Origin of the sequence: Rhodococcus sp. SGAir0479, from assembly GCF_005484805.1 — a bacterium.
GTDB lineage: Bacteria > Actinomycetota > Actinomycetes > Mycobacteriales > Mycobacteriaceae > Prescottella.
The window spans coordinates 3,202,839-3,259,586 of record NZ_CP039432.1 but is presented as its reverse complement, the minus strand read 5'-3'; the positions used below and the strand labels follow the sequence as shown (position 1 = coordinate 3,259,586).

Genomic DNA, 56,748 nt, shown 5'->3' with positions numbered 1-56,748 from the left:
CTCTGCTGCTGGCGGGCGTCGCCGCGGTCCTGGGCCTGGTGATCGCGCTGGCGTCGTTCTTCGTCGCACAGGGGATCTCGGGCCAGACGCTGTCGATCGGCGACGGCAGCAATGCCCGCGAGCTGTTCGGCATTCCCATCTACTACGCGCTGCTGGCGGTGCTGGCGGTCGGGGTCGGCACGTTGATCCGTCAGTCGGCGGGCGCCATCTCGCTGCTGCTGCTGTGGCCGCTGGTGATCGAGAGCCTCGCCACCATGATCCCCAAGGTGGGCAAGTACGTCGGCGAGTTCGGCCCGTTCAACAACGTGACCTACTTCCTCGGCAGCGGCGGTGGTTACGACTTCCACTGGGGTCCGTGGGGTGGTCTGCTGTACTTCGCCGCGTTCGTGGCGATCGTCTTCGGCGCCGCGCTGTTCGCGGTGAACAACCGCGACGCCTGAGCCGGTACGTGCTCGACGAGCGCCCGACCGGGAATCCGGTCGGGCGCTTCGGTTGTCTGCGGCCGGGACGAGATCCTCGCATTTCCCGCCGGCCGGCTGAGCTGCTGAAGGACCGGGGCCGGTCGGGGTAGTCTCCCCGCATGCGGGTGAGGGCGGGGTTGGTCGCGGGTCTGGCCGGTGCACTGCTGCTTGCGGGGTGCAGCGATCCCGACGACGCGGACCCACCTGTGGACGGGCCGGGGCTGGCCGCGGCGATCGACACCGACGCGGTGATCGCCGACCTCGAACAGTTGCAGCGGGTCGCGGACGAGAACGGCGGCAACCGCGCGGTCGGCACACCCGGCTACGACGCCAGCGTCGACTACGTCGTCGGTCAACTCGAGGATGCCGGATTCGACGTCGCGACACCGGAATTCGACGTCGAGGAGTTCACTGCTCGCACCCAGACCCTGGCGTATTCCGGCCGCGACGTGCCGGTGGAGGCGCTCACGTACTCGCCCGCGACCCCACCGGGCGGGCTCACCGCCCGGCTGGTGCCGGCGCCGGCGGACGACACCCCCGGCTGCGAGGCCACCGACTACGACGGCACGGACGTCGCGGGCGCGGTGGTGCTGGTGGACCGCGGGTCGTGTCCCTTCGCGCAGAAGCAGCAGGTCGCGGCCGATCTGGGCGCCGCCGCCGTGCTGGTCGCGAACAACACGGACGAGGCCCTGGGCGGCGGCACGCTCGGCGGCACCGACGAGGCACGGATCCCCACCGGCGGCGTCGGCAAGGCGGACGGTGCGGCTCTGCGGCAGGGCGGCGACGTGACACTCACCCTCGACACGACCGTCGAGAAGACCCGGTCCCGCAACGTGATCGCGCAGACGAAGACCGGCGATGCCGACAACGTGGTCATGGTGGGTGCGCACCTGGACTCGGTACCGGACGGCCCCGGCATCAACGACGACGGTTCGGGTGTCGCGTCGGTGCTCGAGACCGCCCGGCAGCTGGGTGCGGCGCCGAACGTGACCAACGCGGTGCGGTTCGCGTTCTGGGGCGCCGAGGAGGTGGGTTTGAACGGATCGGAGGCCTACGTCGGGAGCCTCGACGACGCGGCCCGCTCCGAGATCGCGCTGTACCTCAACTTCGACATGGTGGGCTCGCCCAACGCCGGCTACTTCGTGTACGACGGCGACAACTCCGACAACGTGGGCGAAGGGCCCGGACCGGAGGGATCGGCCGGCATCGAGCGCACGTTCGGTGCGATCCTGCTGCAGTCGGGGGTCACTCCGGGCGGAACGGACTTCGACGGCCGTTCGGACTACGGGCCGTTCATCGCGGTCGGTATCCCCGCCGGGGGACTGTTCACGGGCGCGGAGGACCGGAAAACCCCAGTGCAGGCGGAACAATGGGGCGGCGAGCCGGACGCCCCGCTCGACCCGAACTACCACACCCCCCAGGACACCGTGGCGAATCTGGACCGCGCGGCACTGGCACTGAATGCCCGCGCGATCGGCCACGGTGTGGGCCACTATGCGCAGTCGGTCGAGGGGGTCAACGGGGTGCCGCCGGCCGGCGACGCCCGGAGCGCGGCGCGGGCCGATGTGGGGAAGTAGGCGCCGGGACCGCCGTCACCCGGAGGTTCTGCGGGACGACCCGGCCGCGATTACTCTTGCCGGGGTGACTGACGACCCGCAGGGCGACGGCGCCGCCTCGGAACCGCCTCGGGTGGATTCCGGTGCGGAGGACGGGCACGCCAAGGTCACCGGCTCGGTCGCCCGATGGGTCCGCGACGCGGACCGGCAACCACAACTCGTCGACGCGGTCCGGCGGATCCGGCGCGCGCTGCCCGGGGACCCGTCGTTCGGGGACCCGTTGTCCACGACCGGGCCGGGTGGGGCCCGCGCCGCCGCCCGCATGATCGACACCGGCGCGGGCGCGTCCCGTGAGGTGAGCATGGCGGCCCTGCAGGTGTTGCAGGCGGTGCTGGAGAAGACGTGGGGCAGCCCCGCGAACGGCGAGGTCACCATCGTCTTCACGGATCTGGTCGGGTTCTCGAGCTGGTCGTTGCAGGTGGGGGACGGTGCGACGCTGTCGCTGCTGCGAGAGGTCGCGGCCACCATCGAGCCGCCGATGATCGCGCGCGGCGGGCAGGTGGTCAAACGTCTGGGGGACGGCTTGATGGTGGTCTTCGACCACCCGGACAAGGCCGTCGAGGCGGTGTTCGCGGCCCGCGCGGCGCTCGCGACCCTGGACCACGCCGGCTACCGGCCCCGCATGCGCGTGGGCCTGCACACCGGCGCGCCGCAGGCGGTCGGCGCCGACTGGTTCGGTGTCGACGTCAACGTCGCCGCGCGGATGATGGAGCTCGGCGGCAACGGCAACGTGGTGATCTCCGGCAACACGTACGACGCGATCGGCGAGGAGTGCCTGGACCAGCTGGGCATGGTCGCCAAGCGCTACCGGCGCGGGCTGCTGGCGGCGCCGCAGCGCGGGGTGCCGGAGGACCTGCGGGTCTACGTGCTGCGCCCGGCGCCGGCGGGGCGATGACGCGGGGGATCGCGCTGCGTCGGGTGGTTATTGCGCTGTGTACTCGGCCGTTGCCGCAGTAACCGCCCGAGGTGGTGCCCATGGTGCGTCGGTGACGCCTCAGCCGGACGAATCCGACGACTTCGGGGAACCGTTGCCGCTGCCGGTAGTCGGCGCGCACACTGGGGAACGTGACCGAGTCCGGGCATCCGCAGCGCACCCCCTTCTACGGGGTGTTGATGATCATCGCGGCGCTGGCGGCGGCGATCGCGGTGAGCTACTACGGGCCCACGTGGTTCCGGATCACCGTCTACATTCTCGCGGTGCCGGTGGTGGCGGTCGGGTTCGTCTTCACCCTGCGCGACTATTCGCGCTGACCGGGCGGTCGCCGATCAGGCGTCTTTCAGATCGAGTCGCCACAGCGGCGACACCGGACCGTGCCCGGCGCCCAGGTCGTACGACGCCTCGAGGCACCTGGTGACCCATTCCTTGCCGAACGCGACCGCGTCGGGCATCGCGTAGCCGTTGGCGAGCGCGCACGTGACGGCCGCGGCCAGGGTGTCGCCGCCGCCGTGATCGTTGCCGGTGTCGATCCGCGGGCTGGTGAACTCGTGGAAGGTGTCGCCGTCGAACAGCAGGTCGGTGCTGGACGTCGACGAGCGCAGGTGCCCGCCCTTGACCATCGACCACTGCGCGCCCAGTGCGTGCAGGGCCTCGGCGGCGCGGCGGGCGGTGGCGTCGTCGACCACCTCGATGCCGGTAATGAGCCGGACCTCGTCGAGGTTCGGGGTCACCAGCGACGCGATCGGGATGAGGGTGTTCCGGACGGCGTCGAGCGCCTCGGCGTGCAGCAGCGGATCGCCGTGCATGGATGCGCACACCGGGTCCACCACCAACGGGACGGAGCCGCCGCGGCCGATGCCCACCTCGGTACACACCTGCGCGACGGCCTCGATGATCGCGGTGGACGCGAGCATGCCGGTCTTGGCGGCGGAGACGCCGATGTCCAGGGCCACGCAGCGCACCTGCGCGGCCACCGTCTCGGGCGGGATCTCGTGAAAACCACTGACGCCCACCGAGTTCTGCACGGTCACCGCGGCCACCGCGACGCACGCGTGCACGCCACACATCGCCATGGTGCGCGAATCGGCCTGGATACCGGCGCCGCCGCCGGAGTCGGTGCCGGCGATGGTGAGGGCGCGGATCGGGGTCTGGCCGGTCGGCGTCAGGGGCAGGTAGTTCACGGCCTCGAGCCTACCCAGGCGAGGCGGGTGCGCCGGACGGTGGTGTGAGGCGTGCGGTGGTGCTGGATGCTGGGACGTCCACGGCGTGAGTCGTCCCGGTGCCGGCGGATACCGGCACCGGGACGAGGCCAGCGGTGGATCAGGCGGTGGGGGTGTTCAGGTACTCGTCCAACTCCCAGCCGGCGACGTTGTAGACGGCGCTGGTGGTGGACAGGGAGTTACCGGCGCCCGCGGAGGGCAGGCCCGCCCGCAGGTTGACGGCCCAGTTCAGGGATCCGAGCGGGCCGCAACCGGAGGCTCCGGGGACGGCGAAGTCGGTGGCGGTGTGGGGTGCCTGGGTCCAGACGCCACCCGGCACATCGGGGCCGTTGGTCGAGATCCATTCGGCGGGCCCGGCGCTGTCCACGAGTGCGAGGGACAGGTTGATCGGGGTGGCGGCGGAGCCGATGTAGCAGTTGTCGCCGAGGAGTGGGTTGGAGAGCTTGAGCCGCATCGGAAGCTGCACGGCGAGGTTGTAGGGATCGACGTCGGGCAGGGCGACGGCCTCCACGGTCGCCTGGATGGCGGTGGGGCCGAAGTTCTCCGCCGACGCGGCGCCGAATGCTCCGCCGGGAACGGTGATCGGGTTCGCATACACACCGAACTTGCCGTCGTCGGCGGCGGGGACGAAGACCTGCTCGCCCGTCACGCCGCCGGCGATCATCAGGCTGCCGTCGGGGACCGCGACGTCGAGATTGCCGATGCGCATGTTGCCGTCCCGGATGATCACCGTCATGCAGGTGCCGCCGATCTCGTCGTCGTAGACCAGATCGAGCCGGCAGGTGTCCCAGTTCTGGAACTCGTACGGCGTGCCGGGCGCGGCCGACGAGCCGGTCGAGGAGCCGCTGCTGCCGGACGAGCCGCTGCTGCCTTCGGACGAGCCACTGCTGCCCTCGGAGCTGGCAAGGCTGCCCGAGCTGCCGCTGCTACCCAGGCTGCCTTCTGCCGCGGCTACGCCACCGCCGAGGAGTGCGAGGGCCGCTGTCGCGGCGAGGACGGACGAGCGGGTTATGGACTTGCGCATCTACTTCCCCCTACGGATTGTGTGCTCGTTCAGGTTGGTTCGGGTAGACCCTGACGCTCCCTGCTGGCGCAGACTGCGGCAGAGCCGGTATCGCCGTCGAGGTAGGAAGCCACCTCGTGCGTCGATGTCCAGTGTCGAGGTGCGCCGAAGGCCTCCGAGTGCGAGGCGGCTCGTCTGCCTTCGGCTTCCTCATCCGGGGTCAGGAGCGAATTCTGACCGGACGCGTGTACGGATCGTTACACATACGGGTCGGTCGGAATACGGTTTCGGGCAAATGCGTGTCCCGTTCCGAAATTCGCAAATCTGTACTGCGGTGCAATCATTCGCGTCGGCGGCGAGTGGTGGTGGCCGCTCGGAGAGGTGCTGCGGCCGGATGCTCGATGTGAAGATCGCTGCGTTCCAACGGCATCGAGGAACTCTCGCGTGGCGAGGAGGGTGGTGCCGTGCGGGTGTTCGGTGCTTCCGGGAGTCGGCGGGAGCGTATGGCCGTCTGCCGGGCCATTCGAGAAGCGTCTGAGGGTGCGGGCGGCCGGCTCGGGCAGGAAGCCCGGCGGGTGGAGGTGGGGGAGGTGTCGACAGAGATTCGGTCGAATGCCTGACAGGCGAAGACTGTTACCTGTAGTTATAGTGGCGTGGATCACATTGTTGTCTCGAAAGCGTCCCGAGGAGGTGTCGTGTTCGCCGATTCGCCCAGTGCCGACGTGACCGACAATACCGACCAGAACCGCTTCGAGTTGCGGCTCAACGGAGACCTGGTGGGAATCGTCGGCTACTACGACACCTCACCTGCCCGGGGTCGCGGCGCGCGGAAACCCACTCCCGTCGTCTCGTTCATGCACACCGTCGTCGTCGAGGACTTCGGGCACCGTGGGCTGGCCGCCGTCATGGTGCGGCGCTCGCTGGACCGGGCCCGCGACTACGGCTGGCGCGTGCGCCCGGTGTGCACGTACGTGCAGCGGTTCGTCGAAGCCAACCCGGAGTACCTGGATCTGATGGCGCCGCCCGAGGCGTCCGACGCGATCTCGATGAATTGATCGACCCGCGGCCACGCCGTGGTCAAGGATCGGCATCGATCGCCCCACCCGTCCCGAAACGGACCCGGCGGCGGCCGTTCGGCCGGTTTCATGGGGAACGTGAACAGTAAATCGCCACGGCCGGTGAGCACTGTCGCCGATGCCGTACGCATCGTCGACAGCCCGCCCCACGAGCGCTACGAACTGTGGGTGCGCGACGACCTGGTCGGCATCCTCGGCTACCACCGCGACAGTGCCGGGCCGTCCGGGGACGTGCTCACGCTGCTGCACACCGTCGTCCGCGAGGACCGGAGCGGCCGCGGTTGGGCGGCGGTGCTGGTGCGGACCGTGCTCGACCGCGCCCGCAGCGAGGGAACCCGGATCCGTCCGGTGTGCACCTACGCCACCCGGTTCCTCGGCACCCACACCGAGTACCTGGACCTGCTCGACGAGCAGGGAATCTGATCAGGCCAGATCGACCACGACCGGCGCGTGGTCGCTCGCGCCCTTGCCCTTGCGCTCGTCCCGGTCGATGTGGGCGCCGGTGACCCGCGCCGCGAACGCGGGGGAGCCCAGCACGTAGTCGATGCGCATACCCTGCCGCTTGGGGAACCGCAGCTGCGTGTAGTCCCAGTAGGTGTAGACGCCCGGGCCCGGCGCGTGCGGGCGCACCACATCGGCGAAACCGGCGTCGGCGAACGCGTCGAACGCGTCCCGCTCCGGCTGCGACGTGTGCGTCTTGCCCTCGAAGAACGCCGGATCCCACACGTCCTCGTCGGTGGGCGCGACGTTCCAGTCGCCCACCAGCGCGATCTGCGCGTCCGGGTTGCCGGCCAGCCAGCCCTCCGCGTCCGCGCGCAGCTTCGCCAGCCACTCCAGCTTGTAGACGTAGTGCGGATCCGTCAGCTCACGGCCGTTGGGCACGTACAGGCTCCACACCTGCACCCCGCCGACGGTCGCACCGATCGCACGGGCCTCCTGCGCGGCCTCCGCCTCCGGATCCTTGTCGAACCCGGGCTGGTCCGCGAAGCCGATCTGCACGTCCTCGAGCCCGATCCGCGACGCGATGGCCACGCCGTTCCACTGGCTCAGGCCCACGTGCGCCACCTCGTAGCCGGCCTCGGCGAACCGCTCGTACGGGAACTGCTCGTCCTTGCACTTGGTTTCCTGCATCGCCAACACATCGGTGTCGGTGCGGGCCAGCCAGTCCAGGATCCGGTCGGTTCGGGCACGGACCGAGTTCACATTCCACGTCGCGAGTCGCACACCGCAGAGGGTAGTCAGCCACCCCGACAGTCACCGAACCCGGCCGTCGGACCGGCGCACCGGTTTGGGTCCCAGCGCCTTGAGCCGCACCACGTCGGCGCGCTCGATCTCCACCACGCGGTCGTCGGCGGTGCGGACCACCACCGTCGGCTCGAGCTGTTCGAGCGTCCCGATCACGTCGGTGAGCGGGTGTGAGCCCCCGGGTGGCAGGCGATACCGCACCACCACCCGGCCGCCGAGCGTCGGTTCCGGGCTCGTCACGGGAAGACCGTCAGTCCTCGTCGACGTCGTCGTGACCGAAGGGGTCGTCGACGGTGCCCGGCGTCCAGCTGAGCCCGGGCACGCCCCAGCCCTCCCGCTTGATCGTCTTCTTCGCGGCGCGCGCGTTGCGGCCGATCAGCACGTCCACGTACAGGAAGCCGTCGAGGTGACCGGTCTCGTGCTGCAGCATCCGTGCGAAGAAGCCGTGGCCCTCGATCTCGACCGGGTTGCCGTGCTCGTCGGTGCCGGTGACCTTGGCCCAGTCGGCGCGGCCGGTGGGGAACTGCTCACCGGGAACCGACAGGCAGCCCTCGACGTCGTCGTCCGGGTCCGGCATGGTCTCCGGGATCTCCGACGTCTCGAGCACCGGGTTGATCACGCAGCCGCGGCGCATCACGGGCTTGCCGGACGCGTCCTTGCCGGCCTCGTAGTCCGGGCAGTCGTACACGAACAGACGCTTGGCGACGCCCACCTGGTTCGCGGCCAGACCCACACCGTTCGCGGCGTCCATCGTCTCGTACATGTCGCGGATCAGATCGGCGAGCTCGGCGGGGGACTCGGTCACGGGCTTGGTCGGCTCGTGCAGGACGGGATCGCCGACGATGCGGATCGGAAGGATTGCCATGGTCACCAAGGATAGTGGGCGTGATATTCGCGGCGCGTCCCCCCGGAAGAGGGTTCTCCCACCCGCGGGCGTGGTTCAATGACCAGGAAGAACAACGGTGTAATTCGTGTTCGGTCCACGGGGCGCGCGGAGGTTCGCCGGTGTCGGGCTGGACCGGCAGTCATCGAGCAGTCGAGGAGTGAGATGGACGGCGCAGCAGCGCGGAACCAATCTGAGCGGCCCGACAGCACGTCGGGGAACGAAGTGGGCGCGGACGGACTGACCCGCCGCGAGCACGACATCCTGTCCTTCGAGCGTCAGTGGTGGAAGTACGCGGGCGCCAAGGAAGAGGCCATCAAGGAACTCTTCTCCATGTCGGCCACCCGCTACTACCAGGTGCTCAACGCGCTCGTCGACCGCCCCGAGGCGCTGGCCGCCGACCCGATGCTGGTCAAGCGGTTGCGGCGGTTGCGGGCCAGCCGGCAGAAGGCCCGCGCGGCCCGCCGTCTCGGGTTCGACCTCTCCACGTAGCCCGCCGTTCCGGCCGCCCCCCAACCGCCGGCCCTCGTCACCTCGCTACCGGACGGGACCGACGGGCCGATTAAGGTCGAAGCCGTGACCACCCCGAACCCCGAGTCGTCAGGCCCCCCGCTGCGCGCGATCGCGATGGTGCTGATCGCGCTCGCGATCCTCTTCGCCGGCCTCGGTGCGGCCTCCCTGGGCGGCTCGGATTCCGACGAATCGGAGCCCGTGGCCGCCACCAGCAGCGCGTCGACGGCTCCGGTCACCACCACGACGTCCGCCGCCGCATCCGCCCCGCGGACCACGTCCGCCGCCGCGGCGCCGCCGGCCACGACGACGACCGCGGCCGGTACGACGACGAAGTCCGCGACCGCGTCGGCGCCCGCACAGGTGGACAAGTCCGTACCGGTGCGGGTGTTCAACAACAGCACCGTGTCCGGGCTCGCCGCCCAGACCGCGGACGAGCTGACGTCGACCGGTTGGAACGTCTCCGAGACCGGCAACTACAGCTACGGGCTCATCCAGGTGACCACCGTCTACTACCGCACCGGCAACGCGTCCGAGAAGCAGGCCGCCGAGTCGATCGCCGCGGAACTGGGCGTCAAGGCGGAACCGCGCTTCGAGGGCATCACGAGTGCGTCACCCGGTGTGATCGTCATCGTCACCTCCGAGTAGGACCACCGGCCCTGCTCGTTATGATCATCGGCAGATTTCAACCACCTCGAAGGAGCGGTTCGATGGCCCCGCAATTCACTCGTCGCAAGTCCTGGCGCGTCGTGACCCCGTTGGTCGCGATCGCCGCGCTGGGGCTGACCGCGTGCTCGAACAACGAGGAGCCCAGCGACCAGCCCGGCACCACCCCGCCGGTGTGGACGGGTTCCGCCGCTCCGGGCGGCGAGCACGGCGAGGGCGGTTCCGAGCACGCCACCACCACTGCCTCCGCGGACAACGTGTCGGTGCAACTCAAGGACGCCAAGGGCAGCCAGGTGGGCACCGCGACGCTCACCGAGACCGACGGCTACGTGCAGATCACCGTCGACGCGCAGGGCCTGACGCCCGGCTTCCACGGGATGCACATCCACTCGGTCGGCAAGTGCGAGCCCAACTCCGTCGCCCCCACCGGCGGCGAGCCCGGCAACTTCCTCTCCGCGGGTGGCCACTTCCAGGTGGCGGGCCACACCGGTCACCCGGCCAGCGGCGACCTCACCTCCCTCGAGGTGCGCGAGGACGGCAAGGCGTACCTGGTCACCACCACCGACGCCTTCACGCTCGACGACCTGAAGAACGACGGCAAGGGCACCGCGCTGATGATCCACGCGGACGCCGACAACTTCGCGAACGTTCCCACCCGCTACGCGCTGCCCGACAACGCGCCCGTCCCGGACCAGCAGACGCTGACCACCGGTGACGCCGGCGGACGCGTCGCATGCGGTGTCATCGGCGCCTGATCCACGGCACACGAATCACCTGGACGGCGGGGCCTGAGGGCCCCGCCGTTCGGCGTTCCGGTGGGCGATTCGTCGTGTCCTGCGTGCCCCTGGACGCTGTGGTTGGATCGTTTCTGTGGGCATCCCCTTCGCAGCATCACCGCGTCCGACCATCGGAGTGGAATGGGAGATCGCGCTGGTCGACCGCACCACCCGCGACCTCTCCAACACCGCCGCGGAAGTTTTCGACGCCGTCGGCGAACTGGCCGAGAAACCTCGCGCCACCAAGGAGTTGCTGCGTAACACCGTCGAGCTCGTCACCGGCGTCTGCGACAACGTGGGCGAGGCCGTCGACGACCTCGCCGAGACCATGTCACTGGTCCGCCGGGCCGCCGACCCGCTGGGCGTCGATCTCATGTGTGCGGGCACGCACCCGTTCGCGCAATGGTCCACCCAGTTGATCACCCGCACCCCGCACTACGACGAGCTCATCGAGCGCACCCAGTGGTGGGGACGGCAGATGCTCATCTGGGGCGTGCACGTACACGTCGGGATCTCCGCGAAGGAGAAGGTGTTCCCGATCCTCAACGCGCTGCTGCTGAAGTACCCGCACCTGCTGGCGCTGTCGGCGTCCTCGCCGATGTGGACCGGTGTCGACACCGGATACGCCAGCAACCGGGCGCTCATGTTCCAGCAGCTGCCGACGGCCGGGCTGCCGTTCCAGTTCGAGAACTGGACGCAGTTCGAGGGTTACGTGGACGACCAGATCACCACCGGCGTCATCGGTGACCTCGGCGGACTGCACTGGGACATCCGTCCGGCGCCCCGTTGGGGCACCATCGAGGTCCGCGTCTGCGACGGCATCTCGTCCTTCAGTGAACTGAGCGCGCTCGTCGCGCTCATCCACTGCCTGATCGTCGATCTCGACACCCGCCTCGAGGCGGGGGAGACGCTGCCGTCCATGCCGCCGTGGCACGTGCAGGAGAACAAGTGGCGCGCCGCCCGGTACGGGCTCGACGCCGAAGTGATCCTCGGCGCCGACAACCGTGAACGCCTGGTCACCGACGACCTCGACGAGCTGCTCGAGAAGCTCACCCCCACCGCGGTGCGGCTCGGCTGCGCGGACGAACTCGCGCGCGTCGCCGACATCCCGCGCCGCGGGGCGTCGTACCAACGTCAGCGCAAGGTGGCCGCCGCGACCGGCGGTGACGTCCGCGCCGTCGTCAGCTCCCTGGTCGACGAACTCGACACGTAAGACCCGATTCACCCGCCGTTTACTATGGACGGCGTGTTTGTGGACGGTGGTGCGCATACGGAGCCGGTGCGGCTCACCGGTCGAACCCGGAACATCTTGCTGGCGACCGCCGTCGTCGCGGTGATCGCCACCCTCACCGGGCTGCAGGTCTTCGCGTCCGGCCGCGGTTTCCAGGGGCCGCTGGACAGCCTCCTCGACGACTTCGTGGGCACCCCCAAGTCGGCGTCGGTGCCGTGGGCCGGTCTGGTGCTGGCGATGGTCGGGCTCACCAACCGGCAGCGGATCGTGGCGCTGTCGAGTGCCGCCGCGATCGACGTCGTGATCGCCGCCGTCCGCTACCTGGCCGGGGGCCCGCTCACCGTCGGCAACGGCGCCGTGCTCGTGCTGACCGGGCTCGGCGTCTGGGCGGGCTGGAAGTGGCAAGGCGAGCAGCGGCGCAACGCGCTCATGGGCGTCGGACTGGGCGCGCTGCTGATCGTCGCCACCAAGTTCGGCGACGTGTGGTTGCACATCACCGTCCTCGCCGGCCCGCAGGTCCTCGACCAGTACGTCCAGCTCGCCGACCACGCGCTCGGCAACCCGTCGTGGGTGATGGGCGAGGTGGTCGACGCGCTCGGCTCGGTCGGGTACGGCGTCCTGCACTGGGTGTACATCGAGCTGCCGGTCGCCGCGATCGTCGTCGCGCTGTACCAGCTGCGCAACGGCTGGCCGTCGCACCACCTGGTGCGCACGTTCCTGCTGATCGGACTCGTCGGACCGATCTTCTACATCCTGTTCCCGGTCGTGGGCCCCATCTTCGCGTTCGGCGCCGACGGCAACGGCTTCGAGGTGGGCGACTTCTGGCCGTCGCTGGTGCCGTTCGACCTGACGCCGTCGCCGCTGCCGTTCGACGGCGCCACCCCCCGAAACTGCATGCCCAGCCTGCACACCGCGTGGGCGCTGGCGATCTTCCTGCACTCGCGGCAGGGGCCGCGCTGGCTGCGCTGGGGTGGCACGTTCTGGCTGGTGTGCACGCTCAGCGCGACGCTGGGGTTCGGTTACCACTACGGCGTCGACCTCATCGCCGGCGCCGTGCTGACGCTGACGCTGGAGTCGGTGCTGCGCGCCCCCGAGCGCGGCTGGGGATGGTTCCGGATCCGCCTGGTCGTCGGGGGCACCGCGCTGTTGGCTGCGCTGTTGCTGAGCTACCGGTTCCTCGCGGTCGAGATCGCGCAGTACCCGGTGGTGTCGGCCCCGCTACTGCTCGGTGTGCCCGCGCTCTACGCCTACGCCCACTGGCGCACGTTCTACCGGGACCCCGTCGCCCCGCGTTCTTCGTCCCTGCCGCTCCCGGCGGACGCCCCGACCGCGCGCTGAGTGCGCACGACGGGGGCTACCGGAAGGAGCCCGGGGTGTCGTCGTGCTGGTCCATGAGCAGCCCGTCCCGGCCGCGCTGCTCGCGGTAGGCGACGCGGCCGACGCTGTGCGCGATCACCGGCGCGGTGAGCAGCGTGAACAGCCCGATGAGCACCAGCATCCAGATGTCGACGTTGCCGTGCAGCCGGATCACCGCGCCGATCAACACCAGCACCAGGCCGACGACCTGCGGTTTGGTGGCCGCGTGCATACGCGAGAGGGTGTCGGGGAAGCGGACGATGCCGATGGCCGCGGTGAGCGCGAGCAGCGAGCCGATGAGGATGCAGGCGGCGGCGAGGACGTCGAGGACGGTGTTCACGAGTCGTCACTCACCCGGAAGCGGGCCACACTCACCGAGCCGACGAAGCCGACCAGCGCGAGCGCCACCATGGCGGGCACGATCGAGGTGTCGCCGCTGTTCGCCGCCCACACCGCGAGCCCGCAGATCGCGGTGGCGACGAGGGTGTCCATCGCGACCAGCCGGTCGAGGCTGCCCGGCCCGGCCAGCAGCCGGTAGGTGGTCAGCAGCGCCGCCACCACCAGCATCGTCCCGGCAATGATCATCACGGCTGTCATGCCCCGTCCTCCCTGCCTTGTCCGTGGTAGTCGTAGTCGCGCAGATGCCACGGCGCCGGCTGCCAATCCGAGTCCCGCTCGAACGACGCGATGAACAGCCGCTCGAGCTGGCGCACCGAGCGGTAGAACTGGTCCACCGCCTTGGTGGTGCCCACGTCGAGAACGTGGACGTACACCGCGCGTCGGGGCTGGTCCACCTCGAGCACCATGGTGCCCGGGATCAGGTTCAGCACGTCGATGCACAGCGTGAGCACCAGATCCGACTTGATGCCCAGCTTGCAGCGCAGCACCCCGGTGACCGGCGGCGGGCCGGGCCGGATCGCCAGCCACGCCACCTGCACGCTCGACTGCGCGGCGTAGAAGACGATCACCCCGATCAGTTTGACGATCGAGAACAGGTGCACGCGGCCCTCGACCGGCACCCGTGGCAGCGGCAGCAGCCACATGATCAGCAGCCCGACGACGAGTCCGCCGACCAGGTTGGCGATGCTGAACTGGCCCCACAGCAGGATCCACACCAGCGCCAGCCACGCCAGGATGCCGACGCGCAGGACGCGTTCGCGGGTCATCGGTCACCTCCCTCGCCCAGGACCGCGGTGATGTAGACGTCGCGGTTCTGCAGGTCCTGCGCCGCCCGGTCGCTGATCCCGATCATCGGGCCGGCGAAGATCGTGAGCGCCAGGCCCACGCCCACCAGTCCGATCGTCGGCAGCAGCATGAACACCGGCATCCGGCCCACGTCCTCGCGGTCGACGAACGCGATGTCCTCCTCGGACTCGTCGATGAGCGCCGACGGGCTCACGTCCGCGAGATCGCCCTCGGGGGCGTCGGCGCGGGCCCGCCAGAACGCCTTGGTCCACACGCGGGCCACCGCGTACAGCGTCAACAGGCTGGTGACGGTGCCGCCCGCGACGAGCATCCACGACAGCGCACTCGGATGCGCGACACCGGCCTGCAGCAGCGCGATCTTCCCGATGAACCCGGAGAACGGCGGGATGCCGCCGAGGTTGAGCGCCGGGATCAGGAAGACGATCGCCAGCACCGGGCTGGCCGCCGCGAGCCCGCCGAGCCGGCGCAGCGACGACGATCCGGCCTGCCGCTCGATGAGCCCGACCACCAGGAACAACGTGGTCTGCACGACGATGTGGTGGGCCACGTAGTAGACGGCGCCGGAGAGCCCGGACTGCGTCGACAACGCGACACCGAAGATCATGTAGCCGATGTGACTGACCAGCGTGAACGACAGCAGACGTTTGATGTCGGTCTGCGCGATCGCGCCGAGGATGCCCACGATCATCGTGAGCAGACCGCACACCATCAGCACGTTGTCGAGCTCGCCCTGCGGGAACAGCAGGGTGTGGGCGCGGATGATCGCGTACACGCCGACCTTGGTGAGCAGGCCCGCGAACACCGCAGTGACCGGGGCCGGAGCGGTGGGGTAGGAGTCCGGCAGCCACGTCGAGAGCGGAAAGATCGCCGCCTTGATGCCGAACGCCACCAGCAGCACCCCGAAGATCGCCATGCGGGTGCCGACGGGGATGTCGTCGAGCCGCTGCGCCATCTGCGCGAGGTTGAGGGTGCCGGTCGCGGCGTACGCGAACGCCATGCCGCAGAGGAAGATCAGCGACGACACCATCGAGACCATGACGTACGAGACGCCGGCCCGGACCCGGTCGGCGCTCGCGCCCAGGGTCAGCAGCACGAAGCTCGCCGCCAGCAGCACCTCGAACCCGACGTACAGGTTGAACAGGTCGCCCGCCAGGAAGGCGTTGCACACGCCCGCGGTCAGCGCCAGGTAGGTCGGCAGGAAGATCGACACCGGCTGGTGTTCGTGGCCGTCCCGGATGCCCTGGCCGATCGAATAGATCATGACCGCGAGCAGCACGATCGACGACACCAGCAGCATCAGCGCCGACAGCCGGTCGACGACCAGCGTGATACCGATCGGGGTGTCCCAGCCGCCCACCTGGATCGCGGTGGTGCCGTGCCGATCGGCGAGGTAGAGCAGCATCGCCGACACCGCGGTGACGCCGACCAGCGCGGCCAGGGTGATCCAGCGCTGCGCGGTGGGGCGGCGACCCAGGATGAGCGTGACCGCGGCGGCGATCATCGGGAGCAGGACGGGCAGCGGTGCCAGAGTGCCGATCAGGTCGGGGGAGAGCGTCATCGCGATCCTCCCGGGGTCTCGGCTTCCAGTTCGTCGTCCGGCCGGACGTCGTCGTAGTCGGTGTAGTCCTCGGGGTCCTCGACCAGGTCGACGGGGATCGGGTTGCCTTCCGAGTCGAACGCGTCGCCGCTCTTGGACGGGGCGCCGGTGAGTGGGTCGTCGGAGCGGTCGCGGTCCGGGGCCTCGGCGAGACTGCGCCGCTTGGACACCTTGGTGTCCTCGATGTCGTCCTCGACCCGGTCCGCGGTGGTGATCTTGAACGAGCGGTAGGCCAGCGCCAGCACGAACGCGGCGATGCCCATCGTGATGACGATCGCGGTGAGGATCATCGCCTGGGCCAGCGGGTCGGCCATCTCCTCGTGCACGGAGTCGCGGCCCACGATCGGCGGGTTGCCGGCCCGGCCGCCCGCGGTGAGGATCAGCAGGTTGACGGCGTTGCCGATGAGCAGCAACCCCAGCAGCATGCGGGTGATGCTGCGTTCGATCAGCAGGTACACGCCGGCGGAGGTGAGGACGCCGATGAGGATCAGCGACGCGAGGTCGGCGGTCATCGGGCGTTCACCTCCTCCTGGGCGTCGAGGCGGGCCCCGAGACTGCGGAGCACGTCGAGCACCAGGCCCACCACGATCAGGTACACCCCCAGGTCGAAGAACAGTGCGGTGACGAGTTTGATGTGACCCAGCAGCGGCAGCGTCACCTCGAACACCGCCGACGACAGCGGCGGGGCGCCGAGGAACAGCGACGTCACCGCGGTGCCGGCCGCGAACATCAGGCCGAGCCCGAGGATCTTGCCGGCGTCGATCGGGACGGCCTCACCGAGCTCGTAGCGCCCGCCGGCGAGGTACCGCAGGACCAGCGCGAGGCCCGCGGTCAGCCCGCCCGCGAAACCACCGCCGGGAGCGTTGTGGCCCGAGAAGAAGAAGTAGACCGACAGCACCATCATCGTGGGGAAGATCAGTCGGGTGGTGACCTCGAGGACCAGCGACCGGTGCCGCGGGTCGATCAGGTCGCCGCCGCGCAGCCACGTCGTCTCGGTGTTCGACGCCGCCTCGAGGACTCCGGCGGGCGCGTCCGCCACCCGCGGCGCGGTCCCGAACCGGCGGTGCCGGAACACCAGGCTCGCGACGCCGGTCGCGGCCACCAGCAACACCGAGATCTCCCCGAGCGTGTCCCACGCGCGGATGTCGACCAGCAGCACGTTCACCACGTTGCGGCCGTTACCGAGCGTGTACGCCGCCTCCGGCAGCTGCAGCTGGATGGGCGCCGAGTTGCGCGCGTTCATGGCGTACGCGGCGAGCGTCGTCACGGCCGCACCCACCCCGACCGCGAGGATCGCGCGCGGCAGCTTGAAGCCGATGGCCTGCCGCTCGTCGATCTCGGCGGGCAGCTTCCGCAGGACCAGCACGAAGATCACCAGGGTGAGCGTCTCGACCAGGAACTGGGTGAGCGCGAGGTCGGGAGCGCCGTGCAGCGCGAAGATGACGCCGCAGCCGTAGCCGCTCAACCCCACCAGGATCACCGCGCCCAACCGGTTGCGCAGCACGGTCGCGGCCAGCGCGGCGGCCATCATCATCAGTCCGACGGTGAGCTGCAGCGGCGACTCCCACAGCCGGATCTGCGCCCACACGTCGGTGCGCAGCGCCAGCAGGATCACCGGCAGCAACGCCAGCGTCGCCAGGATCGTCGACTGCGTCAGCGGCAGCGACCCGCGCTGCGTGAAGCCGGTCAGCCGCATCGACAGCGTGTCCATGCCGCGCAGGGTGGCGTCGTACACGCGGTCGGCGTTGCCCAGCGGCGGGTGCTGGAACCGCAGCCGCTGCACCGCCCACCGGTGCGCGACGAACAGCAGCGTGCCCAGGCCGATGACCGCGACGGTGAGCAGCAGCGGGGTGTTGATCCCGTGCCACAACGCCAGGTGGTAGTCGGCGTGCGGGCCGGCCGGCAGCGTCGTGGAGTACGGCGTGAGCAGCTTCTCGAGCTGCGGCGCCAGCGGTCCCGCCACCAGACCGGCGACCGCGAGCAGTGCGGGCGGGGCCAGGAACAGCGCGCCGGGGGCGTGCATGTTCGCGACGGCGGGGCTCGGCTGGCGCAGCCGCTTGCGGCCGAACGCCCCCCACACGAACCGGATGCTGTACGCGACGGTGAGGATCGAGCCGAGCACCAGACCGGCCACCGTCGCGGTCCGTGCCCACGGCTCGAGCCCGTCCGCGGTGAGGATCGATTCGAGCGCGGCCTCCTTGCCGACGAACCCCAGGAACGGCGGCAGTCCGGCCATCGAGGCGGCCGCGAGCGCCGCGGTCGCGGCCAGCCACGGTGCGTTGTGTCCGAGACGGGCCAGCTTGCGGATGTCACGGGTGCCGGTGGTGTGGTCGATGATGCCGACGACCATGAACAGCGCCGCCTTGAACATCGCGTGCGCGACGACCATCGTCATGCCGGCCAACGCCGCGTCCCGTGAGCCGACACCGACCAGGACCATCAGGAAACCGAGCTGGCTCACGGTGCCGAACGCGGCCACCAGTTTCAGGTCGAACGAGCGCAGCGAACGCCAGCCGGCCAGCAGCATCGACGCCAGTCCGAGCACGATGATCGTCACCCGCCACGGCGCGGAGTCCGCGTAGCCGGGCGCCAGCCGCGCCACCAGGTAGATGCCGGCCTTCACCATCGCCGCGGCGTGCAGATAACCGCTCACCGGGGTGGGCGCGGCCATCGCGCCGGGCAGCCAGAAGTGCAGCGGCACGATCGCCGACTTGGACAGGGCACCGATCAGGACCAACACGATCGCGACGTTCGCGAGCCAGCCGCTCGCGGGATTCGCGACCACGTCGGAGAGGTTGTAGCTGCCGACGAGCTGGCCGAGCATGATGACGCCGACGAGCATCGCCAGCCCGCCCGCGGTGGTCACCAGCAGCGCCTGCGTCGCGGCGCGGCGGCTGGTCGCGCGCTCGGCGTAGTGGCCCACGAGCAGGAACGACAGCACCGTCGTCAGTTCCCAGAACGTGTAGAGGATGAGCATGTTGTCGCTGGTCACGAGCCCGAACATGGCGCCCGCGAACGCGACCATCTCGGCGGCGAAGATGCCGAGGCGGGGTTCGTCGTCCTTGAAGTAGCGGGCGCAGTACACGAGGATCAGCGCGCCGATGCCCAGCACCAGCAGCGACATGATCGCGGCCAGCGAGTCGAAGCGCATGTCGATGTCCATCGACAGGCCCGGCACCCAGCGAATGTTCAGTTCCTGCTCGGTGCCCCAGTTCGCGATGACCCAGCCGAGGCTCGCCAGCGGTACCAGCGCGAGCGGGAAGAACGCATTGCGCCCTATTGATCGCACGACGAGCGGAGCCAGAACGGCGGCTATCGCGTGGGCGATCAATATGACAAGCAAATGGCACTCCGTCGGGTTGTCGGGCGGCGGGGTGACGAATCGGCAGAACCGAGAGTCGAGCAGACCGTTCGCTCAGCTAGCGAACTGGACTACGGTGTCCATCCTACTAAGTGGGCGAACGCGACCGACGACTGGTACAAAACAGACAATCCCGGCCTGCGAGGGCGCGGACCCCGGACGGAGTACGTTTCGACGGGTGTCCGACGAGCAACCCACCGTGATCCGCACCGCCGCGCTGGCCCACATCCGCGACCGCCGACTGCTGCAGGCCCGGTCCGCCGGCAAGACGGCGTTCTACATGGCCGGTGGCAAGATCGACCCGGGGGAGACCCCCGAACAGGCCCTGCACCGCGAAGTGCGCGAGGAACTCGACGTCGACGTCGCGTCCGGCACACTCGAGCAGCTCGGGGTGTTCGAGGCACCCGCTTTCGGACACCGGCCCGGCACCCGTCTGCACATGACATGCTTCCTCGCCGAGCTCACCGACGAGCCGAAGCCCACCAGCGAGGTCGCCGAGATCCGCTGGTTCACCGAGGCCGAGTACGCCGCCATGCCGGAGACCGCGCCGGGATCGCGGCTGGTGTTCGCGCGGCTGCGGGAACTGGACCTGGTGGACTGACGCGCGCAGGTTCGCCTCCCGCGCGGGCGATCGGGCGCGCGGGGCGTCAGTCCGCGCGCGGGGCGGCGGTGTCGCGGGGCCGCAGGCCGTGGAGGGCGAGCCCGCAGAACACCACGACCGACAGCAGCGCGACACCGGCGGCGCGGTCGAAGGTGACGGGGCTGTCGAGCGCGTGCGGGTTCGACGCCATCGGGATGTTCGACAGCGGCTCGTACGCCCCCATGTAGGTGACGACGACGGTCGTGGAACCCACCACCGTCGTGAACACCAGCGACAGCAGCGGCACGACGAGCCCCAGCCCGGCGAGGGCGCCGCTGTCGGGCAGCGTCGAGCCGAGCGCGAGTCCCACGCCGCCGCCTAGGACCGCGAGGACGACCAGGAACCATGCCCGGCTGCCGGGCGTCGGATCGATCACGGCGGCGAGCGGCACCACCGCGAGAACGGCGAGGCCGACCACGGGCATCGGGCGCCACCGGCCGGCGGCGAGGCCCACCGCCACCGCCAGCACCCCGGCCGCGACCGACAGCCACGGCGCGACCCGCACGCCGTCCTGGGCGAGCACCGTCGCGACGAACGGTGCGGACGCCGCCACCGCCGTCGCCGCCAGCAGGAACGGGCTCGCCAGGCGGCGCGCCCAGAACTCCGTGAGCGCGACGATCACCACGAGGCACAGCCCGATGACGACCCACCGCTGCAGCGAGGCGCCGGTCCGGCCGTCGATCCAGCCGCCGAGCAGCCGGTGCGCGAGCGCCAGTGTCACGACGGCCAGGAGCACCGCCCGCACCTCGGTGGTGTCGGCCCGGGCCGGCGCGTCGGCGTCGAGGATCGCGCCCGCCGCTGTGAGGACGAGCGCGGGGATCAGGACCCACCAGAACGGTTCGCCGAGCGCCGACGTGCTGGGCGTCCACCCGGCGTGCGCGGTGTGCGCGACCACGAACGTCGACGCGACAGCGCCGGTGAGGAGCAGTCGGGCCGGCGGTCGGGACCACGCGGCCGCGACCGCCGCCCCCAGCAGGACGCCGGCGGCCAGGCACTTGGCGTAGTGGAGCAGCGTCAGCTGATCGAGGTCGCTCACCCCGGACACCGTCAGGCGCGCCGCGATCAGCACCACCGTCGCGGCCGCCGCGGCGATCCAGGCCGGCCGTACCGACGACGCCCGCTGCAGCCCGGCGTAGGCGAGGACCGCCAGGACGCATCCCACCGCGACGCCTGTCGGGACCGTGCTGTTCCAGTCGCCGAGCTGGCGTCCGGACGCCGAGAACATCGGATCGCGCTGGGTCCGGCCGAGGAGGACGAACGTGGCCGCCGCGCCGGCGAACAGTGCGGCGGCGGCGGACAGGGACGCGCGGACGGTCGAAGTCACCGCACGGACGCTACCCGGCGCCGGGACGTGTGCAGCGAACGTTCGAGCCGGAACTGCCGTGAGCCGAAGGGGTGGTCGGCGCCCGCGGGCGTGCCACGATGGACGTCCCACTCCGCGACGCGAGGACTGCACATGACTGCGATCACCCAGAAGGCTGTCGACCTGCTGGCACTGCACCAGCCGGGGAACCCCGTAATTCTCCCGACGGTGTGGGACGCCTGGTCCGCCGACCTCGCCGCCGAGGCCGGATTCGCGGCCCTGACGGTCGGAAGCCACCCGGTCGCCGATTCGGTGGGCCGGCCCGACAACGAGGGCATGACGTTCACGGAGCTCACGACGCGCGTCGCGCAGATCACCGCGGCGGTGGACCTGCCGGTCTCCGTCGACATCGAGGCGGGCTACGGCCTGCAGCCGCAGCAGCTGATCGACGGCCTGGTCGAGGTGGGCGCGGTGGGCCTCAACATCGAGGACACCGTGCACAGCGAGGGCGGCCGGCTGCGCGAGGCGCAGGAACACGCGGACTTCGTCGGCGGCCTGCGCAGTGCCGCGGACGCGGTGGGCGTGCACGTGGTGGTCAACGCGCGCACCGACCTGTTTCTGAAGCAGGTCGGTGACGAGGCGGATCGCGTCGAGCGGGCCATCGCCCGGCTCACCCTGGCCGCCGAGGCCGGGGCCGACGTGCTGTACCCGGTCGGGTTCCACAGCGACGACGTGTACCGGCAGCTCACGTCGGCACTACCGTTGCCCGTCAATGCAATCGCCGACCCGGTGCGCGGCGGCAAGGCCGACTTCGCGGCCCTCGGTGTCGGCCGGGTCAGCTTCGGTCCGCTGCTGCAGGCAGCCCTGGCTGTGCGGGCGAACGAACTCCTCGCCCGCTGGCAGTAGGACGGCGGCGCCCGTCAGCGGTTCTCGGCGTACGCCTTCAGGTGCGCCACCTGGTCGGGATCGAGGGACGGGCGGACCTTCTCGCGTGCGGCGGCGACGTCGGCGGCGGTGACGTCGGCGGCGTCGACGCTGCGCCGCATCGCCGCGAGTGCTGCCTCGCGCAGCAGCGCCGAGCAGTCCGCGGCGGAGTAGCCGTCGAGGTCCGCGGCCAACGCATCCAGGTCGATGTCGTCCGCGAGCGGCACCGACTTGCCCGACGTCCGCAGGATCTCCCGGCGGGCGTCCGCGTCCGGCGGCGGCACGAACACCAGCCGCTCGAGCCGGCCGGGGCGCAGCAGCGCGGGGTCGATCAGGTCCGGGCGGTTGGTGGCCCCCAGTACGACGACGTCCCGCAGCGGCTCGACGCCGTCGAGTTCGGTGAGGAGTGCGGCCACGACACGGTCGGACACCCCCGAGTCCGAACTCTGGCCGCGGCGCGGGGCGAGCGCGTCCACCTCGTCGAGGAAGATCAGCGACGGCGCCGAGTCCCGGGCGCGCTGGAACAACTCGCGCACCGCCTTCTCGGAGGCGCCCACCCACTTGTCCATCAGCTCGGCGCCCTTGACGGCGTGCACGCTGAGCTGGCCCGAACTGGCCAGGGCACGAACGAGATACGTCTTGCCGCACCCGGGTGGCCCGTACAGCAGGACGCCGCGCGGCGGGTCCACGCCGAGGCGGGCGAACGAGTCCGGGTGCTGCAGCGGCCACAGCACTGCCTCGGTGAGAGCCTGCTTGGTCTCGACCATGTCACCGACGTCGTCGAGTGTGACGCTGCCGATCGCGAGTTCCTCGGTGCCCGAACGTGACAGCGGACGGATCACCTCGAGCGCGCCGACGAGGTCGTCCTGGGTGAGCTGCGGCTCGGCCTTGGCGCCGCTGGCGCGCGACGCCGCCCGCAGTGCCGCCTCCCGGCACAGTGCCGCCAGATCGGCGACGACGAATCCCGGTGTTCGCGAGGCGATTGCGGACAGGTCGAGGTCTGCGGTGGGAACCTTGCGGAGCAGCAGTTCCAGCAGCTGTCGGCGTCCGGCACCGTCGGGCAGCGACAGCGACAGTTCGCGGTCGCACAGGTCCTGGGCCCGCAGCCGGTCGTCGAGCTCCTCGGGATGGGCGGTGGTCGCGACGAACGCGACCGACTCGGTGTCGACGGCGCGGCGCAGCTGGTCGAGGATGAGCGTCGACACCGGTTCGCGGACGGCCGGCAGCAGCGCGTCGACATCCGTGACCAGCAGCACCCCACCGGAGCGGACGGCGTCCACGGCCGCGGTGACCCGTTCCAGTCGGGACTGTGCCTCGGACGCACCGACACCCGGGCCGTCGAGTTCGACCACCCGCCGCTGCGCGAGCACCGACCGTGCCAGCATCGACTTGCCCACGCCGGCCGGCCCGGTGATCAGCACGCCGAGATGCGGTGAGGCGCCGAGCTTCTGCAGCAGCTCCGGCTCGTCGAGTGCCAGCGTCAGCCACTCCGACAGCTTGGCGGCCTGGGTCTGCGAGCCCACCAGATCATCGACGGGCACCACCTCGCCGGTGCTGGGCTCGGTGACGGTCGGCGCGGCGGTGCTCACGGGCGCCGGCGTGGTCGGGGCCACCCCGGCCCCCCAACTCACTGCCGAGTTCGGTTGCACGCTCACCGGTCCGCCCACCGGGTCCACGCCGGTGACGGTCAACAGTTCGGACGTCCACGTGACGCCGAAGGTCCGCGACAGTGCCTGCGTCGCCGACGCGGTGCTGGTGCCCGGCCCCAGATCGCGGGGCAGCAGCGACACCGCGTCGCCCACGGTGAGTACCTTGCCCAGCAGCGCCTGGCGCAGGGTGGTGGCCGAGATGGACTGCTGCGCCATGGCCGAGCCGCTCACCGTGACCGTCCGCGCGCCGTACACCGTGACGGGGGCGACCACCACGGTCGCGTTCTCGCGCAGGCCGGCGTTCGAGAGCGTGACGTCGTCGAGCAGCGCCGTCCCGGTGGGGGTTCCGGTGGGCGCGATGCCCGCGACCGCGGCCGTCCGGCGGGCCCCGACGAGTGAGATGGCGTCCCACTCGCGCAGTCCGAGCGCCGCGAGCACCTCGGGGTGCAGGCGTACGACGCCGCGTCGGGCATCGGCGGCGGAGGTGTTGAGCCGGACCGTGAGCGTCAGTTCGGGTGATGGCACGCGGTCCAGCCTAGTGAAGTCCCCCGCGCCGCCCCCGACCCCGCGGAGGAGTCAGCCGCGCGGACGGCGCAGGCCCAGGCGGGCGGCGGAGGAGCGGCGGTTGCCGTTGGGGGAGCGGCGGATGGCGCGGCGCTCGGCGGGCTTGAAGTCCCAGGTCTCGGGGCGGGCGGCCACCCAGCGCTGCGACCGGATCGCGAACGGGATGTGCACGAGGTAGATGCCGACCAGCACCATCAGCAGCAGGTACGGGTACGTGACGAGGGCGGCCGCGGCGAGCGCGACCAGCACCAGCAGCGCCGCGGCCATGCGGCCGGGCACCGAGATGGACTTCATCGCGAGCGTGGGGATGCGGCTGACGATGAGGGCCGCCGAGCACAGGGTCCACACGGTGACGACCCCGATGGACGACCACCAGCCCTCGCCCCACTGGATGTAGGCCGCGAGCGGTGTGAGGGCCACCAGCGCGCCGGCCGGCGCGGGCACACCGACGAAGAAGTCCTTGGTGTAGGCGGGCACGGTGTCGTCGTCGAGCAGGGTGTTGAACCGGGCCAGGCGCAGCACGATGCTCACCGCGAACAGCAGCGCGACGATCCAGCCGAAGTTGCTGCCGTCGAGCAGCGTCACGTACAGCACCAGCGCGGGTGCGACACCGAACGAGATGGCGTCGGCGAGCGAGTCGAGTTCGGCGCCGAGCTTGCTGGTGGCGTCGAGCATGCGCGCGATCCGGCCGTCGAGGGAGTCGAGGACGGCGGCCGCGCCGATCATGGCGAGCGCGGTGCCCAGTTCGCCGTCGAGCGCGAACTTGACGGCCGACAGCCCGGCGCACAACGCGAGGATCGTGATCATGCTCGGGAGTAATCGGACGGCGTTGCGTCCGTTGGGGCGCGGTGGTCTCACGACAGCTGGGCGAGGACGGTCTCGGCGCCCACGGTGCGCTGGCCGCGCTCGACGAGGAGCGTGGTGCCGGCGGGGAAGTAGGTGTCGACCCGCGACCCGAAGCGGATGAGTCCGTACGTGTCGCCGATGGTGAGGGCGTCGCCTTCCTTCGCGTCGCACACGATGCGGCGGGCGAGCAGCCCGGCGATCTGCACGACGGCCACCCGCCGGCCGTCGCCGGTCTCGATGAGCATGCTGTTGCGCTCGTTGACCTCGCTGGCGTCGGCCAGGTCGGCGGACAGGAACTGTCCGGGCTGGTGCACGACCTTCTTCACCACACCGCCGACGGGGACGCGCTGGACGTGCACGTCGAGCACGGACAGGAAGATGCTCACCCGCGGCAGCGGCTGGTCGCCCAGCCCCAGCTCGGCGGGCGGCACCGCGGTGTCGACCAGCGCGATCTCACCGTCGGCGGGTGCGACGACGACGCCCGGACGGTTGGGCGGCACCCGGTGCGGGTGCCGGAAGAACGTCGCGCACGCGGCGGCGGACGCGAGCCCGCTGCGGCGCACCCACTTGCGGTTGCGTCCCACCGCGGCGACCGCGAGCGGTGCCAGCACGAACGGCAGTCCGGCCGGGTGCAGCGGGGGGACGGCAGCCTTGACGAGGCCGATGACGTGGCCGACGCCGGTGGGCTGGGGGCTGCCAGGGGGTGTCGGTCGACGTGCCACGAGCTCCTCTTACCTGTTCGGGTCTGACGGCGACGGGCGCCGCGCGTGCTGACCCAGGTTACGTGACCGCCCCGAACCGGGGGGTCGCCGTGTGCTAGCGGGACCCGACGGCCAGCGCCTCGGCCTCCTTCTTGATGCGGCCCAGCGTCGCGTTCATCCCCTCGACCATGTCGGCCTCGAACGCGTCGGACCCGCCCAGCACGGTCTTGATGAGGAACTGCGACACCCGCGTGGTGCCGGTGGGGGCCTCGCGGCGTTCGACGACGCGCGTGCCGGTGGCGGTGGGCTCGAGCGTGTAGGTCCAGATGGTGTGGTTCTCGTTGATGCGGAACGCGATGGCCTTGTTCGGCTCGAACCGCACGACCTTCGACGTGGTGGGCCACACCAGCAGGCCCTTGCGGTTGAGGTTGACGGTCCTGGTGCCCTCGCGCACCTCACCGGAGACCCGCATCTTGCGGCACTGCGGGCTCCACTCGCCCATGCGCTTCAGGTCGGACACGATCGTCCACACGTCCTGCGGGGTGGCGGCGATCTCGATGCTGGCTTCCAGGGTGTTCGTCACGGTCGGCTCTCCGGTTTCGGGTTAGGTGGTACAGGAGGTCACGCGTACTCCGCCGATCGTAGCGTCCGTTGTGCACCAGGTCACTCCTCCCGGGTGCCCGCGAGCGGTCGGCGCGGACCGGTCGCGCTCGTTACGCTCGACGTCATGGGCCGAGTCGAGGGCGTTCTGTTCGACATCGACGGGGTGTTGGTCACCTCGTGGCAACCCGTGCCGGGCGCGGTGGAGGCGCTCGCCGAGCTGCGCCGTCGCGGCGGGGTGCGCGCGTTCCTGACCAACACCACCTCCCGGACGTGCGAGGAGATCGCGTCGGTGCTGGGTGACGCCGGTTTCGACGTGCGGGCCGAGGAGATCGTGACGGCGGTGCGGCTCACCACCGAGTACCTGCGGTCCACGTATCCGGGCGCCAGGGTGATGCTGCTCAACCACGGCGACGTCCGCGCCGACATGCCCGACATCGAGTTCGACGACACCGACCCGGAAGTGGTCGTCATCGGCGGGGCCGGCCCGGAGTTCACGCACGACGCGCTCAGCCGCGTGCTGGACCTGATGGTGGCCGGGGTGCCCGTGGTCTCGATGCATCGCGCACTGATGTGGTCGGACGCCGACGGGCTGCGGTTGGACGCCGGTGCCTACCTGCCCGGCCTCGAGGACGCGTCGGGGTCGCGGATCGTCTCGGTGGGCAAGCCGTCGCTCGCGGGCTTCCTCACCGCGGCCGAGTTGATGGGGGTGGATCCGGCGGCGACCGTGATGGTCGGTGACGACTTCCTCAGCGACGTGTTGCCGGCGCAGCGGGTCGGGATGACCGGGGTGCTGGTGCGGACCGGGAAGTTCCGGCAGCCGATCCTCGATCTGGCGGTGGACCGCCCCGATCACCTCGTCGATTCGGTGGCGGACCTGCCGCGGCTGCTGGCCGACCTCGGGTGACGCGCCCACCGGGTCGGCTCGCTGCCGAAATCCCGGGTATGCGCATCTCGACCGGGTAGGGTCGCGGTCACTTCCCTGCTGCTCTTCCCTGTTCGCGAAGGAGTCCGAATGTCGACCTTTTCCCGTCTGCGTGCAATCTCAAGCCTGGGACGGAAGGTGACGCGGACGGCGATCGTCGCGGCGGCGGGAATCGGTGTGGCAGCAGGCGTTTCGCTGGTCGGCGCCGGGACGGCCGCGGCCGCTCCGGTGATGTGCCAGTCGCCGGCCCTGCCCAACGACGTGCAGGTGTCCGACTTCGCCAGCTGCGGTGCGCAGGCGTTCGAGCAGGGTGTGGCCCGCTCGGCCGCGATGGACAGCGGCACGGCGGTGTCGGTGGCGCAGGGCTACGGCTCGTCGAACAGCCTCGCGACCGGGTTCGGCACGGCGCTCAGCGCCGCCCGCGGCAACGGCCAGTCGCTGGCGCTCGCGCTCGGCGGCGGCATCGCGCACTCGTGGGCCGACGACGGCTACGCGACGTTCGCGGTTGCCGGCTGGGGTTCGGGCGCCACCGCGACGCAGGGCGGCGTGGACTGCGTCGGACCGCTGTCGTTCGCGTGGAATCTGAAGACCGGCCAGACCTGCCTCGGCTAGTAACGGCCGGGTGCCCGTTCGCCGTCGGCGAGACCTCTTCGTGAACGTTGCACTCGCCACTCGCGAGTGCTAAAAAGGCACTTGGCACTCGCGACACGTGAGTGCCAGGTCGGGACGGTGAGACCGGGAACCTAGACACCCCTGGTCGTCCGTCGCGGGCACCGAGCCTGGCCGGAAGCGTAAATGGGGCGATCCGACGAGCGATCGCCTCCGTGTGTCACCCCCAATCCGGAGGATCACTTCGCAATGGCCAAGATCATCGCGTTCGACGAAGAGGCACGTCGCGGCCTCGAGCGTGGCCTGAACAGCCTCGCCGACGCCGTCAAGGTGACGCTGGGACCCAAGGGTCGCAACGTCGTGCTCGAGAAGAAGTGGGGCGCTCCCACGATCACCAACGATGGTGTGTCCATCGCCAAGGAGATCGAGCTCGAGGACCCCTACGAGAAGATCGGCGCCGAGCTGGTCAAGGAGGTCGCCAAGAAGACCGACGACGTCGCTGGTGACGGCACCACGACGGCTACGGTCCTGGCTCAGGCGCTCGTCCGCGAGGGCCTGCGCAACGTCGCTGCCGGCGCCAACCCGCTGGGTCTGAAGCGCGGCATCGAGAAGGCCGTCGAGGCCGTCACCGCCAAGCTGCTCGACACCGCCAAGGAGGTCGAGACCAAGGAGCAGATCGCTGCCACCGCGGGCATCTCGGCCGGCGACTCCACCATCGGTGAGCTCATCGCCGAGGCCATGGACAAGGTCGGCAAGGAAGGCGTCATCACCGTCGAGGAGTCCAACTCCTTCGGCCTGCAGCTCGAGCTCACCGAGGGTATGCGCTTCGACAAGGGCTACATCTCGCTGTACTTCGCGACCGACGCCGAGCGTCAGGAAGCGGTCCTCGAGGATCCGTACATCCTGCTCGTCAGCTCCAAGATCTCGACGGTCAAGGACCTGCTGCCGCTGCTGGAGAAGGTCATCCAGGCCGGCAAGCCGCTGCTGATCATCGCCGAGGACGTCGAGGGCGAGGCCCTGTCGACCCTGGTCGTCAACAAGATCCGTGGCACCTTCAAGTCCGTCGCCGTCAAGGCTCCGGGCTTCGGTGACCGCCGCAAGGCGCAGCTCGCCGACATCGCCATCCTCACCGGTGGCGAGGTCATCAGCGAGGAGGTCGGCCTGTCGCTGGAGACCGCCGGCATCGAGCTGCTGGGCCGCGCCCGCAAGGTCGTCGTCACCAAGGACGAGACCACCATCGTCGAGGGTGCCGGCGACGCCGACGCCATCGCCGGTCGCGTGAACCAGATCCGCGCCGAGATCGAGGCGTCGGATTCGGACTACGACCGTGAGAAGCTGCAGGAGCGCCTGGCCAAGCTGGCCGGTGGCGTCGCCGTCATCAAGGCCGGTGCTGCGACCGAGGTTGAGCTCAAGGAGCGCAAGCACCGCATCGAGGACGCCGTCCGCAACGCCAAGGCCGCGGTCGAGGAGGGCATCGTCGCCGGTGGCGGCGTGGCTCTGCTGCAGTCCTCGCCGGTCCTGGACGACCTGAAGCTCGAGGGCGACGAGGCCACCGGTGCCAACATCGTCAAGGTGGCCCTCGAGGCCCCGCTCAAGCAGATCGCGTTCAACGCCGGCCTCGAGCCCGGCGTCGTCGCGGAGAAGGTTCGCAACCTGCCCGCTGGCAGCGGCCTGAACGCCGCCACCGGTGAGTACGAGGACCTGCTCGCTGCGGGCATCAACGACCCGGTCAAGGTCACCCGCTCGGCGCTGCAGAACGCTGCGTCCATCGCGGCTCTGTTCCTGACCACCGAGGCTGTCGTCGCCGACAAGCCGGAGAAGGCCGCCGCTCCCATGGGCGACCCGACCGGCGGCATGGGCGGCATGGACTTCTGATCTGACGATCGGAAAGCCTGAGCTCAGGTAGCTGGAGAAGCCCGGGACACCGCACGGTGTCCCGGGCTTCTCGCTGTCCCGGGCTTCTCGCTGTCCCGGGCTTCTCGCTGTCGCGGGTCAGTCGGCCGGCATGAGCATCCACGCCGCGAGGTAGATGAGCGCGACGGTGCCGAGCGAGACGAACGCGCCGATGACGGCGGCGACCCGGACGAGGTTGGCGTCGATGCCGAAGTACTCGGCGATGCCGCCGCACACCCCGGCGAGCATGCGCTGCCGGTGGGAACGGACGAACGGGCGGGGCGAGTCGGTGGAGGTCATGGCACCGAGTCTGGTTCCCGCGGGCGCGCGGCACCATCGGGATTCTCCCGGATTCGCACCCTGATCTTTCGTCTCGGGTTCCGGCGCCGGGGACGGCGAATGCGCTGTCCGACAGGCGGGAGCGGGCATAGGCTCGGGGGCGTGGTGGAGACCGTGCCGATCCAGATGCCCGACGGGACGACGACGCCGGTCCGGTTGTTCCCCGGCCCCGAGGGCGCGCCGGTGGTGGTGATCGTTCCCGGCCTGGGCATTCCGGGCGCGTTCTACGACCGGTTCGCCAATTCGGTTGTCGAGCAGGGGTTCTGCGCGGCGACGTGCGAGCTGCGGGGACAGGGGGACAGCCGCCCGCGACCGAGTGCGTCCAGCACGTTCGGCTACCAGGAGCTGGTGGCGGTGGACCTGCCGGCGATGTTCGAGGTGGTGCGCGAGCGGTTCGATTCGAGCACCCCGTTCCTACTGGGGCACAGCATGGGGGGCCAGCTCGGGGTGATGTACGCGGCCCGGGTCCGCGGCCGGTTGGGCGGGCTGATCCTGGTGGCGTCGGGATCGCCGTACTACCGCGGGTTCCCGGGGGTCCGCTCACCGGGCATCCTGTTGGGGTCGGCGGCCATGTCCATCACCGCGAGCGTCGCCGGTTTCTGGCCCGGGGACCGGCTGGACGTCGGGGGATTCGGCCGCCAGTCCCGGGTGCTGATCTCGGACTGGTCGCGATTCGCGCGCAGCGGGCGGATCGAGCCCGCGGGCGCCGACATCGACTACGAGGAGCGCATCGCGCGACTGACGCTGCCGGTGCTGTCGGTGTCCATCGAGGACGACGACCTGGCGCCGCGCAGCGCGTCGGACAACCTGTTGAGCAAACTTTCCGGGGCCGAGGTCACCGCCTGGCACCAACCGGAAGAACTGGGACACAACGGATGGATCCGGACCCCGGACAGCACGGTCGCCCGCATCGCCGAATGGATCCGTGACCACAGCTGAGCTCGCGGTTCGGGCTTTCACCCTGTGTCGATACGCCAATGTGATGCGTACCTGTACTCACGCCGTTATATTGACCGCAGCGCTTCCGTCAGGGGCGTTACCACCACACCGCAATGCAGGGAGTACTCATGGGTTCGACTGAGATCATCTCGTTCCTCGACGCCATCAAGTCGCTGGTGTCCGCGCTGAACAAGCTTTCCGCGGGCAGCACGGGCGGCGGAACCACCGGTTCGCTCGACGCCGGTTCGCTCGGCTCGCTCGGCGGCTAGTCCCTGCCCCAGGCAGCTTCGCGAGGCGGCGCCGGTGCATCTGCACCGGCGCCGCCTTCGTCGTTCCGTCCGCCGGTTGCTAGCGCGCCAACTGCCGCCACAGGAACGTGTAGGTGAGCGCCGACTTGAACGCGGCCTGTGCGTTGTCGGCGGCGCCGCCGTGGCCGCCCTCGATGTTCTCGTAGTAGTGCACGTCGTGTCCCTCCTGCTCCAGCCGGGCCGCCATCTTGCGGGCGTGGCCGGGATGCACGCGGTCGTCGCGGGTGGAGGTCGCGATGAGGATCGGCGGGTACGACGCCGCCGGATCGGTGTTCTGGTACGGCGAGTAGTCGGAGATGAACGCCCAGTCGTCGGGGTTGTCGGGGTCGCCGTACTCGGCCATCCACGACGCGCCCGCCAGCAGCAGGTGGTAGCGCTTCATGTCGAGCAGCGGCACCTGGCACACGATGGCGCCGAACAACTCCGGGTAGTTGGTGAGCATGACGCCCATCAGCAGCCCGCCGTTGCTGCCGCCCTGTGCGCCGAGCTGATCGGGTGTGGTGATGCCGCGGTCGACCAGGTCGCGGGCCACGGCTGCGAAGTCCTCGTAGACCTTGTGCCGGCCGTCGCGGACGGCCTGCGTGTGCCACTGCGGTCCGTACTCGCCGCCGCCGCGAATGTTGGCGACCACGTAGGTGCCGCCGCGTTGCAGCCACGCGGTGCCGTTGATGCCGCTGTAGCCGGGAGTCATCGAGTTCTCGAACCCGCCGTAGCCGTACAGCAGTGTCGGGCCGGCCGGAGCGCCGTCGCGGCGCACCACGAAGTAGGGCACGCGGGTGCCGTCGGCGGACTCCGTGAAGTACTGGGCGACGGCCAGCCCGGTGGTGTCGAAGAACGCCGGTGCCGACTTGAGCGCCTCGGGCGGCCCACCGACGGTGCCGGAGTACAGCGTCGCGGGGGTGAGGTAGCCGCTGGCGTTGAGGAAGAAGTCGTCGCTCTCGCGCGGATCGGTGTCGATGATCTCGGTGGACGTCAGCTCCGGCAGTCCGCCCAGCGGACTTGTCTCCCAGCCGTTCTCGCTCGGGGTGAGCACGTACACGTGGGACTGGACGTCCGAGAGCGTCACCATCAGCAGGTGGTTGCGGGTCCACGAATACTGCTCGAGCGACGTGTGCTCGTCGGGCTCGAACAGCACCGTGAGCTCGCGGACACCGGCGAGGAAGTCGTCGTACCGGGCGGCCAGCAGGGCCCCGGCCGGGTAGGTGGTGTCGCCGACGGTCCACGGGCTGCGGGGACGCACCAGCAGCCACTCCCGGTAGACCGAGACGCGGGCGTCCTCCGGGGTCTCGATTCGCACCAGGGTGTCGTCGCCCCGCAGCTCGAAGCGCTGCGAGGTGTAGAAGTCGATGGCGCGCTCGACGAAGCTGCGCTCGAATCCCGGGGTGCTGTCGTGCCACGCGGAGATCGCGACGTCGGTCTGCTCGCCGTCGAACACCGTGACCGCCTCGGACAGTGGTGTGCCGCGCCGCCACCGCTTGGCCAACCGCGGGTAGCCCGAGTCGGTGAGCGTGCCGTCTCCGAAATCGGTTCCGACGAACACGCTTTCGTAGTCGATCCACCCGATATCGGTCTTGGCCTCCTCGACGCGGAAGCCACCCGCACCATCGGTGAACGTGCGCGACTCGAGGTCGAACTCGCGCACCACCACGGCGTCGGCGCCACCGCGGGAGAGGCTGATCAGCGCGAGATTCTGCTCCGGGCGCAGCACCTGCGCGCCGGACCACACCCAGTTCTCGCCCTCCCGGTCGGCGAGCTCGTCGACGTCGGCGAGAACCTCCCACTCGGGGGTGTCGCGGCGGTACTGGTCCATGGTGGTCCGCCGCCACAGGCCGCGCACGTGGTCGGCGTCGCGCCAGAAGTTGTAGAGATACTTCCCGCGGCGGCGCGCGTAGGGGATACGTGCGTCGGTGTCGAGGATCGAGCGGACGCGCGACTCGAGCTGCTCGAACTCGGCGGTGCCGGCGAACTCGGCGACGGTGGTGGCATTGTGCTCGCGGACCCACGCGAGCGCGTCGTCGCCGGTGACGTCCTCGAGCCACAGGTAGGGATCATCGGACGGTGCGGAGGTGACTGGGTGTTGCGTCATGGGGCCATTGTCGTCGGCCGCGGCCGTGCCGGGGTGACTGGTGCCGGTCGAAATCGGTGGCCAGCACGAAGTCGATGCTCACGGCGGCGTGCAGTTGTTCCCCGAGCCGGTCGGCCGCGGTGCGGGCGGCCGTGATGTCGCGGTACGCGCCCACGGCAACGGACGGGCGGTGGCCGGACAGCGTGTAGTACGTCGCGATCTCGGGAAAATCGCCGAGCCGCTCGTAGGCCGCCGGGTCGACGGGGGCGCCGGTGTCGGACTTGATGCCGAAGACGGCGGTGACGGGGCGGCCGAGTGCCGCGGCGTCGACCCGCGTGGTGAAGCCGCGGATGACGCCGCGATTCCGCAGGACGTGCAGCCGTTTGTGGACCGTGGATTTGGACAGGTTCGCCTGTTTGGCCAACGCGTCGAGGGAGGCCCGCCCGTCCGTCATGAGGATGTCGAGCATGACGCGGTCCGCCTCGCGCTCCACCGGTTCCACGGCGGAGGCGGGGGACCAGGCCATGCGACCGAACCGCGTCTCCAGCACGAAATCGATGTTGACCCGGGCGCACAGGTCGTCGGCGAGACGGCGGGCCGCGACCTCGGCGGCGTCGGGACCCGCGAAGCGGCCGACCGCGATGTGGGGGCGGTCTCCGGACAGGGTGTAGCTCGCGGTGATCTCCGGGACCGCGTACAGCCGCTCGGCAATTCGCAGCGCAGGGGTGTCGGACCGGGGCTTGATGCTGAACAGGGCAGTGGTGGGTTCGCCCAGCGCCCCGGGATCGATCACGGCGAAGTATCCGCGAATGATGCCGCGGTGTTCGAGGGCCGAAATGTGCCGACACACCGTTGATCCCGACATGCCCACCTTGGCTGCCAACGCGGTGAAGGAAACTCGACAGTTCTCCACGAGAGCGTCGACCAGAATGCGATCGACCGGACCCAACGACTCATCGTCAGGTGACGAGATCCCCGAAGCTCTCCCCATGGCGCACAGAGTAATTCATCGGCCTGTGCTGACGGGGCGTTTGACGGAAAACTCGCCGACCGGGTGATACCGGGCCGCCGGTCGGGGGGCGACGACGCCGCGGAGGCCGCCTCCGAGTGTTACTCGGAGTACCGCTTCGGATTCGCACCGGTGCGTCCGAACGATCTTTCATTGCACTGCCGTACAACGAAAGAAACTGTCCCGTTCCGACGCTTCCGGTGCGAATCTTTCCGTTCTTTTGCCGAGACGCGATCCCTTCGTGATCCGCCTCCCTACATTCGTGTCCGGATCGCAAGCTTCCGGGGTATCGGATCCGACCGATCGCTCGCGATCGAACCCAGGCAGTACAGCTCGTCGATCTCTTCCGAACGCCCTCCACCTCGAGGGCATCAGCCCGCTCGCCAGGAGTGAGCGGAGACAAGGAGCAGGACAGCATGAGCACACCTCTCGCCCGTCGCGTCACCGTCGGTCTCGCCGCCACCGCAGCGTCCGCCGGCTTGCTGCTGGCAGCCGGAGCACCCGCCGGCGCAGTCGCCGGCTCGACTACCACGAACTTCAACAACGCGTGCATCGGTTCGGTCCTCGGGATCAGCTCACAGAAGATCGAGCCGGCTTCGGTGACCGTCAACCACACCGTGGTGGCCCCCACGGGATCGAACAACACCTACGAACTCCAGATGGGCGCGCAGACGACGCCGGGTGCCGGTGGCACGGGTGTTCCCGGCTACTCGTTCACGGGGCTCGACCAGATCGCCGTCGACTACAGCATCGACCCGTCGACCTTCGTGAGCGCGTCGATCGTCAGTGGCACGGGGTCCGGCTACAGCGGTACACCGCAGGTCTCGGTGTCGGGCTCTGTGCTGACGTTGAGTGGAACGAGCGCTGCTCCGCTGGCGGTCGGCGTGAGTACGACGTACCAGCTGCCGAAGGTTCGAATCGTCACCAAGAACACCAACTTCGACGTGAGACTCAACACGGCGGGTGACGCGGCGAAGTACGGGAACGCCGCTGACTACTTCACCTTCGTCTCGAAGGCGACGGGCCCGTTCGGACCTGCCAACGCGGCGACCAACTGCATTCCTGCGGACGCGGGCGGTGCCGTCGGGAGCACTCCGACGCTGAACGCCGGCGCCGGCACTCTGCACTAGTTCGACGAGCCGCTTCGGATCGATTCCGAAAGCTCGGAGGTGCGGTCCGGAATGCTCGTGCCGGGCGGCACCTCCTGCCTGGGCCGAACGAACAATTTGTCATCGAAGGCGGACTGTTCGGGGATTCGTTCGATCCCGGCGAAAACGCCACCGAACCGTGACCTCGTGCAATAGATTCGTGTCCCGATCGCACGTGTCGCGTCCAGGCTCGGGGCTCGAAGTTGGAATGAAGGGGGAAGGCGGGGAACGCGCAGCCTCTCGGCAATGGGTTGTGCTCGACTGTCGAAACAACTCTTCAGAATTGTCGAACAGGCGATCGCCGCAATTTTTCCGAAATGGGCTCCCACGGGCGATTCGAGTGGTTATGCTCCATCGGAACTTCAGTGCAATCGGATTCGCGCTCGCGTAACCGATTCGGGGCGGACGCGGTACCGAAAAAGCAACCAATGAAAGGAAAGGAATACACATGAGTGTGTCGTTCCTGCAGGCAACGGCGGCATTTTTTCAAGGCCTGGCCCAAGCCATCTACTCGGGGTCGGTGACACCAGGCACCGGCGCGGCACTGGGCTCGCTCGCCGATGTCATCAGCGAGAGCTGACGCGCAGCGCCAGCTCGGGCATCCATCCAGCTTAGGAGAATGAAATGACACTCGGGTCGCTAGCGCCCCTGCTCCAGAATCCATCGATCCAGCAGATCGTGGCAACGCTTCTCTTCTCGCCCTTCGCCTATTCGGTGGACGGCGGCTGGGAACCGCCGCCGATCATGGGCTGACAATATCTCGCAGAAGGAGTGGAGAATCGTGAACACAGGTAGCCTCGTCGACCTTCTCACCAGCGTCGACGTAATGCCGTGGAGTGAAGTCATCCTCGGCCCCGTGGTGAATCTCGTCAACTCGATGTTCGATGTCGTCGGCGACGTGATCGCGCTCTGGCCGGCCGGCTCGTCGGGTGCGGCGGGCAGCATCCAGGACATCGTCGGATCCAGCGGCACGTAATTTCAAAGGAGAATGCAGATGGACCTGTCGTTGACCTACAGTTCCGACCTGATCGACTTCGGGTCGATCGACCTGGTAGGGGTGCTGGCGTCCTACCTCGATGCGCTGTCCCTCAATCGGCCGCCGGTGTAAAGGGGAACCACGATGTTGCAGAAGTACATTGTTCAGATCGTCTCGTATATCGGCGGCCTGGTCGGCTTCACCGGTATCGGCAGCAAGATGCTGGAGAACCCTCCTCAGAAGTGACCACAGAACGACCATCGAGACCGCAGGCGCCCCGCGGGTGCCTGCGGTCTCGCTGTCGTCTCGTCGAGTAGGCGTCGAAAACGTGGAGGAATGCAGAGTGCGCGCAGATCCGGGATTCGAGTCACGGTGTGCACGGCTGGAACCGCGAGACGCCGAGTTTGTCTACAACGAGCACGACGGACATCTCGAGCACCTGGTGGCCGTGTATCTGTTCGACGAGACGTCGGCGTCGTCCACGTCCCTCACCGAGGAACGCGTACGGGAATGGATGCATGCCAGGCTCGGTAGCCACCGGGTATTCACGTCCGTGATCACACGATCTCCCCTCGGTATCGACCACCCGCACTGGGTTCCCACCGAGACCGTCGACCTGCGCCACCACCTCCGGGTGTGGGCGGCTCCGGGCCCGGGCTGGGACGGCGTCGGGCCGCTCCTGGGCGAAATGGTCACCTCCCGCGTCGACCTGGCGCGGCCGCCGTGGGAACTGCACGTCATCACCGGCGTGACCGGTCTCGACCTGCACGACGGGCCGGTGACCGCGGTGGCGCTCAAGCTTCACCACAGCGCCGCCGACGGGCTCGCGGTCATGGAGCTGGCACACAAGCTGTTCTCCGAGACGCCGCTCCCGGCCCCGGCCGCCGCCCCCGTTCGTCTCCCGAGAACCCGGATGCTCGTCCGGTCCGTTCGCGACATCCCCCGCCGGACACGGACGCTGGTCCGCTCCGTCCCCGGGAACCGCGCGTCGGCGCGCGCCGTCGAGGCGGCCTGTGCCGCCGGGGACTGGCCGCGCCTGCCGAGGCGGCCGGCAACCCGCTTCAACACCGTTGCCAGCGGCCGCGCCTGTCTCCGCTCGATCGTGCTGCCGGGCAAGCAGGTTGCGGCGACCCGGTCGGCTGCGCCGGGGATCACCATCAACGACGTCGTGCTGGCGGCAGTCGGCGGTGCTCTCGATCGGTACCTGCGTGAGCACGGCGAGCGGCCGGACGGCGCCCTGGTGGCCATGGTTCCGCGGTCGATGCGGCGACTGGAACGGTGGCAGTCGGCCAATCAACTGGTCGTTCTCGCGGTCGACATGCACACGGACGTCGCCGATCCGGTCGATCGCCTGACGGCCGTCTCGGCGTCCTCGCGTCTGGAGAAGAAGCGCACGTCGCATCCCGCGATGCGGCGACAGGTGGCCGCGATGGACACCGCTCCGCCCCTGATCTGGCGCCTGGCGGCATACCTGCGCCGGCGTAATCGCTACGAATCCAACACCTCCCGCACCTCCCACACGATGATCAGCAACATTCCGCTGACCGTCGACGGGCTCACCTTCGGTGGGGCCCGCGCGGTCGCGGTCCTCGGCTCGCAACCACCCATCGACGGGGATCGGTTGCGCCACTTCGTCACGACCGCGTCCGGCGGCGACCTCGTCCTGACCGTCATCGCCGATCCCGAGGTGATGCCGGACCTGCCGCACTACCTCGAAGTGATCCGCACGAGTCTGGGCGAACTGCACGACGCGGTGCGTGCGCGCGGGTCCGAGCCTTTCGCGGACCCCGACGCGGCGGCGACACCGGCCTGACCGGCTGCCCGCCGGGGTGAGTCGGCGGATGAATAACCCGACAAGTTGGACGAGCGCCCAACTGAATCGCGAAAACGCAGACACGGTCCGGCAACGTCGTCTATCTTTTTCATCACGGTCGAATAAACGCGATCGTCCTCCCGATCCCACGCTCGCGGAGTGGCACACCACGGCCGCACCGCACCCAGCGTCAAACGGACGGGTTGTACAGGGAGTTTGCTCAGCCGGGGTAGCGGGGTCCCCCGGCGACACCAGCTCCTAGCCCGGGCTGAAAAAGATCACACACCAATCACAAGCAGTTCACGGAATCTCCCCCGAAAGGCAAGACACATGAACGCTGACGCCATCTTCGCCGCGCTCATCGGAGTGATCGGAAACCTGATCAACTTCGGAAGCGTGACCGAGCTCAGCTAGTTCGTCCCACCTGCAACACATCGACACAACCACCACGAAAGTAAGGAAGAACCATGAACCTCGATGCCATCTTCGCTGCTCTCATCGGCGTCATCGGCAACATCGTGAACTTCGGTTCCGTCACCGAGCTCAGCTGATCGCGGGATCTCGCAACAGGGCGAGATCCCACCGGAGTAGTAGGAAGGCGACTGCCATGAATCTGAACGCAATCGGTCTCGGCTCCCCGGTCGAGCCGGCAACGGGATCCCTGTCGGGCCTGCTCGACACCCTCCTCGGTCTCGGCCGCGGCAGTGTCTTCGGTGGTAGCACCATCGGAGATCTCGGGAGCTCGATCTCGTTCAGTTGAGCATTCGCACCTCCGACCCCAGTCGCCGCGGCGACTGGGGTCGCAGGTGTGTTCGGCGCTCGGGCGCCGCCGTCGGCCTCGCCCAACGCGAACTTACTCGGGAGTAAGCACCAACCCGGGACAGCCGATCGGGGCGGGGCTACGCTAGGGCCTCGTGACCTCACACTATGACGTCGTTGTCCTCGGAGCCGGTCCCGGTGGGTACGTCGCTGCTATCCGCGCGGCACAGCTGGGCCTCAAGACCGCCATCATCGAAGAGAAGTACTGGGGCGGTGTCTGCCTGAACGTGGGCTGCATCCCCTCGAAGGCGCTTCTCCGCAATGCCGAACTCGCGCACATCTTCCACAAGGAGGCGAAGGCGTTCGGTATGTCGGGAGACGTGTCGTTCGACTTCGGCGCGGCGTACGACCGCAGCCGCAAGGTCGCGGACGGCCGCGTCAAGGGCGTGCACTTCCTGATGAAGAAGAACAAGATCACCGAGTACGACGGTCGCGGCACGTTCGTCGATGCCAAGACCATCTCGGTCGCACTCGGCTCGGGCGAGACCGAGACGGTGACCTTCGACAACGTCATCATCGCGACCGGGTCGGTGACCAAGCTCCTGCCGGGCACGTCGCTCAGCAAGAACGTCGTCACCTACGAGGAGCAGATCCTCACCCGCGACCTGCCCGGTTCGATCGTCATCGTCGGCGCCGGCGCCATCGGCATGGAGTTCGGTTACGTCCTCGCCAACTACGGCGTCGACGTCACCATCGTCGAGTTCCTCGACCGGGCACTGCCCAACGAGGACGAGGACGTCTCCAAGGAGATCGCCAAGCACTACAAGAAGCTCGGCGTCAAGATCAAGACCGGTGCCGCGGTCCAATCGATCGTCGACAACGGCTCCGACGTCACCGTCGCCATCAAGGACAACAAGTCCGGTGAGACCGAGACGGTCACCGTCGACAAGGTCATGCAGTCCGTCGGCTTCGCCCCGCGGGTCGAGGGCTACGGCCTCGAGAACACGGGTGTCGAGCTCACCGAGCGCGGCGCCATCGCGATCGACGAGCGCATGCGCACCAACGTCTCCGGCATCTACGCCATCGGTGACGTGACTGCCAAGCTGCAGCTCGCGCACGTCGCCGAGGCGCAGGGCGTCGTCGCCGCCGAGACCATCGGTGACGCCGAGACCCAGGAGCTGGGCGACTACCGGATGATGCCGCGCGCCACGTTCTGCCAGCCGCAGGTCGCGAGCTTCGGTCTCACCGAGGCGCAGGCCAAGGCCGAGGGCTACGACATCAAGGTCGCCACCTTCCCGTTCACCGCGAACGGCAAGGCGCACGGCCTGAACGACCCCAACGGCTTCGTCAAGCTCATCGCCGACAAGAAGTACGGCGAGCTGCTCGGCGGCCACCTCATCGGCCCCGACGTCTCCGAGCTGCTGCCCGAGCTGACGCTGGCGCAGAAGTGGGACCTCACGGTCAACGAGCTCGCGCGCAACGTCCACACGCATCCGACGCTCAGCGAGGCGCTGCAGGAGGCCATCCACGGCCTCGCCGGCCACATGATCAACTTCTGACGGTCCGCCGCCGGAAGAGCTAGTTCGCGAGAAGCCCGCACAGTACTGTGCGGGCTTTCTTGCCCTCCGGGATCGGTAGCAGCGGGTAGACGTGGATCATCTCCTGCGCCTCGTGGAAATCGAGTGACACGCCCGCCGCGGCCGCCAGTGGGCGGAAGCGGCGGGCGTCGACGTTGAGGATGTCCCGGGTGCCGGTGAACAGCGTGATCGGGCCCAGCCCGGCCGGGTCGCCGCTCAGCGGGCTCACCCACGGGTGCTCCCGATCGAGTTCGCCGCGGTAGGCGTCGGCGGCCACCGTGAGTCCGCCCGGGTGCAGCCACGGATCCCGCGGGGCGATCTCGAGGATCTCCGGGTGCGACCCGGTCGCGTCCAGCCACGGGGAGATCAGCGCGGTGTGGGCTGGGGAAGCGGTGCCGCGATCGCGCAGCGCGAGCGCCACTGCGAGGGCCAGCCCGCCACCGGCGGAGTCGCCCGCGAGCACCAGCGGCTCGTCGTGCTTCGCCACCCGCTCGGCGAGGTCGGCCGATCCGGCCACCACGTGCGACGCCGTACCGCGCGGCGCCAGCGGGTAGATCGGCACCGTGACGGCGGCGCCCGCGGTCGCCAACTGCCCCACCAGTTTCCAGTGGTGCCGGGTGATCTCGCGGATGTAGGCGCCGCCGTGCAGATACAGCACGCGCGCGGTGGGGGCGGCGCCGCGCGGGGCGACGGTGAACACCGGCCAGCCGGCCGCCGAGGTGGCGGCGGTGACGTCGAGGGTGCGTCCGAGCGCCGACGGCGGCGCGAACGGCCGGGGCTTCACCTGCAGGGCCCCGATCTCGCGCCGGATGTCGTCCGCCGTGGGCCGCCGCCGGCCCAGGAGCGCGATCGCCAACGGCATGGCCCTACTGGACAGGCTCGGCACCGGCGTCTCCCGTCGTCTCGTCCGGTCGGCGCGGTCAGCGCGCGTCGTACCGAGTCTGCGCCGCCCGGATGTCCGGCATGCGCGATTCGAGCAGAACGATCAGGCCCGTGAGGCGTTCGGCGATGTCCCGGCCCAGCGGAGTGAGGCTGTACTCGACGTGCGGGGGCAGCGTCTCACGCACCTCGCGGTGCACCAGGCCGTCGCGCTCGAGCTGCTGGAGCGTCTGCGCCAGCATGCGCTCGCTCACCCCGTCCACGCGCCGGCGCAGCGCCCCGAACCGGTACGCCCCCTCCGCGAGGGCCGCGAGCGCGAGCGTGCCCCAGCGTCCGGTGACGTCGAGCAGGACGTCTCGCGAGTGGCAGCCGCGCGCGAAGACGTCGGCCTCGAGCGTCGGGTCGGCGAGGGGCTGATCGGCGGGGCTCACGCCGTCGAGGCTACTACCGGCCCCGGAGGCAGTGCTTACGACGACGCTTGCACTTACGAAAAATAAGTGCAAGATGGAGACGGCACGAAACATTGAAGGTTCAACCTCGGGAGTTCTCATGACCATCGCCGTCACCGGTGCCACCGGGCACCTCGGCCGCCTCGCCGTCGACGCCCTGCTGCGCCGCGGCGTCCCCGCATCCGACGTCGTCGCCGTCGCCCGTAACCCGGAGAAGGCCGCCGGCCTGGCGGACCGTGGCGTGCAGGTGCGCACCGCGGACTACGCCGACCGGACCGCCGTCGAAGCCGCACTGGCCGGTGTCGACAAGCTGCTGCTGGTCTCCGGCAGCGAGGTGGGCGCACGGGTGCCGCAGCACACCAACGTCATCGACGCCGCGAAGGCCGCCGGCGTCGGCTTCATCGCGTACACGTCCATCCCGGACGCGCCGAACAACACACTTCAGCTCGCGCAGGAACACCAGGTCACCGAGCGGCTGCTCGCCGAATCCGGCATCGACCACGCCCTGCTCCGCAATGGCTGGTACTGGGAGAACTACACCAACGATCTCGCGGGCACCGCGCAACGCGGCGTCCTGCTCGGCAGCGCCGGAGACGGCCGGGTCGCCGGTGCGGCCCGCGCCGACTACGCCGAGGCCGCCGCCGTCGTGCTCACCGCCGACGAGAACCAGGCCGGCACGGTGTACGAGCTCGGCGGCGACGAACACCTGTCGTACCCCGAACTGGCCGAGGCCATCTCGAACGTCACCGGTAAGCCCGTCGAGTACCGGGACCTGCCGGTCGCGGAGTACCGGAGTGTGCTCGAGTCCGTCGGGTTGCCCGCCCCGGTGGCCGCGGTCCTCGCCGACGCCGACGCCGGTGTCGCGACCGGTGTCCTCGACGTCACCAGCGGCGACCTGCAGCGGCTCATCGGCCGGCCGTCCACCCCGTTCGAGTCGGTCCTGCGCGCGGCGCTCTGACGGCTGTTGCCCACAAAGCTGAAGGGTCCCTTCACACGCTGCCAGCGCACGAAGGGACCCTTCAGCTTCCCGAGGGGGAGGGGGAGATCAGTGCATCCCGACGGCGCCTTCGGCGGGCAGGTCGCCCTTCTTGGCGCGGACGAGGATCACGACGATGGGGCTGATGACGAGGATCAGCGCCCCGGCCCAGCCGAAGGCGTGCGTGTAACCTGACACCTCGGTGCCGAACACCCAGTCCATGACCTTGCCGACGAAGTCCTGTGCGGGTGCGGGCAGCGCCGCGACCTGCTCGGACGTGAGCGGCGTCGCGTTCGCCAGATCGGTGGGGACGGCGTCGGCGGGGAACCCGGGCGGCGGCGTGGGCGCCGGGTTGTCCGCCTGGAACGCGTTCTTGGCCGACGCGTACACCGTGGTGAACAGCGCGGTGCCCAGCGCGCCGCCGACCTGCAGGGTCGCGTTGGCGAGCGCGCTGGCCGCGCCGGCGTCGTGGTTGGGGACGCCCAGCAGCGCGAGGTTCTGCATCGGCACCATCAGTAGACCCAGGCCGAAGCCGAAGATCGCCAGACCCGGGAACACGTGCGTCCAGTAGGAGCTGTCCACCTCGATCTGGGTGAGCAGGAACAGGCCGGCCGCCGCGAAGACGGGGCCGACGACCATGAGGGGCTTGGGGCCGATGCGGGTGCTCAGCTGGGCCGCGATCGTCGACGCGATGACGATGAAGAAGGCCATCGGCAGCGAGCCGACACCCGACATCACCGGGCTCAGGCCCATCACGATCTGCAGGTAGAACGTCAGGTACAGGGTGCCGCCGAGCAGCGCCGCGCCCACCAGGGCCGAGCCGAGGAAGGCGGCGCCGCGGTCGCGATGCCACGGCACGCTGAGGGGTAGCAGCGGGTTGGCGCTGCGCTTCTCGACCAGGACGAACGCGACGAGGGCGAGCAGACCGATGCCGATGAACACCAGCGTCGAGGTCTCGAGCCAACCGTGCTCGGCCTTGGTGAAGCCGTACACCAGCGACCCGAGTCCCACCGCGACCAGCACCGTGCCGGGCAGGTCGTAGCTGGTGTCGCCGTGCGCCTTGGTCTCCTTGACGATGGGCAGCGTCACCGCGATCGCGAACAGCGCGACCGGGATGTTCACCAGCAGGCACCAGCGCCAGTCGACGTACTGGGTCAGCACGCCTCCGAGCAGCAAACCGATGGCGGCGCCACCGCCGGAGATCGCACCGAACACCGCGAACGCCTTGGCGCGCTCCTTCTCGCCGACGAAGGTCGTGGTGAGGATCGCGAGCGCGGCCGGCGCCAGCAGCGCGGCGAACACGCCCTGCCCGGCCCGCGCGACGAACAGTTGCATCCCGGTCTGCGCGAACCCGCCGACCGCCGACGCCACCGCGAAGCCGGCCATGCCGACCATGAACGAGCGCTTGCGGCCCCAGAAGTCGGCGATGCGGCCACCGAGCAGCAACAGCGCACCGAACGCCAGCGCGTAGGCGGTCACCACCCACTGCCGGTCCAGGTTGCTGATACCCAGATCCTTCTGGGCGTCGGGGAGCGCGATACTCACGATCGTGCCGTCGAGCACGACGGTCAGCTGCGCCAGCGCGACGATGCACAGCACCAGCCAGCGGCGGTCGTGATTGGGATTGTCGTGGACGGGGGCGTCGGGACGCGAGGTCGCCTGGACGTCTGAGGACATGCAGTTCCTACGGATCGGGGGCACGGACGACTGTCACGGCCGAACGTGGAGACGCTACCGGCGAACTCGATCCTGCAGCAATCGAATTCGACGGCAGCGTCGGAATGATCACACCCGCGCCCCGGGACTTGAAACCGGCCGCGGGATGTGAACACTCCGCGGCGGGCGATTGTCGCCCCGTCCGGGGCCCGGCCCGTCAGTCCGGCAGGCGCGCCTGCAACGCGTCGAGCAGTTGGGGCGGGAGCGTGAGCTCGGGTGCGTCGTCCGGGACGCCCGCCTGCGCTCGGAGTTTCGCGAACTCCTCGTTGAGCCGTTCCATCTTGACGTCCAGCCGGTGCGCGGTCTCGGCGGCCTCGGTGAGCTCGGCCAGCAGCTCGGCCGGCACCTCCCGGTTGAACTTGTAGTAGATCTTGTGCTCGAGGCTGGCCCAGAAATCCATTGCGATGGTGCGGATCTGGAGCTCGATGGGGACCCGCTGCACCCGGTCGCTGAGGTAGACGGGGACCTCGACGATGAGGTGCAGACTCTTGTACCCGTTGGGCTTGGGTGTTGCGATGTAGTCCTCGACCTCGCGTACCTCGATGTCGGGCTGGCTCGTGATCATGTCGGCGATGCGGTACGTGTCGGCGATGAAGCTGCACGTGATCCGCACCCCGGCGATGTCGAGGATCTGTTCGCGGACGTCGTCGAGGGTGAGCGGACAGCCGATGCGGTCCGCCTTGCGGACGATGCTCTCGGGGGACTTCAGCCGGGAGGTCACGTGCTCGATCGGGCTGTAGAGGTTGATGTGCGTGAACTCGTCCTTGAGGATGTTCACCTTCGTCAGCAACTGGGTGATACCGAACCGGTAGGTCATCATGAAACGGGAGAAGTCGGTTCGGAGCTGCTCGGGGTCCACGGCCACCAGTGTGCCACCGGCGCCGGATCAGAAGTCGGGCTGGATTCCCAGCACGCCGATCGTGGTCGCCAGTCCGTCGTACTGCGTCACCAGCAGACAGAACTCCACGAGCCGGCGCTCGTCGAGGTGCTCCGCGAGCGCCGCCCACGCGGTGTCGTCGATGTCGCCGGTGGTGACCAGCTGGTCGGTAGCGGCGAGCATCGCGCGGTGGCGGGGGCTCCAGTCGGGGTCCTCCGGACCGGCCAGGATCCGGTCGAGGATCTGCGGGGTCACCCCGGCCCGGCGGCCCAGACGAATGTGATGGCCCATCTCGTAGCGGCACTGGCGCAGGTGCGCGACCCGCAGGACCACCAGTTCGATCTCGAATCGCTTCAGCTTGGTGCCGGGCAGCAGCATCAGCACCCCGGAGTAGTGCAGCCAGCCGCGGAAGAGCCCGCCGGTGCGCCCGAACGTGCTGAAGAGCTTCGCGTCGGAGGTGCCCGAGACACGCGAGATCACCCGCCATGCGGCCCAGTTGACGGGCCCGAGTTCCCGGAAGCGGCCCGGCGGCACGCGCGGCGTGGTGCGGTCTGCGGCCTGCTCGTCGTGCGTGCTCATGCGATCTCCCCCGAGTCGTCGGTCCGGCCAGCATACGGAAGGCCCCCGGCGCGTGCCGAGGGCTTCGATCCCGGACCGGCGGGGGCCGGGGCATACTGCACGCGAACCGATCGCGCATTCGATGGGTCGGGGCGAACGGGAGGCGTCGGTGGAGATCGGTCAGGACGCGGCGCCGGGCAGGCTCGGCATCACGGTGGGCGACTTCGCGACCTCGCGCGCGGCGTTCGACGGGCTGAGCGTGAGCGAGATGGTGCGGCACTGGGCGCTCACCACGCCGGACCGGACCGCCTTCGTCACCGTGGACGCCCGCGTGAGCTGGCGCGAGTACGACGCGGCCACGGACCGGATCGCGTCGGCGCTGGCGGCGACCGGGCCGGACGCCGCCGACGCCGCCGTGGCGATCCACCTGCCGGACACCATGGTCTTCCACGCCGCGCTGTGTGCCGCATTCCGGGTGGGGCGCCTCGCAGTCGGGATCGGGTCCCGGTCGGGGACCGCGGAAGTCGCGCACCTTGCTGCGCGCTCGGGTGCGCGCACGCTCGTCACCACCCGGACCCTGCGCGGCGCCGACACCGCGCGGTCGATCGCCGAACTGCGCGACCGCGTCCCGCACCTGGAGCATGTCGTGTACGTCGACGAGTGCGGTGGCGTCACGGTCGAGGACGCGGACGGCCGCCCGGTGCCGGTGGCCGGACGCCGGTTCGACGCCGCCGGTGGACGGTTCGCCGTCCACGACGTGTCGATGCTCAACTCCACGTCCGGCACCACCGGATTGCCCAAGCTGGTGACGCAGACCGAGCACCGCTGGATCGCGTTCTCCGAGGTGGCCGTCCGCGCCGGACGCATCACCGGCGACGACGTGTTCCTGGGCGCCGTGCCCGCGCCGTTCGGGTTCGGGCTGTGGACCGCGCACTTCCTGCCGGCGCTGCTCGGCATCCCCACCGTCGTGCTGGAGCGCTTCGACGTCGACACCATGATCGACCTGCTCGAACGTGAACGGGTGACCGTGCTGCACTGCGTCAGTACACAGTTCAAGATGCTGCTGCGGTCCGCGCGGGCCCGGACCGCCGACCTCGGCGCGCTGCGGGCGATGTTCACCGGCGGCGAGGCCGTGCCGTACTCCGAGGCGCTCGCGTTCGAGCGGCGGACCGGCGCCGCGGTACTGCAGTTCTACGGCTCCAACGAGACCGGTGCGGTGAGCGTCACCACCGTCGACGACGACCCGGACACCCGACTGCGCACGTGCGGGCACCTCCTCGAACACATGCGGGTGCGGGTGTTCGACGACGCCGGCGCCGAGGTGGTCGGCGACGTGCGGCGCGGGCAGCCCGGCGTCCACGGCCCGCTGATGTGCCGCGGTTACTGGGACGATCCGGCCGCCGACGCCGACCTGTACACCGACGACGGGTGGATGCTCCTCGGCGACATCGTGGAGATCGACGCCGCCGGCCGGGTCCGCGTCGTCGGCCGCAAGGCCGACATCATCATCCGCGGCGGCAAGAACATCTCGGCGGTGGAGGTCGAGGAACTGGTGCGCGCGCACCCGGCGGTGGAGCTGGTGTCCGTCGTCGGCGTGCCCGACGAGTTGTTCGGGGAGAGGGTGTGCGCCGTCGTCGTCCCGGTGGGCGGCGCCGCGCCGACCGCGCGCGCGTTGGCCGCGTGGCTCACCGAGCACGGCGCCACCCGCGAGTACCTTCCCGAGCACGTCGTCGCCGTCGACGACCTCCCCCTGGCGCCCGGTGGGAAGGTCGCCAAGGGGGCGGTCAAGCGGCTGGCGCAGGAGCGCCTGGGCCGATGATCGCGAGCGGCGTGCCGGGGGCGACCTTCGCGCCCGGCACGGCGAGGACACGCAGCACCGTTCCGGAGTGCGGGCAGGGCACCGGCATCTCGAGTTTCATCGCCTCGAGGACCACCGCCGGTTGCCCCGCCGAGACCTGCTGTCCCGGTTCGAGTTCGATGCGCCATACGTTGCCCACCATGGGTGCCTCCACCACGACGGCGCCGGGTGGCACGTCGAACGGGGCCCGCTCGGGAGCGGGGGACGGTGCGGTGTCGGTCCGGTCGAACTCGCCGGACGCGTGCCACGCCCGCTTCTCCGCCTCGAACGCCGCCTGCTGCCGCTGCTCGAAGGCCGCGATCGACTCGGCGTTCTCGTCCAGGAACCGCAGGTGGTCGGCCAGCGCGAACGTGCCGTCGCTGATGTCGGCGTCGAACCGGCCGGCCCGCGACTGCGCCCGCGCCTCGGTGAGCTGCTCGGCCGTGACCGGCTCCCACACGATGCGGTCGAAGAACCGGAACAGCCACGGCGTGCCGGCCGCGAACGGCGCCCGTTGCCGGTAGCCCGACCAGATCGGCACCGTCCGCCCGATCAGCTGGTAGCCGCCGGGCGACTCCATGCCGTACACGCACAGGTACTTACCACCGATCCCCACCGCGTCCGACGGCGTCCACGTCCGCGCCGGGTTGTACTTGGTGGTCACCAACCGGTGCCGCGGGTCGAGCGGAACCGCCAGCGGGGCACCGAGGTACACGTCACCCAGACCCAGCACGAGGTACTCCGCGTCGAACACCGTGTCGCGTACATCGGCGACCGAATCCAGGCCGTTGATGCGGCGGATGAACTCGGTGTTCGACGGCAGCCACGGCGCGGTATCGCGGACGCCGCTGCGGTAGCGGTCGAGGGCGTCCGCGATCGACGGGTCGTCGAACGACAGCGGCAACCGGACGGTCCGGCTCGGCACCACCAGGTCGTGGGTGGCGGGCAGATCCTGTTCGAGCTCCTGCAGCAGGCCCAGCAGGCGCCGCTGCGGCAGCACGTCGGGATCGACGTGCAGGTGCAACGACCGCACCCCGGGAGTGACGTCCACCAGCCCGGGGATGCGGAGCGCGGCCAACGCCTCCGACAACGCGTGCACCCGCATCCGCAGACCCAGATCGAGCGCCATCGGGCCGTACTCGACGAGGACGTTGTCGTCGCCGCCGCGCAGGTAGGCCACGGCGGGCCGGTCGTCGCCGGCATCGGTGCGCGCCAGCACGCCGCCGTCGCCGCGTGAGATACGCACGGCCGGAACATCCTTCGATCGGGCGTGGTCGTCGCGGCGCAGGGCGTCCGCGTCGACCTCGGGCACCGGGACGAACCGGACCGCGTCGCCGGGGCGGATCTGTCCCATCTTCCAGCGGTGCGCGCTCACCACCGTGAGCGGGCACGCGAAGCCGCCCAGACTGGGGCCGTCGGGGCCGAGAAGGATCGGGGTGTCGCCCGAGACGTTGAGGGCGCCCACGCTGTACGGGTTGTCGTGCAGGTTCGACGGGTGCAGCCCCGCCTCGCCGCCGTCGGGCCGCGACCACGTCGGCTTGGGGCCGTCCAGCCGGATCCCGGTGCGGTTGGCGTGACTGGCGGTGGTCCAGGTGGTCTCGTAGAACTGCGTCATGTCGGCGTCGGTGAAGTAGGCCGGTGCCGGCTGGGGGCCTTCGGTGACCGCGAGGTGCCACGTGTGCGTGAACTCGGGCCGGGCGCCGCCGGGGACGGGCGCCGGTGCCGCGAGGCCACCGGTGTCCGGAAGCATGCCGAGCACGTCCCCGGTCGCGACGGCCCGGCCGGTGACGCCGCCGAACCCGCCGAGCGTGAACGTCGAAGCGCTGCCGTGGAACTGCGGGACGTCCAGACCGCCGCGCACCGCGAGGTAGGTGCGCAGTCCGGTGCCGGCGGGGGAGCCGATGTCGAGGACGGACCCGGCCGGGACCGCGATCGGCTCCCACATGGGGGCGGCGAGCCCGTCGACGGTCACGGGGACGTCCGCGCCCGTCACGCACACGATCGTGGCCACCGAGAACTCGAGGCGCGGCCCCTGCAGCGTGCATTCGAGTCCGGGCGCGCCCACCGGGTTGCCGACCGCGGTGTTCGCGAGCCGGAACGACAGGTCGTCCATCGGTCCCGACGGCGGAATACCGACCTCCCACAAGCCGATCCGACCGGGCAGGTCCTGCACCGTGGTCATCGTGCCGGCCCGCAGCACGTCGATGCGCGGACCGGTGGCCGGGACGTCGGCGAGCGAGGACGTCGTGTACTCGGTGAGCGGGGCCGCGCACAGGTGGCGCAGTTGCGGGAGGTTGGTCTGCACGCCGTAGAGGCGGGTGTCTGCGAGCGCCGTCGCCAGGCGGGCCCGCGCCTGCTCGCGGGTGTCGCCGCGGCACACGATCTTCGCGAGCATGGGATCGTAGTGCGCGCTCACCTCGGTACCGGTCTCGACCCAGGCCTCCACGCGGGCGTCGGCCGGGAACTCCACCGCGGTGAGTGTGCCGGCGCTGGGCCGGTAGTCGCGGCCGGGATCCTCGGCGTACACGCGGGCCTCCACGGCGTAGCCGGTGATCGCCGGACCCGACTCGGGCATCCCGTCGAGCATCGAGGCGTCGCCGGCGGCCAGCCGCAGCATCCACTCCACCAGGTCGACCCCGGTGATCTCCTCGGTCACCGGATGTTCCACCTGCAGTCGGGTGTTCATCTCGAGGAACGACGCCTCGCCGCGGTCGACGTCGTACACGAACTCGACGGTGCCTGCAGACCGATATCGCACCGACGCCGCGAGATCCCGGGACGCGCGCAGGAGTTGCTCGACCACCGCGTCGGGCAGGCCGGAGGCGGGCGCCTCCTCCACCACCTTCTGGTTGCGGCGCTGCAGCGAGCAGTCGCGGGTGCCCAGGCTCACGGTACGGCCGGTGCCGTCGCCGAACACCTGCACCTCGATGTGGCGGGCCCGGGCCACGAACCGCTCGAGGAACACGCCCGACGAGGAGAAGTTGGCGGTGGCCAGGCGTTGCACCGTTTCGTACGCCGCGCGCAGCGCCTCCGGGGTGAAGCACGCCTGCATCCCGATGCCGCCGCCCCCACCGACGGCCTTGAGCATCACCGGGTAACCGATCCGCTCGGCCTCGTCCAGTGCCTCCGCGACCGAGCCGAGGAGTCCGCTGCCGGGGACCAGGGGGACTCCGACCGTGCGTGCGGCCTCACGGGCGGTGTGCTTGTCGCCGAACACCCGCAGCTGCTCGGGGGTGGGGCCGACGAACACGATGCCTGCCGCCTCGGCCTCGGTCGCGAACGCCGCGTTCTCCGAAAGGAATCCGTAGCCGGGATGAATCGCGCCCGCGCCGGCGGACAGGGCCGCGTCGATCACGAGGTCGCCGCGCAGGTAGGACTCCACGGCCGGCGCCGGGCCGAGACGGACCGCGGTGTCGGCCATCTCCACGTGTCGCGCCGACGCGTCGGCATCGGAGTACACGGCGACGGTCTTCAGGCCGGCCGCGCGCGCGGAACGGATGATGCGGCAGGCGATCTCGCCGCGATTGGCGACGAGGAGGGTGTCGAAAGCGGGGAACACGAAGGTCTCCTTCGATCGGGAGGAGGCATGGGGGAGGGGGGTCAGATGGCCATGGCGGTGCGCACGGCGTCCTCGGCCCCGGCGCCGCCGGTTCCCGAGGACGTGACCCGGCCGGACTCGAGCACGTAGTAGCGCTCGGCGGAGTCCAGCGCGAACCCGATGTGCTGTTCCACCAACAGGACACCGAGGCCGCCGCGGCGGGTGAGTTCGACGATCGCGGCCTCGATCTCGGCCACCACCGACGGCTGGATACCCTCGGTCGGCTCGTCGAGGACCAGGACCCGCGGTTCGGTGATGAGCGCTCGCGCGATCGCCAGTTGCTGGCGCTGGCCGCCGGAGAGCAGACCGGCACGCCGGTCGAGCAGCGGCTCGAGGGCCGGGAAGAGCGCGAGTTGCTGGTCGACGAGGGCCTTGCCTCGTCTGCGGCCGTCCGCGATCACCTGCAGGTTCTCGCGGCACGTGAGCTGTCCGAAGGACTGCTGGCCCTGGGGGACGTACGCGAGGCCGCGGGCGACGCGCGCGCTGGGCCGCAGTCTGGTGACGTCCGCGCCGTCCAGGAGCACCTTGCCCGACGTGGTCTTCGCGAGGCCGACGGCGGCCCGCAGCAGCGTGGTCTTACCGGCGCCATTGTGGCCCATCACCGCCGCGACGCCGTCGGTGGGGACGGTCACGGTGACGCCGTGGACGATCTCGGTGCGGCCGTACCCGGTGTGGATGTCGACGAGTTCGAGCATGGTCAGTTCTCCTCGAGTACGGCGCCGGCCGCGGTGCCCAGGTACACCTGCTGGACCGTCGGATCGGACTGGATCTCCTCGACGCTGCCGTCCGCGATGACCTTCCCGCGCGCCAGCACCGTCACCGACGTCGCGAACGCGCGCATGAAATCCATGTCGTGTTCGACGACGACGACCGTGCGTTCGGCGCCGATGCGGCGCAGCAGGTTTCCGGTCTCCTCGCGCTCGTCGTGGCTCATACCGGCGACCGGCTCGTCGAGCAACAGCACGTCGGCGTCCTGCACCAGCAGCATCCCGATCTCGAGCCACTGCTTCTGCCCGTGGGCCAGGATGCCGGCGGGCCGGTCCCGCAGATGCGTGAGTCCGACGGTCTCGAGCGCCTCCTCGATCTGCGGGAGCACGCCCCTGCGGCGGCGCAGCAGCGTCAGCGCGGAGCGACCCGCGCCCGCGGCGATGTCGAGGTTCTGCAGCACCGTGAGTTCCTCGAACACCGACGCGGTCTGGAACGTGCGGCCCACCCCGGCGCGTGCGATCTTGTGCACCTTCCGGCCCAGCAGCTCGACGCCGGACTTGGTCACCGACCCGGTGGCCGGCACGAGCCCCGTGATCGCATCCACCAGCGTGGTCTTGCCGGCGCCGTTGGGGCCGATGAGGAAGCGCAGGTCGCCTTGGAAGAGGGTGAGGTCCACGCCGTCGACCGCGGTGAAGCCGTCGAACGTCACCCGCAGGTCGCGGATCTCGAGGTACTGACTCGACATGCCGGCGTTGCCGCCGAGGGCCGGGCCGGTGTGGGTGGGCGTCATCGCGCCACCTCCATTTCACGGGCGGGTTCGGGTTCCGGATCGGGTGGGGTGACGACGGTGCGTCGTCGTCGCAGCAGCCGGCCCAGCCCGGCGATGCCGGCGGGGAAGAACCCGATGACGACGATGAACAGCAGGCCCTGCGCGTAGGTCCACGCCGACGGGAAGTTCTCCGACAGTGTCGTCTGGGCCCACGCGACACCGATCGCGCCCAGCACCGGGCCGAGCAGCGTGGTGCGGCCGCCGATCGCGACGCCGATGAGGAACGCGATCGACGGCACGATCCCGACGTCCGAGGGGGAGATGATGCCGACGATCGGCACGAACAGCGCGCCCGCGATGCCGGCGAAGAACGCCGCGACCGTGTACGCGACCACCTTGACGTTCGCGGGGTCGTAGCCGAGGAAGCGGACCCGCTCCTCCTGGTCGCGAACCGCGACCAGGAGCTCACCGTAGCGGGAGGTCATCAGTTGCCGGGTGGCCGCGACCACCAGCAACAGCACCCCGGCCGCGATGAAGAAGAGCATCCGTTTGTTCGCCGGATCGGCGAGATTGAACCCGAAGAACGTGCGGAACCGGTTGAGCCCGTTGGACCCGCCGATCGACTGCTGGCCGATGAGCAGGATCGCGAACGCGGCCGCGAGTGCCTGCGACAGGATCGCGAAGTACGCGCCCTTGACCCGACGTTTGAAGACCCCGAGCCCCAACAGGAAGGCGACGAGGGCGGGCACGACGAGTACCGCGGCGAGTGCCGTGAACGGGTGCGCGAACGGGGTCCAGTACGCGGGGAGTTCCCGGATGCCGGCGATCTGCATGAAGTCGGGCACCGCGTCCCCACGCAGCTCGGCGTCCGCGATCTTCAGGTGCATCGCCATGATGTAGGCGCCGAGCCCGAAGAACACGCCCTGACCGAGGGTGAGCATGCCACCGCGGCCCCAGGCCAGGCCGATGCCGACCGCGACGATCGCGAAGCACAGGAACTTGGCCAGCAGGTTGAGACGGAAGTCCGACAGCAGAGCCGGGGCGAGCCCGAACAGGACCACCGCGGCGACGGCGAATCCCGCCCACGCCCGGTAGCGACTGAGCACGGTCATACGAGGCTCCTTGTCTTGGCCACGAACAGCCCCTGCGGGCGCACCTGCAGGAAGATGACGATGAGCACGAACACGATCACCTTCGCGATCGATGCGGTGGTCGAGTACTCGATGAACGAATTGAGCAGTCCCAGCGCGAACGCGGCCATCACCGCGCCGGCCAACCGGCCGAGGCCGCCGATGACGACCACCAGGAACGCGTCGATCAGATACGACTGCCCGATCGTCGGACTGGTCGAGCCGATCAGCGTCAGCGCCACCCCGGCCACGCCGGCGAGACCCGAGCCGATGAAGAACGTCGTGACATCGGTTCGGCGGGAGGAGATTCCGCTGGTCTCGGCAAGGTCGCGGTTCTGCACGACGGCTCGGATCCGGCGGCCCGTCGACGTCTTGGCCAGGACGGTGGACAGTGCCGCGACCGCGACGACCGCGAGCACCAGGATGAAGATGCGGGTCTTCGGTACGACGGCGCCGAGGATCTCGACGCCCCCGGACAGCCACGACGGGGCGACGACGTTGACGGCGGGGGCGCCGAAGATGTCACGCGCCAACTGCTGCAGCACCAGGCCCACGCCGAACGTCACCAGCAGCGTGTCGAGCGGACGGTGGTACATGCGCCGGATCAGCGTGGCCTCGAGCAGCACCCCCATCAGGCCGCCCACCACGAACCCCACCAGCAGCGAGAGCACCAGGGAGGCGCCGGCACTCGACACCACCTGCTGCACCACGTACGCGGTGTACGAGCCGGCCATGATGAACTCGCCGTGGGCCATGTTGATCACGCCCATCTGGCCGAACGTCAGCGACAGGCCCAGTGCCGCCAACAACAGGATCGACCCGATGCTCAGGCCGGTGAACAGCTGCCCGACAACCACATCCATAGGGGCCCGCCCTTCCTCGTCGTCTTTCGTGAGTCAGCTACCCGAGCCGGACAGGCCTTTCGCCCAGTCGTAGCTCTCGAGGTACGGGTCCGGCTGGATCGGGCCGTCGGACTCCCACACGGTGTAGATCAGGCCGTCGCCGCGGATCTCGCCGATGCGGGCGGTCTTGGTGATGTGGTGATTGTCGCCGTCGATCGTGACCGGGCCCTCGGGCGCCTGGAAGGTGACGCCGTCGGCCGCGGCCTGCACGTCCGGCACGGCGAACGAATTCGCCTTCTCGACGGTGTTCTTCCACAGGTACACCGACGTGTACGCGGCCTCCATCGGATCCGACGTGGGCTTGTTCGCGCCGTACTTCGCCTTGTACGCCGCGACGAACTTCGTGTTCTCGGGCGAGTCGACGGTCTGGTAGTAGTTCCACGCGGTGAGCTGGCCGGTGACGTTCTGCGCGCCGATGCCGCCGACCTCCTCCTCGGCGATCGACACCGAGACCACCGGCATGTCAGCGGCTTTCAGGCCAACGTTCGCGTACTCGCGGAAGAATGCGACGTTGGAGTCGCCGTTGAGCGTGTTGAAGACGGCGTCGGCGTCGGCGGCCCGGACCTTGTTGACGATCGTCGAGAAGTCGGTGGAGCCCAGCGGGGTGTAGTCCTCGCCCTTGATCTCGATGCCGTTGGCGGCGGCGTACGCCTTGATGATGCGGTTCGCGGTCTGCGGGAACACGTAGTCGCTGCCCACCAGGTACAGCGACTTGACGCCCTTCTCCTTCAGGTAGTCCAGGGCCGGGACGATCTGCTGGTTGGTGGTGGCGCCGGTGTAGAAGATGTTGGGCGAATCCTCGAGGCCCTCGTACTGGACGGGGTAGTACAGCAGCGCGCCCGCATCCTCGAACACCGGTAGCATGGCCTTGCGGCTCGACGACGTCCAGCCGCCGAAAACCGCTGCGACACAATCGCTGCTGATGAGCTTCTCGGCCTTCTCGGCGAAGACCGTCGGCTCGGACGCGCCGTCCTCGGCGACGATGCGGATCTGCTTGCCGAGCACCCCGCCGGCCGCGTTGATCTCCTCGACCGCCAGCGCGATCGAGTCGCGGACGGTGACCTCGCTGATCGCCATCGTGCCCGAGAGCGAATTGAGGGACCCGACCTTGATCGTGTCGCCCGACGTGTCGACGCAGGAGGCGGCGGACGTCGCCCCGGCGGCCGAGGTGTCGGACGCCTTGCTGCCGCAGGCGGTGAGGACCAGGCCGAGCGCCGCCAGCGCGGCAGGGGCGGTGAGAGCACGCTTCGAGAACGTGGGCATGGACGAGCCTTTCCGTCGAGAGAACGGCGCTGAGCTGCGCGGAGGTACGTATACGACGCTGTATCCGTGACTGGAGACAGTAGGCGGAAGTTGTTGCGCCGGAATGTCTGTGCGTCACGAGTTGGTGTCGCGTATTACGCACGCATGAACAGGAGCTCACACGCCTCGACGGACGAGGTTCGGGTGGGGGAGAAGGTGCGCGGGGTCAGCGCACGGTGTAGGGCGACACCGAGCTGCGGTGCTCGTTGATGTCGAGTTCCTTGCCCAGCGGCGGGAACGCCCGCTGCGGGCAGTTGATCCGCTCGCACACGCGGCAGCCGGCGCCGATCGGGGTGGCGGTGCTGCCGCCGAGGTC

58 protein-coding genes (2 of these 58 running past the window's edge) are annotated in these 56,748 nt (G+C 69.8%); 27 read left to right on the top strand and 31 right to left on the bottom strand.

What is annotated here, in order from left to right; translation table 11 throughout:
• The 4 genes from E7742_RS15225 to E7742_RS15210 form a co-directional block, all read left to right on the top strand.
• Positions 1-440: the 3' portion of an ABC transporter permease gene (locus tag E7742_RS15225; protein ID WP_137799701.1), read on the top strand. 313 nt of this gene lie to the left of the window's left edge; the window shows 440 of its 753 coding nt (coding positions 314-753); the start codon falls outside the window, past its left edge; the stop codon is at positions 438-440.
• Positions 441-580: 140 nt separating this feature from the next.
• A complete protein-coding gene (locus tag E7742_RS15220; protein ID WP_137799700.1) occupies positions 581-2,038 on the top strand; it encodes a M20/M25/M40 family metallo-hydrolase in 1,458 nt (485 codons plus the stop codon).
• 64 nt (positions 2,039-2,102) lie between these two features.
• Entirely contained in the window at positions 2,103-2,972 is an 870-nt protein-coding gene (locus tag E7742_RS15215) for an adenylate/guanylate cyclase domain-containing protein (protein ID WP_175420500.1), read from the top strand.
• A 170-nt stretch (positions 2,973-3,142) separates the two neighbouring features.
• Complete coding sequence (locus tag E7742_RS15210) at positions 3,143-3,328, top strand: hypothetical protein (protein ID WP_137799699.1); 186 nt, start codon at positions 3,143-3,145, stop codon at positions 3,326-3,328.
• Between the two features lie 15 nt (positions 3,329-3,343).
• Here E7742_RS15210 and thiD read toward each other — a convergent pair whose 3' ends face one another.
• Together thiD and E7742_RS15200 are read right to left on the bottom strand one after the other, a co-directional pair.
• Positions 3,344-4,195 carry a bifunctional hydroxymethylpyrimidine kinase/phosphomethylpyrimidine kinase gene (thiD, locus tag E7742_RS15205; RefSeq protein ID WP_137799698.1) on the bottom strand — a complete coding sequence of 284 codons (852 nt, stop codon included), beginning with the start codon at positions 4,193-4,195 and terminating at the stop codon, positions 3,344-3,346.
• Positions 4,196-4,334: 139 nt separating this feature from the next.
• On the bottom strand, positions 4,335-5,258 hold the full coding sequence (locus tag E7742_RS15200; protein WP_137799697.1) for a hypothetical protein: 924 nt from the start codon (positions 5,256-5,258) through the stop codon (positions 4,335-4,337).
• Between the two features lie 674 nt (positions 5,259-5,932).
• On the opposite strand from E7742_RS15200, the gene E7742_RS15195 reads away from it, so the two are divergent.
• Both E7742_RS15195 and E7742_RS15190 read left to right on the top strand, forming a co-directional pair.
• Positions 5,933-6,292: a GNAT family N-acetyltransferase gene (locus tag E7742_RS15195; RefSeq protein ID WP_137799696.1), complete on the top strand. Its 360-nt coding sequence runs from the start codon at positions 5,933-5,935 to the stop codon at positions 6,290-6,292.
• Positions 6,293-6,415: 123 nt separating this feature from the next.
• On the top strand, positions 6,416-6,736 hold the full coding sequence (locus tag E7742_RS15190; RefSeq protein ID WP_254699021.1) for a GNAT family N-acetyltransferase: 321 nt from the start codon (positions 6,416-6,418) through the stop codon (positions 6,734-6,736).
• Here the strand turns inward: E7742_RS15190 and E7742_RS15185 are convergent, their stop codons facing one another.
• The 3 genes from E7742_RS15185 to E7742_RS15175 are packed head-to-tail and all read right to left on the bottom strand — an operon-like array spanning position 6,737 to position 8,423.
• Positions 6,737-7,537 (bottom strand): exodeoxyribonuclease III, encoded by an 801-nt coding sequence (locus E7742_RS15185; RefSeq protein WP_137799694.1) that lies wholly within the window; start codon positions 7,535-7,537, stop codon positions 6,737-6,739.
• A 30-nt stretch (positions 7,538-7,567) separates the two neighbouring features.
• The gene (locus E7742_RS15180) at positions 7,568-7,798 is read right to left on the bottom strand and encodes a putative acetyltransferase (protein WP_137799693.1); all 231 of its coding nucleotides are present in this window, start codon (positions 7,796-7,798) and stop codon (positions 7,568-7,570) included.
• A 10-nt stretch (positions 7,799-7,808) separates the two neighbouring features.
• On the bottom strand, positions 7,809-8,423 hold the full coding sequence (locus E7742_RS15175) for a peptide deformylase (protein WP_137799692.1): 615 nt from the start codon (positions 8,421-8,423) through the stop codon (positions 7,809-7,811).
• Positions 8,424-8,606: 183 nt separating this feature from the next.
• Between E7742_RS15175 and E7742_RS15170 the strand changes: the two genes are divergently transcribed.
• The 5 genes from E7742_RS15170 to E7742_RS15150 all read left to right on the top strand — a co-directional run bounded on the left by E7742_RS15170 (position 8,607) and on the right by E7742_RS15150 (position 12,962).
• Positions 8,607-8,933, top strand: a complete 327-nt coding sequence (locus E7742_RS15170) for a DUF3263 domain-containing protein (RefSeq protein ID WP_137799691.1) — start codon at positions 8,607-8,609, stop codon at positions 8,931-8,933.
• Positions 8,934-9,017: 84 nt separating this feature from the next.
• Positions 9,018-9,599, top strand: coding sequence for a LytR C-terminal domain-containing protein (locus E7742_RS15165; RefSeq protein WP_137799690.1), 582 nt, complete (start codon positions 9,018-9,020; stop codon positions 9,597-9,599).
• Positions 9,600-9,661: 62 nt separating this feature from the next.
• The gene (sodC, locus tag E7742_RS15160; RefSeq protein WP_137799689.1) at positions 9,662-10,372 is read left to right on the top strand and encodes a superoxide dismutase[Cu-Zn]; all 711 of its coding nucleotides are present in this window, start codon (positions 9,662-9,664) and stop codon (positions 10,370-10,372) included.
• A 115-nt stretch (positions 10,373-10,487) separates the two neighbouring features.
• Positions 10,488-11,606, top strand: coding sequence for a glutamate--cysteine ligase (locus tag E7742_RS15155; protein ID WP_137799688.1), 1,119 nt, complete (start codon positions 10,488-10,490; stop codon positions 11,604-11,606).
• 24 nt (positions 11,607-11,630) lie between these two features.
• On the top strand, positions 11,631-12,962 hold the full coding sequence (locus tag E7742_RS15150; RefSeq protein ID WP_137799687.1) for a phosphatase PAP2 family protein: 1,332 nt from the start codon (positions 11,631-11,633) through the stop codon (positions 12,960-12,962).
• Positions 12,963-12,978: 16 nt separating this feature from the next.
• Here E7742_RS15150 and mnhG read toward each other — a convergent pair whose 3' ends face one another.
• From mnhG to E7742_RS15120, 6 genes are read right to left on the bottom strand one after another with little or no spacing between them, the layout of a single operon-like run.
• A complete protein-coding gene (mnhG, locus tag E7742_RS15145) occupies positions 12,979-13,320 on the bottom strand; it encodes a monovalent cation/H(+) antiporter subunit G (protein ID WP_137799686.1) in 342 nt (113 codons plus the stop codon).
• Positions 13,317-13,577 (bottom strand): monovalent cation/H+ antiporter complex subunit F, encoded by a 261-nt coding sequence (locus tag E7742_RS15140; RefSeq protein WP_137799685.1) that lies wholly within the window; start codon positions 13,575-13,577, stop codon positions 13,317-13,319. Before E7742_RS15140 ends, mnhG begins: the two co-directional genes overlap by 4 nt.
• The gene (locus E7742_RS15135) at positions 13,574-14,146 is read right to left on the bottom strand and encodes a Na+/H+ antiporter subunit E (protein ID WP_137799684.1); all 573 of its coding nucleotides are present in this window, start codon (positions 14,144-14,146) and stop codon (positions 13,574-13,576) included. Before E7742_RS15135 ends, E7742_RS15140 begins: the two co-directional genes overlap by 4 nt.
• On the bottom strand, positions 14,143-15,744 hold the full coding sequence (locus E7742_RS15130) for a Na+/H+ antiporter subunit D (RefSeq protein WP_137799683.1): 1,602 nt from the start codon (positions 15,742-15,744) through the stop codon (positions 14,143-14,145). The genes E7742_RS15135 and E7742_RS15130 overlap by 4 nt, the downstream gene beginning before the upstream one ends.
• Entirely contained in the window at positions 15,741-16,295 is a 555-nt protein-coding gene (locus tag E7742_RS15125) for a Na(+)/H(+) antiporter subunit C (protein WP_137799682.1), read from the bottom strand. Before E7742_RS15125 ends, E7742_RS15130 begins: the two co-directional genes overlap by 4 nt.
• Positions 16,292-19,126, bottom strand: a complete 2,835-nt coding sequence (locus tag E7742_RS15120) for a Na+/H+ antiporter subunit A (protein ID WP_137799681.1) — start codon at positions 19,124-19,126, stop codon at positions 16,292-16,294. The genes E7742_RS15125 and E7742_RS15120 overlap by 4 nt, the downstream gene beginning before the upstream one ends.
• Before the next feature lie 196 nt (positions 19,127-19,322).
• Here E7742_RS15120 and E7742_RS15115 point away from each other — a divergent pair, with 196 nt between their 5' ends.
• On the top strand, positions 19,323-19,745 hold the full coding sequence (locus E7742_RS15115) for an NUDIX hydrolase (protein ID WP_137799680.1): 423 nt from the start codon (positions 19,323-19,325) through the stop codon (positions 19,743-19,745).
• A 46-nt stretch (positions 19,746-19,791) separates the two neighbouring features.
• Here E7742_RS15115 and E7742_RS15110 read toward each other — a convergent pair whose 3' ends face one another.
• Positions 19,792-21,108, bottom strand: a complete 1,317-nt coding sequence (locus tag E7742_RS15110; RefSeq protein WP_137799679.1) for a hypothetical protein — start codon at positions 21,106-21,108, stop codon at positions 19,792-19,794.
• Between the two features lie 132 nt (positions 21,109-21,240).
• Here E7742_RS15110 and E7742_RS15105 point away from each other — a divergent pair, with 132 nt between their 5' ends.
• Positions 21,241-21,993 (top strand): isocitrate lyase/PEP mutase family protein, encoded by a 753-nt coding sequence (locus E7742_RS15105; RefSeq protein ID WP_137799678.1) that lies wholly within the window; start codon positions 21,241-21,243, stop codon positions 21,991-21,993.
• Between the two features lie 14 nt (positions 21,994-22,007).
• Here E7742_RS15105 and E7742_RS15100 read toward each other — a convergent pair whose 3' ends face one another.
• The 4 genes from E7742_RS15100 to E7742_RS15085 form a co-directional block, all read right to left on the bottom strand.
• Entirely contained in the window at positions 22,008-24,185 is a 2,178-nt protein-coding gene (locus tag E7742_RS15100) for an AAA family ATPase (RefSeq protein ID WP_137799677.1), read from the bottom strand.
• 51 nt (positions 24,186-24,236) lie between these two features.
• Positions 24,237-25,031, bottom strand: coding sequence for a CDP-alcohol phosphatidyltransferase family protein (locus tag E7742_RS15095; protein WP_137799676.1), 795 nt, complete (start codon positions 25,029-25,031; stop codon positions 24,237-24,239).
• 47 nt (positions 25,032-25,078) lie between these two features.
• Positions 25,079-25,792, bottom strand: a complete 714-nt coding sequence (locus E7742_RS15090) for a phosphatidylserine decarboxylase (protein WP_137799675.1) — start codon at positions 25,790-25,792, stop codon at positions 25,079-25,081.
• Between the two features lie 94 nt (positions 25,793-25,886).
• Positions 25,887-26,354: an SRPBCC family protein gene (locus tag E7742_RS15085; protein WP_137799674.1), complete on the bottom strand. Its 468-nt coding sequence runs from the start codon at positions 26,352-26,354 to the stop codon at positions 25,887-25,889.
• Positions 26,355-26,498: 144 nt separating this feature from the next.
• Between E7742_RS15085 and E7742_RS15080 the strand changes: the two genes are divergently transcribed.
• The 3 genes from E7742_RS15080 (at position 26,499) to groL (ending at position 29,780) form a co-directional block, all read left to right on the top strand.
• Positions 26,499-27,278, top strand: a complete 780-nt coding sequence (locus E7742_RS15080; protein ID WP_137799673.1) for an HAD-IIA family hydrolase — start codon at positions 26,499-26,501, stop codon at positions 27,276-27,278.
• A 108-nt stretch (positions 27,279-27,386) separates the two neighbouring features.
• Positions 27,387-27,908, top strand: a complete 522-nt coding sequence (locus E7742_RS15075; protein ID WP_137799672.1) for a DUF6764 family protein — start codon at positions 27,387-27,389, stop codon at positions 27,906-27,908.
• A 246-nt stretch (positions 27,909-28,154) separates the two neighbouring features.
• On the top strand, positions 28,155-29,780 hold the full coding sequence (groL, locus tag E7742_RS15070; RefSeq protein WP_137799671.1) for a chaperonin GroEL: 1,626 nt from the start codon (positions 28,155-28,157) through the stop codon (positions 29,778-29,780).
• A gap of 117 nt (positions 29,781-29,897) precedes the next feature.
• Here the strand turns inward: groL and E7742_RS15065 are convergent, their stop codons facing one another.
• Positions 29,898-30,098 (bottom strand): PspC domain-containing protein, encoded by a 201-nt coding sequence (locus E7742_RS15065; protein ID WP_137799670.1) that lies wholly within the window; start codon positions 30,096-30,098, stop codon positions 29,898-29,900.
• A 144-nt stretch (positions 30,099-30,242) separates the two neighbouring features.
• Between E7742_RS15065 and E7742_RS15060 the strand changes: the two genes are divergently transcribed.
• Together E7742_RS15060 and E7742_RS23250 are read left to right on the top strand one after the other, a co-directional pair.
• Positions 30,243-31,076: an alpha/beta hydrolase family protein gene (locus E7742_RS15060; protein ID WP_137801235.1), complete on the top strand. Its 834-nt coding sequence runs from the start codon at positions 30,243-30,245 to the stop codon at positions 31,074-31,076.
• A 128-nt stretch (positions 31,077-31,204) separates the two neighbouring features.
• Positions 31,205-31,345: a hypothetical protein gene (locus E7742_RS23250; protein WP_175420498.1), complete on the top strand. Its 141-nt coding sequence runs from the start codon at positions 31,205-31,207 to the stop codon at positions 31,343-31,345.
• Positions 31,346-31,424: 79 nt separating this feature from the next.
• Here E7742_RS23250 and E7742_RS15055 read toward each other — a convergent pair whose 3' ends face one another.
• Positions 31,425-33,470 carry a prolyl oligopeptidase family serine peptidase gene (locus E7742_RS15055; protein WP_137799669.1) on the bottom strand — a complete coding sequence of 682 codons (2,046 nt, stop codon included), beginning with the start codon at positions 33,468-33,470 and terminating at the stop codon, positions 31,425-31,427.
• Positions 33,433-34,440, bottom strand: a complete 1,008-nt coding sequence (locus E7742_RS15050) for an Lrp/AsnC family transcriptional regulator (protein ID WP_137799668.1) — start codon at positions 34,438-34,440, stop codon at positions 33,433-33,435. The genes E7742_RS15055 and E7742_RS15050 overlap by 38 nt, the downstream gene beginning before the upstream one ends.
• 434 nt (positions 34,441-34,874) lie before the next feature.
• Here E7742_RS15050 and E7742_RS15045 point away from each other — a divergent pair, with 434 nt between their 5' ends.
• The 7 genes from E7742_RS15045 (at position 34,875) to lpdA (ending at position 40,713) form a co-directional block, all read left to right on the top strand.
• On the top strand, positions 34,875-35,588 hold the full coding sequence (locus E7742_RS15045; RefSeq protein WP_137799667.1) for a hypothetical protein: 714 nt from the start codon (positions 34,875-34,877) through the stop codon (positions 35,586-35,588).
• 466 nt (positions 35,589-36,054) lie between these two features.
• On the top strand, positions 36,055-36,186 hold the full coding sequence (locus E7742_RS23630; RefSeq protein ID WP_302660007.1) for a hypothetical protein: 132 nt from the start codon (positions 36,055-36,057) through the stop codon (positions 36,184-36,186).
• 44 nt (positions 36,187-36,230) lie between these two features.
• Positions 36,231-36,359, top strand: coding sequence for a hypothetical protein (locus E7742_RS23625; RefSeq protein WP_302660006.1), 129 nt, complete (start codon positions 36,231-36,233; stop codon positions 36,357-36,359).
• 28 nt (positions 36,360-36,387) lie between these two features.
• On the top strand, positions 36,388-36,582 hold the full coding sequence (locus E7742_RS15040; protein ID WP_137799666.1) for a hypothetical protein: 195 nt from the start codon (positions 36,388-36,390) through the stop codon (positions 36,580-36,582).
• Between the two features lie 343 nt (positions 36,583-36,925).
• Positions 36,926-38,395 (top strand): wax ester/triacylglycerol synthase domain-containing protein, encoded by a 1,470-nt coding sequence (locus E7742_RS15035; RefSeq protein ID WP_254699020.1) that lies wholly within the window; start codon positions 36,926-36,928, stop codon positions 38,393-38,395.
• Between the two features lie 607 nt (positions 38,396-39,002).
• A complete protein-coding gene (locus E7742_RS23245) occupies positions 39,003-39,155 on the top strand; it encodes a hypothetical protein (RefSeq protein ID WP_175420497.1) in 153 nt (50 codons plus the stop codon).
• Between the two features lie 154 nt (positions 39,156-39,309).
• Entirely contained in the window at positions 39,310-40,713 is a 1,404-nt protein-coding gene (lpdA, locus tag E7742_RS15030) for a dihydrolipoyl dehydrogenase (protein WP_137799664.1), read from the top strand.
• A gap of 19 nt (positions 40,714-40,732) precedes the next feature.
• Here lpdA and E7742_RS15025 read toward each other — a convergent pair whose 3' ends face one another.
• Complete coding sequence (locus tag E7742_RS15025) at positions 40,733-41,593, bottom strand: alpha/beta hydrolase fold domain-containing protein (protein ID WP_254699019.1); 861 nt, start codon at positions 41,591-41,593, stop codon at positions 40,733-40,735.
• A gap of 58 nt (positions 41,594-41,651) precedes the next feature.
• Positions 41,652-42,041 (bottom strand): winged helix-turn-helix transcriptional regulator, encoded by a 390-nt coding sequence (locus E7742_RS15020; protein ID WP_254699018.1) that lies wholly within the window; start codon positions 42,039-42,041, stop codon positions 41,652-41,654.
• 118 nt (positions 42,042-42,159) lie between these two features.
• Here E7742_RS15020 and E7742_RS15015 point away from each other — a divergent pair, with 118 nt between their 5' ends.
• Entirely contained in the window at positions 42,160-43,017 is an 858-nt protein-coding gene (locus tag E7742_RS15015; RefSeq protein ID WP_137799661.1) for an SDR family oxidoreductase, read from the top strand.
• 87 nt (positions 43,018-43,104) lie between these two features.
• Here the strand turns inward: E7742_RS15015 and E7742_RS15010 are convergent, their stop codons facing one another.
• The 3 genes from E7742_RS15010 to E7742_RS15000 form a co-directional block, all read right to left on the bottom strand.
• The gene (locus E7742_RS15010; protein ID WP_137799660.1) at positions 43,105-44,712 is read right to left on the bottom strand and encodes an MFS transporter; all 1,608 of its coding nucleotides are present in this window, start codon (positions 44,710-44,712) and stop codon (positions 43,105-43,107) included.
• A gap of 196 nt (positions 44,713-44,908) precedes the next feature.
• Positions 44,909-45,610, bottom strand: a complete 702-nt coding sequence (locus E7742_RS15005; protein WP_137799659.1) for a GTP pyrophosphokinase — start codon at positions 45,608-45,610, stop codon at positions 44,909-44,911.
• Between the two features lie 27 nt (positions 45,611-45,637).
• Positions 45,638-46,207: a carboxymuconolactone decarboxylase family protein gene (locus E7742_RS15000; RefSeq protein ID WP_137799658.1), complete on the bottom strand. Its 570-nt coding sequence runs from the start codon at positions 46,205-46,207 to the stop codon at positions 45,638-45,640.
• 121 nt (positions 46,208-46,328) lie between these two features.
• Between E7742_RS15000 and E7742_RS14995 the strand changes: the two genes are divergently transcribed.
• Positions 46,329-48,005, top strand: coding sequence for a class I adenylate-forming enzyme family protein (locus tag E7742_RS14995; RefSeq protein ID WP_137799657.1), 1,677 nt, complete (start codon positions 46,329-46,331; stop codon positions 48,003-48,005).
• Here the strand turns inward: E7742_RS14995 and uca are convergent.
• From uca to ramB, 7 genes are all read right to left on the bottom strand, one after another.
• Positions 47,971-51,582: an urea carboxylase gene (gene uca / locus E7742_RS14990; protein WP_137799656.1), complete on the bottom strand. Its 3,612-nt coding sequence runs from the start codon at positions 51,580-51,582 to the stop codon at positions 47,971-47,973. The two genes, E7742_RS14995 and uca, sit on opposite strands and share 35 nt — an antisense overlap.
• 41 nt (positions 51,583-51,623) lie before the next feature.
• The gene (urtE, locus tag E7742_RS14985) at positions 51,624-52,316 is read right to left on the bottom strand and encodes an urea ABC transporter ATP-binding subunit UrtE (RefSeq protein ID WP_137799655.1); all 693 of its coding nucleotides are present in this window, start codon (positions 52,314-52,316) and stop codon (positions 51,624-51,626) included.
• Positions 52,317-52,318: 2 nt separating this feature from the next.
• The gene (gene urtD / locus E7742_RS14980; RefSeq protein ID WP_137799654.1) at positions 52,319-53,119 is read right to left on the bottom strand and encodes an urea ABC transporter ATP-binding protein UrtD; all 801 of its coding nucleotides are present in this window, start codon (positions 53,117-53,119) and stop codon (positions 52,319-52,321) included.
• A complete protein-coding gene (gene urtC / locus E7742_RS14975) occupies positions 53,116-54,210 on the bottom strand; it encodes an urea ABC transporter permease subunit UrtC (RefSeq protein ID WP_137799653.1) in 1,095 nt (364 codons plus the stop codon). Before urtC ends, urtD begins: the two co-directional genes overlap by 4 nt.
• Positions 54,207-55,091, bottom strand: a complete 885-nt coding sequence (gene urtB / locus E7742_RS14970; protein ID WP_137799652.1) for an urea ABC transporter permease subunit UrtB — start codon at positions 55,089-55,091, stop codon at positions 54,207-54,209. The genes urtC and urtB overlap by 4 nt, the downstream gene beginning before the upstream one ends.
• Before the next feature lie 33 nt (positions 55,092-55,124).
• Positions 55,125-56,393 (bottom strand): urea ABC transporter substrate-binding protein, encoded by a 1,269-nt coding sequence (gene urtA, locus E7742_RS14965; protein WP_137799651.1) that lies wholly within the window; start codon positions 56,391-56,393, stop codon positions 55,125-55,127.
• A gap of 205 nt (positions 56,394-56,598) precedes the next feature.
• Positions 56,599-56,748 carry the 3' portion of an acetate metabolism transcriptional regulator RamB gene (gene ramB, locus E7742_RS14960; protein ID WP_137799650.1) on the bottom strand. Its footprint extends 1,260 nt past the window's final position, so 150 of the gene's 1,410 nt are visible here — the last part of the coding sequence; its start codon lies off the right edge, out of view; its stop codon occupies positions 56,599-56,601.

Bases quoted from the DNA above. Each gene is read 5' to 3' on its own strand.
- E7742_RS15220 (WP_137799700.1), top strand. From the start codon at position 581: ATGCGGGTGAGGGCGGGGTTGGTCGCGGGTCTGGCCGGTGCACTGCTG.
- E7742_RS15200 (WP_137799697.1), bottom strand. From the start codon at position 5,258: ATGCGCAAGTCCATAACCCGCTCGTCCGTCCTCGCCGCGACAGCGGCC.
- E7742_RS15175 (WP_137799692.1), bottom strand. From the start codon at position 8,423: ATGGCAATCCTTCCGATCCGCATCGTCGGCGATCCCGTCCTGCACGAG.
- E7742_RS15170 (WP_137799691.1), top strand. From the start codon at position 8,607: ATGGACGGCGCAGCAGCGCGGAACCAATCTGAGCGGCCCGACAGCACG.
- sodC (WP_137799689.1), top strand. From the start codon at position 9,662: ATGGCCCCGCAATTCACTCGTCGCAAGTCCTGGCGCGTCGTGACCCCG.
- E7742_RS15150 (WP_137799687.1), top strand. From the start codon at position 11,631: ATGGACGGCGTGTTTGTGGACGGTGGTGCGCATACGGAGCCGGTGCGG.
- E7742_RS15140 (WP_137799685.1), bottom strand. From the start codon at position 13,577: ATGACAGCCGTGATGATCATTGCCGGGACGATGCTGGTGGTGGCGGCG.
- E7742_RS15135 (WP_137799684.1), bottom strand. From the start codon at position 14,146: ATGACCCGCGAACGCGTCCTGCGCGTCGGCATCCTGGCGTGGCTGGCG.
- E7742_RS15130 (WP_137799683.1), bottom strand. From the start codon at position 15,744: ATGACGCTCTCCCCCGACCTGATCGGCACTCTGGCACCGCTGCCCGTC.
- E7742_RS15125 (WP_137799682.1), bottom strand. From the start codon at position 16,295: ATGACCGCCGACCTCGCGTCGCTGATCCTCATCGGCGTCCTCACCTCC.
- E7742_RS15105 (WP_137799678.1), top strand. From the start codon at position 21,241: ATGACTGCGATCACCCAGAAGGCTGTCGACCTGCTGGCACTGCACCAG.
- E7742_RS15095 (WP_137799676.1), bottom strand. From the start codon at position 25,031: ATGATCACGATCCTCGCGTTGTGCGCCGGGCTGTCGGCCGTCAAGTTC.
- E7742_RS15080 (WP_137799673.1), top strand. From the start codon at position 26,499: ATGGGCCGAGTCGAGGGCGTTCTGTTCGACATCGACGGGGTGTTGGTC.
- E7742_RS15075 (WP_137799672.1), top strand. From the start codon at position 27,387: ATGTCGACCTTTTCCCGTCTGCGTGCAATCTCAAGCCTGGGACGGAAG.
- groL (WP_137799671.1), top strand. From the start codon at position 28,155: ATGGCCAAGATCATCGCGTTCGACGAAGAGGCACGTCGCGGCCTCGAG.
- E7742_RS15065 (WP_137799670.1), bottom strand. From the start codon at position 30,098: ATGACCTCCACCGACTCGCCCCGCCCGTTCGTCCGTTCCCACCGGCAG.
- E7742_RS23250 (WP_175420498.1), top strand. From the start codon at position 31,205: ATGGGTTCGACTGAGATCATCTCGTTCCTCGACGCCATCAAGTCGCTG.
- E7742_RS15055 (WP_137799669.1), bottom strand. From the start codon at position 33,470: ATGACGCAACACCCAGTCACCTCCGCACCGTCCGATGATCCCTACCTG.
- E7742_RS15050 (WP_137799668.1), bottom strand. From the start codon at position 34,440: ATGGGGAGAGCTTCGGGGATCTCGTCACCTGACGATGAGTCGTTGGGT.
- E7742_RS15045 (WP_137799667.1), top strand. From the start codon at position 34,875: ATGAGCACACCTCTCGCCCGTCGCGTCACCGTCGGTCTCGCCGCCACC.
- E7742_RS23630 (WP_302660007.1), top strand. From the start codon at position 36,055: ATGAGTGTGTCGTTCCTGCAGGCAACGGCGGCATTTTTTCAAGGCCTG.
- E7742_RS23625 (WP_302660006.1), top strand. From the start codon at position 36,231: ATGACACTCGGGTCGCTAGCGCCCCTGCTCCAGAATCCATCGATCCAG.
- E7742_RS23245 (WP_175420497.1), top strand. From the start codon at position 39,003: ATGAATCTGAACGCAATCGGTCTCGGCTCCCCGGTCGAGCCGGCAACG.
- E7742_RS15025 (WP_254699019.1), bottom strand. From the start codon at position 41,593: ATGCCGTTGGCGATCGCGCTCCTGGGCCGGCGGCGGCCCACGGCGGAC.
- E7742_RS15015 (WP_137799661.1), top strand. From the start codon at position 42,160: ATGACCATCGCCGTCACCGGTGCCACCGGGCACCTCGGCCGCCTCGCC.
- E7742_RS15010 (WP_137799660.1), bottom strand. From the start codon at position 44,712: ATGTCCTCAGACGTCCAGGCGACCTCGCGTCCCGACGCCCCCGTCCAC.
- E7742_RS15000 (WP_137799658.1), bottom strand. From the start codon at position 46,207: ATGAGCACGCACGACGAGCAGGCCGCAGACCGCACCACGCCGCGCGTG.
- E7742_RS14995 (WP_137799657.1), top strand. From the start codon at position 46,329: ATGGGTCGGGGCGAACGGGAGGCGTCGGTGGAGATCGGTCAGGACGCG.
- urtE (WP_137799655.1), bottom strand. From the start codon at position 52,316: ATGCTCGAACTCGTCGACATCCACACCGGGTACGGCCGCACCGAGATC.
- urtD (WP_137799654.1), bottom strand. From the start codon at position 53,119: ATGACGCCCACCCACACCGGCCCGGCCCTCGGCGGCAACGCCGGCATG.
- urtC (WP_137799653.1), bottom strand. From the start codon at position 54,210: ATGACCGTGCTCAGTCGCTACCGGGCGTGGGCGGGATTCGCCGTCGCC.
- urtB (WP_137799652.1), bottom strand. From the start codon at position 55,091: ATGGATGTGGTTGTCGGGCAGCTGTTCACCGGCCTGAGCATCGGGTCG.
- urtA (WP_137799651.1), bottom strand. From the start codon at position 56,393: ATGCCCACGTTCTCGAAGCGTGCTCTCACCGCCCCTGCCGCGCTGGCG.